Raw genomic sequence first — 56219 nt, 5'->3', positions numbered from 1 at the left:
CTGCTGTGCGCCGTACGGTGTTCAACGAGGACCACGAGGCGTTCCGCGCGACGCTGCGGGACTTCATCGAGAAGGAGGTCGTCCCTGTCCACCACGAGTGGGAGGAGGAGGGACACCCTCCGCGCGACTTCTACCGTCGGCTCGGTGAGCTGGGAGTTCTCGGCATCGAGGTGCCGGAGGAGTTCGGCGGCGCCGGCGAGGGCTTCAAGTACCAGGCCGTCGTGATGGAGGAGACCGCCCGCGCGGGCGTCACCTTCGGCAGCTACTCGGTGCACGCCAACCTGATCCTTCCCTACCTCATGGCGTACGCGACGCAGGAGCAGAAGGAGCGCTGGCTGCCCGGCTTCGCGACCGGCGACCTGATGACGGCCATCGCGATGACGGAGCCCGGCGCCGGTTCGGACCTCGCCAACATCCAGACCCGCGCCACGCTCTCCGAGGACGGCACGCACTACGTCCTGAACGGCGCCAAGACGTTCATCACCGGCGGCGCCCTCGCCGACCTGATCCTGGTCGTCGCGCGGACCACGCCGTTCGACGCCGAGGACCGCCGCGCCGGCCTGTCCATCCTGTGCGTCGAGACCGCGTCCGAGGGCTTCTCCGTCGGCCGCAAGCTCAAGAAGATCGGCCTGAAGGCGTCCGACACCGCCGAGCTGTCCTTCGTGGACGTCAAGGTTCCGGTGGAGAACCTGCTCGGGGACGAGGGCAAGGGCTTCTCGTACCTGTCCCACAACCTCGCCCAGGAGCGCCTGGCCATCGCGCTGGGCGGCGCGGCGGCCGCCGAGGCCGCGCTGCGCTTCGCCACCGACTACGTCAAGGACCGCACGGTCTTCGGCAAGCCGGTCGCGGCCTTCCAGAACACCAAGTTCGTGCTCGCCGAGTGCGCCACCGAGGCCGAGGCCGCGCGCGTGTTCGCCGACCGCGCCCTGGAACTGCACGCCACGGGCGAGCTGTCGGTCGTCGACGCCGCCAAGGCGAAGCTGTTCTGCACCGAGGTTGCGGGCCGCGTCATCGACAAGTGCCTTCAGCTGCACGGTGGTTACGGCTACGTCACCGAGTACCCGATCGCCCGCCTGTACGCGGACACCCGCGTCACCCGCATCTACGGCGGCACCAGCGAGGTCATGAAGACCATCGTCGCCAAGTCGCTCGGCCTCTGAGCCCCGCACGCCAGGACCTCGTACAGCAGGACCGCGTACAGCAGGGCCTCTCACCACAGGGCCTCTCACCCCACGACCTCGTACAGCAGGAGAGGGAATCCCCATGCAGATCAACGCCGGCTCGTCCGCCCTCGTCACCGGCGGAGCCTCCGGACTCGGCCGCGCGACCGCCGAGCGCCTCGCCGCGAACGGTGCCCGAGTCGTCATCTTCGACCTGGCCACCTCCGACGGTGAGGCCGTCGCCAAGGAGATCGGCGCCACGTTCGTGCCCGGTGACGTCACCAGCGAGGCCGACGTCACGGCCGCCGTGGGCGCCGCCACCGCGCTCGCCCCGCTGCGGATCACCGTCAACTGCGCCGGCATCGGCGGCGCGGGCCGCACCGTAGGCAAGGAAGGCCCCTACGACCTCGACAAGTTCCGCAAGGTCGTCGAGGTCAACCTGATCGGCACCTTCAACGTGATCCGCCTTGCCGCCCAGGCGATGGGCGCCAACGAGCCGCTCGACGGCGACCGCGGTGTCATCATCAACACCGCCTCCGTCGCGGCCTTCGACGGGCAGATCGGCCAGTGCTCGTACTCCGCGTCCAAGGGCGGCATCGTCGGCATGACCCTGCCCATCGCCCGCGACCTGGCCAGGACGAACATCCGCGTGATGACCATCGCCCCGGGCCTCTTCGGGACGCCGCTGCTCGGCCGTCTGCCGCAGGACGCCCGCGACGCGCTCGGCGCCCAGGTCCCGCACCCGGCCCGGCTCGGCCGGCCCGTCGAGTACGCGCAGCTCGCCGAGGCGATCATCACCAACCCGATGCTGAACGGCGAGACCATCCGCCTCGACGGCTCGATCCGGATGGCCCCCAAGTAGACCGCCCGGTCCGCTCCGAGACATCGGTCATTTCCTTCGTACGAGCAGGAGTTCACCATGCGTGACGCAGTCATCGTCGACGCCGTTCGCACCCCGGTCGGCAAGGGCAAGCCTGGCGGCGCCCTCTCCGGTATCCACCCCGTGGACCTGTCCGCCCATGTACTCAGGGCGCTCGCCGAGCGCAACGGCCTCGACCCCGTGACCGTCGACGACGTGATCTGGGGCTGTGTGTCCCAGGTCGGCGAGCAGGGCGGCGGCGTCGGCCGCTACTCGGTGCTGGCCGCGGGCTGGCCCGAGTCCGTGCCCGGCCTGACCATCGACCGCCAGTGCGGCTCCTCGCAGCAGGCCGTGCACCAGGCCGCCGCGGGCGTCATCGCCGGGCAGTACGACATCGCCATAGCCGGTGGTGTCGAGAGCATGTCGCGGGTGCCGATGGGCTCCACGCGCGCGGGCGGGGCGTTCGGCGCCCCGTACGGGCCGCTGGTCGGCGAGCGCTACGACCACTACAAGTTCAACCAGGGCATCGGCGCCGAGATGATCGCCGACGAGTTCGGGCTGAGTCGCCAGGAACTCGACCAGCACGCGGTCGACTCCCACGAGCGGGCCGGCCGCGCCATCGACGAGGGCCGCTTCAAGGGCCAGATCACGCCTCACCGTCACGGACGCCGACGGCGACGAGCGCCTCTTCGACACCGACGAGGGTGTACGCCGCGGTTCCACCGTGGAGAAGCTGGGTCAGCTGAAGACCCCGTTCAAGGACAACGGAGTCGTCTCGGCGGGCAACGCCTCGCAGATCTCGGACGGCTCGGCTGCCCTTCTGATCACCACCTCCGAGGTCGCCGAGCGTAACGGCTGGACGCCGATAGCCCGCTTCCACACCGGTGTCGTCACCGGCGTCGACCCCATCACGATGCTCAAGGGCCCGATCCCGGCCACGGCCAAGGTCCTCCGGCGTTCGGGACTGTCCCTCGACGAGATCGGCGCGTACGAGATCAACGAGGCGTTCGCCTCCGTCTCGCTCGGCTGGCAGCGGCAGACCGGCGCCGACTACGAGCGGATGAACCCCAACGGCGGCGCGATGGCGCTCGGCCACCCCCTGGGCGGCTCCGGTGCCCGACTGATGACGACCCTCGTGCACCACATGAAGGACAACGGCATCCGGTACGGCCTGCAGTCGATGTGCGAGGGCGGCGGCATGGCCAACGCCACGGTCCTCGAACTGCTCTGATCCACCGGCTCGACCACGGGACGGGCCGCATGGGCCCGTCCCGTACCAGAAGGGACACCAGACATGGACGCCGCTGACTTCAAGGCGGTACGGGACGCGGTCCGCCGTCTCGTGCGTGAGGACGTCGTACCGCGCGAGGACGAGATCGAGGAGACCGACGCGATCCCGGAGGACGTCCGGCGCAAGGCCGTCGACATGGGTCTGTTCGGCTACACGCTTCCCGAGGACCACGGCGGCCTCGGTGCCTCGCTCTCCGAGGACGTCCAGCTGGCCTTCGAGTTCGGCTATACGACGCCGGCCTTTCGCTCGATGTTCGGCACGAACAACGGCATCGCCGGCAAGGTCCTCGTCAACGCGGGCACCGAGGAGCAGCAGAGGCACTGGCTGCCCCGGCTCGCCGAGGGCGCGGTCGCCTCGTTCGCGCTGACCGAGGCCGAGGCGGGCTCCGACCCGTCCGGCCTGACGACGCGCGCGGTCAAGGACGGCGACGTGTACCTGATCAGCGGGTCCAAGCGGTTCATCACCAACGCTCCGCTCGCCGACCTGTTCGTCGTCTTCGCCCGCACCGGCGAGGAGAACCACGGCACCAAGGGCATCTCCGTCTTCCTCGTGGAGGCGGACCTGCCGGGCGTCACCGTCGGCCCCAAGGACCACAAGACGGGCCAGGCCGGTGCCTGGACCGCCGAGGTCTTCTTCGACAACGTCCGCGTGGACGAGGCGGCCCTCGTCGGAGGCCAGGAGGGCGCGGGCTTCGGCGCCGCGATGAAGTCGCTCATCCGCGGCCGCATCCACCTCGCCGCGCTGTGCGTCGGCATGGCCGAGCGCATCCTCGAGGAGTCCGTCGCGTACGCCGCCGCCAGCAAGCAGGGCGGCCGCCCCATCGGCGAGTTCCAGCTCGTGCAGGCGATGCTCGCCGAGATCCAGACCGGTGTGTTCGCCGGGCGCGCCATGGTCGTCGACGCCGCCGAGAAGTACGACTCCGGCGAGGACCGCAGGCTCCGGCCCTCGGCCACCAAGCTGTACTGCTCCGAGATGGTCTCCAGGGCCGCCGACCTGGCGGTGCAGATCCACGGCGGCATGGGCTACATGCGCGGCACCGCCGTCGAGCGCTGCTTCCGCGACGCCCGCCTGTTCCGCATCTACGAGGGCACCAGCGAGATCCAGAAACTCATCATCGGGCGGGCCCTGCTCAAGGACGCTCAGCAGAAGGGCGCGAAGTAGCCATGGCCATGACCGAGACCCCGCTCGTCGCCAAGCTCTCCGAGGACGAGCGCGCCGACGAGATCCCGCGCGACGTCATCGCCGAGCAGCACGTGGCCCGCCACCGCGTCGACGGCGGAGGCCGCCGATGACCGCCCCCTCCCAGGGCTACGCGGACGGACTCGCCGCGGGTGAACTGCGCTTCCAGCACTGCGCCGACTGCCGACGAGGCCGTCTTCTACCCGCGCGTCCTGTGCCCGCACTGCGGCTCCGAGTCCCTTGCGTGGCAGGTGAGTTCGGGCCTGGGCGCCGTCTACGCGACGACCGTCCTGCACAAGCGCGGCAGCGACCCCTACAACGTTGCGCTCATCGACCTCGACGAGGGGTTCCGCATGATGAGCCGCGTCGAGGGCGTCGCCGCGGAGGACGTCGCCATCGGCTCGCGGGTCGGCGTCACCGTCATCACCGAGGACGACGCGCCGCTGGCCGTCTTCCGGCCGCTGGAGGTACGCGCATGACCACCGATCTGCGGGGCAAGTCCCTGCGCGGGAAGGTCGCCGTCGTCGGCGTGGCCGAGTCCGACCTGGGGCAAGTGGCTCCGGGGCTCACCCACTTCGACCTGATGGGGCAGGCGACCTCCCGCGCCCTCAAGGACGCGGGCCTGAAGAAGTCCGACATCGACGGCTTCTTCTGCGCCTCCTCCTATCTGCCCTTCCCGACCCTGGACGTCGCCGAATACCTGGGCATCCGCCCGGTGTACGCCGACTCCACCAAGCCGCCCAGCCATTGTCACCCCCGGGTTCGGCAGCGGTCACGTAGAGCGGTCGGGGCACCGTGTGCTGTTCCGATCCGGCCGACCGGCGACATCGTCGGCTGAGGGGACCTCAGTCCTAGAATCGGATCCATGCCCAGGACTGACAGCGCAAGGCGGACGATCGCGGCGCCACCGGCGATCGTCTACGGCGCCCTGGTCGACCGGGAGTCCCTCGAGGCCTGGCTGCCGCCGGACGGCATGAGCGGGCGGGTGGAGCGGTGGGATCCCAGGCCGGGTGGCGGGTTTCGCATGGTTCTCACCTATCTCGACGCCGCCGCCAACCCGGGCAAGACGTCCGCTTCGACGGATGTCGTCGACGTCGGTTTTGCTGCTCTGGTGCCACCGGAGCGTGTGGTGCAGCGCGCGGTGTTCGAGTCGGACGACCCGTCGTACGCGGGCACCATGACGATGACCTGGCACCTGACCGCCACACGCGGCGGGACCGAAGTGACTGTCACTGCCACGGACGTTCCACCCGGAATCGACCAAGAGGCCCATGAGGCCGGGATCGCGTCCTCGCTGGCCAACCTGGCGTCGTACGTCGAGGGGTCCTTCTGACACAGCGCCGTCACGTGGCTGCGGAGGACCGCTTCAGGTGCGTTCCTGGAGGTGAGGCGGCACTCGAGTCTCCGTGAGCGGGGCGCGGGAAGTGTTTGACCGTCCGCTCAACTTCGTTCCTGCGCTCCTGCATTGGCCGGTCGAAGCCGACGGGGCCGGGACGCCACGCCCGCGCATCCGTGGCGCGGCTCCGGCCGGGCCCGGGAGCAGTCGGCCGTCCCGGCGCCGCTGCCGGATGACTCGCACGTGCGCCGAGTGGTCGTCAACCCCTGCGCTTTGGAGTGACGGTGCGGCCCGGCTTCGGTGTTGCTCCTGCCCTGTGCCCGAGGATCGCGGATGGCCGGACCCGCTCCGGTCGCTGCCGTGGGGCTATGGGAGGTTGCCGTGCACATTCTGCTGGTGGCGAGCGCGTTCAACAGCCTCACTCAGCGTGTCCACGCCGAGTTGCGGGACCGAGGCCACACCTTGGACGTGCACCTCGCATCCAGTGACGCTGCACTGCGCGACGCACTCGGCTCCTGTGAGCCGGAGCTGGTCATCGCGCCCATGCTGAAGAGGGCCATCCCCGAGGATGTCTGGCGAAAGCACACATGCCTCATCGTTCACCCCGGCCCCGTCGGTGACCGGGGCCCCTCCTCGCTCGACTGGGCGATCAACGCGGGCGTGGACCGTTGGGGCGTCACTGTGCTCCAGGCCAATGGGGAGATGGACGCCGGCGACGTGTGGGCATCGGTCGGCTTCCCGGTGCCTCGGGTAGGGAAGAGCGACCTGTACCGGAACGAGGTGTCGGACGCAGCGTCGGCCGCGGTGCTCCTGGCCGTCGACCGATTCGCCTCGGGCGTCCACGCACCCCAGCCCCAGGCTCAGTTGCGGAACAGGGCGGCGGCGGGAACCCGCCCCGCCTACCCACAGAGCCTGCGGCGCATCCGCTGGCAGCGGGACAGTACCGAGGCCGTGTTGCGCAAGCTGCGCGCCGCCGACTCGTCCCCAGGTGTGCTGGACGAACTCCTGGGCGGTGAGTGGCACTTGCACGGGGGTCACCCGGAGGATGAGCTCAAGGGGCGCCCCGGGGAGCTGCTCGCCACCAGAGCCGGCGCGATCTGCCGGGCGACAGCGGACGGCGCCGTGTGGATTCCCGAACTGAGGCCCCGCCGCAGACCGGGGGAGCCGAGGCCGTTCAAGCTGCCGGCGGTTCAGGCCCTCGCCGGCCGACTGCCCGCGCTTCCCGAGCTGCCGGTCCTTCCCGAGCTGTCCGGGCTTTCCGAAGACACCCTCGTGCCTGCCGCGGACCGCGACCGGCGTACCTGGTCCGACATCCGCTATCGCGAGGAGGGGGCGGTCGGCTTCCTGTCCTTCTCCTTCCCGGGCGGCGCCATGAGCACATCGCACTGCCGGCGTCTGCTCGACGCCTACGTGGCTGCCTGCTCGCGACCCACCACCGTGCTTGTCCTCGGCGGCACCCGGGACTTCTTCTCCAACGGCATCCATCTGAACGTGATCGACGCGGCCGACGATCCGGGCGCCGAGTCCTGGGCCAACATCAACGCGATGGACGACCTTGTCGAGGCCGTCCTGAGCACCACCGACCGGCTGGTGGTCAGTGCCCTGGGCGGCAACGCCGCCGCGGGCGGGGCCATGCTGGCGCTCGCCGCGGACGAAGTGTGGTGCCGTTCGGGCGTGGTGCTGAACCCGCACTACCGTCTGATGGGGCTGTACGGGTCCGAGTACTGGACCTACACGCTGCCGCGCCGCGTGGGCGCCGAGGCGGCCGACCACCTGACGCAGGAGGCGCTGCCGGTGAGCGCGTCGGCGGGGTTGCGGCTGGGCCTGGTGGACCGGCTGGTCGAGTGCTGCCCGCAGGACTTCCCGGGCGAAGTGACCCGTTCGGCCGTACGGCTCGCCAAGTCTTCCGGGATGCAGGAGCGCATCGCGGCGAAGAAGCAGACGCGGGAGCGGGACGAATCCGTCAGGCCGCTGTCCCTGTACCGGGAAGCGGAGCTCTCCGTCATGCTCCGCACCTTTTCGGATCCCGACGCCCCGTACCACGCGTTGCGGCGCGCGTTCGTCCGCAAGCAGCCGCCCGCGAAGACGCCGTCCCACCTGATCCGCGTCGGCGCGACGGGTCGGTGACCTGTCCGGGTGGTCCACGCACGCTCGCGCACGGCCACGTCGCGCAGTGCCCGGGTGCCTGCTATCAAGGAATGCGGGGGCCGATTTGTGTCCTTTCGTCGTATCCCTCCCCCTAGGAGGCATCCCTATGGATGCAGCAGCGCCGACCGTGGTCGATTCCGACGTGCCTGGTGAGCCCACAGAGGAAGAATCTCCGACGATCCATATCCTCTGGATCAACGCGGGACTGAGCTGCGACGGCGACTCCGTGGCTCTGACAGCCGCCATGCAGCCGAGCATCGAGGAGATCGTGCAAGGCGTGCTTCCCGGCCTGCCGAAGATCGCCGTCCACTGGCCGCTGATCGACTTCGAATGCGGACCGGTAGGTGGCGCCGACACCTTCATCGAGTGGTTCTTCAAGGGGGAGCGCGGCGAGATCGATCCGTTCGTGCTGGTCGTCGAGGGGTCCATCCCCAACGAAGGCATCAAGCCCGAGGGTTACTGGTGCGGGTTCGGCGACGATCCCGAGACGGGGCAGCCGATCACGACGAGCGAGTGGATCGACCGGCTCGCGCCCAAGGCGCTCGCCGTCGTCGCCATCGGGACATGCGCCACATACGGCGGTATCCACGCGATGGCGGGCAACCCGACCGGTGCCATGGGCGTTCCCGACTACCTCGGGTGGGACTGGAAGTCCCAGGCGGGCATCCCGATCGTGTGCGTACCGGGATGCCCGATCCAGCCGGACAACTTCTCCGAGACCCTGACCTACCTGCTCTACCAGGCGGCAGGGTCGGCTCCGATGATTCCGCTGGACGACAAGCTCCGTCCGACCTGGCTGTTCGGGGCCACCGTCCACGAGGGGTGCGACCGGGCCGGCTACTACGAGCAGGGCCAGTTCGCCACGACCTACGACTCGCCCAAGTGCCTGGTCAAACTCGGCTGCTGGGGCCCCGTCGTCAAGTGCAACGTGCCCAAGCGTGGCTGGATGAACGGCATCGGCGGCTGTCCGAACGTCGGCGGCATCTGCATCGCCTGCACCATGCCCGGCTTCCCCGACAAGTTCATGCCGTTCATGGACGAGCCGCCCGGCGGCAAGCTGTCGAGCACGGCGAGCGGCGCATACGGATCGGTGATCCGAAAGCTCCGCTCCATCACGGCCAAGACCGTGGACAAGGAGCCGAAGTGGCGTCAACGCGGCGAAGAGCTGACGACCGGATACCGGCCGCCGTGGTGAGCGCATGTACCGCACGGCGCGCCTTCGGGGTGGCCGTCCCAGGTGATCCGACCTCCCGTACGAAGACTTGACGAAGGGCGCTGCACAGAAGATGGCATCGAAGACGAAGACCGACAGCAACGGCCTGGTGGAGATGTCCTGGGATCCGATCACCCGGATCGTGGGCAGCCTGGGCATCCACACCAAGATCGACTTCAAGCAGAAGCGGGTGGCGGAGTGCTACAGCACGTCGTCGGTCTTCCGCGGCTACAGCGTCTTCATGCGGGGCAAGGACCCCCGTGACGCGCACTTCATCACCAGCCGCATCTGCGGCATCTGCGGCGACAACCACGCCACCTGCTCGGTGTACGCGCAGAACATGGCGTACGGAGTGAAGCCGCCGCACCTCGCCGAGTGGATCATCAACCTCGGAGAGTCCGCCGAGTACATGTTCGACCACAACATCTTCCAGGAGAACCTGGTCGGGGTCGACTACTGCGAGAAGATGGTCCGCGAGACCAATCCCGGCGTTCTGGAACTCGCGGAGCGCACCGAGGCACCGCACGCGGCCGAGCACGGCTACCGCACCATCGCCGACATCATGCGCTCGCTCAACCCGATCGAGGGCGAGTTCTACCGCGAGGCCCTCCAGGTCAGCCGCTACACGCGCGAGATGTTCTGCCTGATGGAGGGCCGCCATGTGCACCCCTCCACCCTCTACCCGGGCGGCGTCGGCACCATCGCGTCCGTCCAGCTCTTCACCGACTACATGAGCCGCCTCATGCGGTACGTGGAGTTCATGAAGCGCGTAGTGCCCCTGCACGACGACCTGTTCGACTTCTTCTACGAGGCCCTGCCCGGGTACGAGGAAGTGGGCCGCCGCCGCGTACTGCTCGGCTGCTGGGGCGCGCTCAACGACCCCGAGTACTGCGACTTCACGTACGCCAACATGACCGACTGGGGACGGAAGATGTTCGTCACCCCGGGCATCATCGTGGACGGCAAACTCGTCACCAACGACCTCACCGAGATCAACCTGGGCATCCGTATCCTGCTCGGCAGTTCGTACTACGAGGACTGGCAGGGCAAGGAACAGTTCGTCACCCACGACCCGCTCGGCAATCCGGTCGACCCGCGCCACCCCTGGAACCAGCACACGATCCCGGCGCCCCAGAAGCGCGACTTCGAGGGCAACTACAGCTGGGTCATGTCGCCTCGCTGGTTCGACGGCAAGGACTACCTGGCGCTCGACACCGGCGGTGGCCCCATCGCCCGCCTGTGGTCGACCGCGCTGTCGGGACTCGTCGACACCGACTACGTCAAAGCCACCGGCAACAGCGTCGTCATCACCCTGCCCCGCACGATGACCAAGCCCGAGACACGCTTCGAGTGGAAGATCCCGAAGTGGAGCAACGCGCTGGAGCGCAACCGGGCCCGCACCTACTTCCAGGCCTACGCCGCCGCCATCGCGCTGCACTGCGCCGAGAAGGGCCTGGCGGAGGTCCGCGCCGGGCGCACCCAGACCTGGGAGAAGTTCGAGGTGCCGGACGAGGGCCTGGGCGTCGGCTTCACCGAGGCCGTACGCGGAGTCCTGTCCCATCACATGGTGATCCGCGACGGAAAGATCGCCAACTACCATCCCTATCCGCCGACTCCGTGGAACGCCAGCGTGCGGGACACCTACGGGACCCCGGGCCCGTACGAGGACGCCGTGCAGAACACACCGATCTTCGAGGAGAACACCCCGGAGAACTTCAAGGGTATCGACATCATGCGGGCGGTGCGCAGCTTCGACCCCTGTCTGCCCTGCGGTGTCCACATGTACGTCGGTGGCGGCAAGACCGTGCAGAAGATGCACGTGCCGACCGGACTGAGCGGCCTGGCCGGATGAGCGCGTCCACCACCACGGCCCGGCCGCCCGGCACAACGGCGGCGAACGCGGAGGAGGCCGGCCGGCGGGTCGAAGAGATCATCGACCACCTGACCGCCCAGGGCGACTCCGAAGCCGCCGGTGCGGCCGAGGAACTCGTGCGCGTACTGATGGACTACTACGGCACAGGCCTGGCCCGCATGGTCTCGCTGCTCGAAGCCCCCAGGGCCAAGGGTGACCCGTTCGCCGCGCTGCTCGACGACGCCCTGGTCACCAGCCTGCTGGTCCTGCACGACCTGCACCCGGAGGACACCTCCGCCCGCATCGCCCGTGCCTTGGGCAGCGTGCCCAGCCATCCGGTCGAGTTTCTGAGCTTCGACGAAGCCACCGGCACGTTGCACCTGCGCTCCGCGGAGAGCTCGGGCTGCGGCTGCGCGAGCACCGCGGCAGCCGGACGGCAGGAGGTGGAGGCTGCCCTCTCCTGCTTCGCGCCGGAAGTGACGACGGTCGAGATCGAGGGGGCGGAATCCTCGCAAGAACCCCCTCTGCTGCAGATCTCACGGCCGCCCTCCGGTGCAATCGGCAACGCACCCGCCTCGCCGAAGACACCATGAGCACGCCCCACACGCGGACGAGTCCGCCTGCATCGGGGCTGCGGCGGTTCACCGCGCCGCGCATGTCCCGGCCCGAGGTGTGCGAGCTGTGCGGAGCGCCGATCGACGACGGCAACCACCGGCACATGGTCGACACCGAGAACCGCGCCCTCGCCTGCGCCTGCACGCCGTGCGCCATGCTCTTCGAGCAGAGCGGCGCGGGTGGCGGGCGGTTCCGCACCGTCCCGGACCGCTATCTGACAGACCCGGACCACGGACTCGACCAAGGAGTCTGGGAGCTTCTGCAGATCCCGGTCAGCGTCGCGTTCTTCTTCCGCAACGCCTCGCTGGACAGACTGGTCGCGCTCTACCCCAGCCCGGCCGGCGCCACCGAGAGCGAACTCGACCCGTCCACCTGGCAGAGCGCGCTCGGGAACAGCCGCCTCGCCGAACTGCTCGAACCCGACGTGGAAGCTCTGCTTCTGCGCCGGGTCGAGGATCGGACCGAGTGCTATCTCGTGCCGGTCGACATCTGCTACGAACTCGTCGGACGGATGCGCATGTTGTGGCAGGGATTCGACGGCGGGGCGGAGGCCCGCGCCGATCTGACCGCGTTCTTCGACCACATCGCGCAGCGGGCCGTAACACCGGAGGAGGCGCGCCGCCGATGACGGAGTTCTCGTTCTCCTGCGTCGGCGTCCGCGCCGACCAGTACGCCGCAGGCCCCACCCTGGTCTTCCGGCTGCGCATCGACGCTTCCGAGCAGACACGCGTGCACGCGCTCGCCCTGCGCTGCCAGATGCGCATCGAACCGGCCCGACGCGGCTACGACGCCGAAGAGGCCGACGGACTGCATGACCTCTTCGGCCGGCGAGCCCGCTGGGGCAGCACCCTCCAGCCGTTGCAGTTCGCACAGATCTCCCTCATGGTCCCCAGTTTCACCGGGCAGACGGAGGTTGACCTGGCCGTGCCCTGCACGTACGACATGGACGTCGCCTCCACCCGCTACTTCAACGCCCTGTCGAGTGGCGACGTGCCGCTCCTCATGCTCTTCTCCGGGACCGCGTTCACGGGGGACGGAGGCTTCCACGTCGAACCCGTGCCCTGGGACCGCGAGGCCCCGTACCTCATGCCGGTCACGGTGTGGCAGGAGATGATCGACCAGCACTTCCCGGGTGCCGGCTGGGTGAGGCTGCCCCGCGACACCATGGAGGACCTGCTGGAGTTCCGTTCGCGGCGGGCGCTGTCCTCCTGGGAGGCGACGGTGCGCACCCTTCTGGAATCCGCAGCCGCGGACGCTCTGCCCCGGACGAGTGAGAGGTTGGCGCCGTGACGACAGCCGTGTTCAGCCAGGAGACCGAGTCACGGTTCGCCGTCGCCCGCGCGGTGGCCGACGCGGTGCTGTTCGAGGGCTACGTGCTGTATCCGTACCGGGCGTCGGCGGCGAAGAACCGGCTGCGCTGGCAGTTCGGCGTGCTGGTCCCGCCGGCCTGGGGCGCGGACTGCGACGAGCACGACTTCCAGCACACCGAGTGTCTGATGGAGCCCAGGACGGGCACCACCTTGTCGGTCGAGGTGCGCTTCCTGCACCCTCAGCGCCGCACGGTGCAACAGGCCCGCCAGGACGGCTCGTTCGAGGACGCGTCCGAACTGTCGCTCCCCGACCGTGTGCTGGTTCCCTGGGACGAGGGCGTGGAGGAACGCGTCGAGGTGACCGTCACCGTGGCCGAACTCGCCGGCGACGGAATCACTGTCCCCTTCACCCGCCCCGCGCGCGAGGAGACCGAACTGGTTCACGACGCCGAGGGCCGGCTGGTGGGAAGACTGGTCCGCCGGTGTGAAGAGGTGAGCGGCGTCGTACGTCTCTCCACGCGCGAAGTCGACGGTCCCTACCGCGTCTCCCGGCTGACCGCCGTGGTGGAGAACACCAGCACTTGGTCCCCGGCCGAAGGCAAGGGCGACCGTGACGCCGCGCTCCCGCACTCGCTCGTCGCCACGCACCTGTTGCTGTGTCTGGGCGCAGGCTCGTTCCTCTCCATGACCGACCCTCCGGAATGGGCCAAAGGCGCTGTCGCTTCGTGCCGCAACCTGCACACCTGGCCGGTCCTCGCCGGCGAGCCGGGACGTGCGGACCTGGTGCTGTCCTCGCCGATCATCCTGGAGGACCACCCGGCCGTCGCCCCCGAAAGTCCCGGAGCGCTGTACGACGCCACCGAGATCGACGAGATCCTGGCCCTGCGTACCGCAGCCCTCACCGAACAGGAGAAGCGTGAGGCCCGCGGCACGGACCCGAAGGCCGCCGCCGTGATCGACCTGGCCGAGTCCATGCCCCCCGAGGTGCTGGAACGCCTGCACGGCGCGGTGCGGTCCCTCCGGGAGGTGACAGGCTCCGCCCCGACCGCGACCGGCGAAGCGGACCTTCTCGTCGAACCGGGTCAGCCGCATGTCGTCATGCCCGAGACCCCCTGGTGGGATCCGGAGGGTGACGCGGGCCTGGACCCGGCCCGCGACGAGATCCTCGTCGACGGCCGGCCGGTGAGTGCCGGAAGCCGGGTGATCCTGCGCGCGGGACGGCGCCGCACCGACGCCCAGGACCTGTTCCTGCACGGACGCACCGCGCTCGTCGAGGCCGTGTTGCACGACGTCGACGGGGGTGTGCATCTGGCGGTGACCGTCGACGGCGACCCCGGCGCCGACATCCGTCGTGAGCAGGGCCGATTCCTGTACTTCCAGCCCGACGAGGTCGCACCACTGGTGGAGGACGAGTGACCGAGGACCGCAGGACCGGCGCCCGCACGCTCGTCGCCGGCGTGGGGAACATCTTTCTCGGCGACGACGGATTCGGCGTCGAGACGGTGCGCGTACTCGCCACACACCGACTTCCCGCGCACGTCGAGGTCGTGGACATCGGCGTACGGGGTGTGCACCTCGCGTACCAACTGCTCGACGGATACGACACGCTCGTCCTCGTCGACGCCACGGCCCGCGGCGGTGACCCGGGAACGCTCTACCGCATCGAAGTCGACTCGCCCGGTGACATCGCGCCGCAAGGACCCGTGCTCGACGGCCACCACATGTCACCGGACGCGGTCCTGGCCCTGCTGGAGACCCTCTGCTCCGGGACGGGCGGGACACCTCCAGGCCGCACCGTGGTGGTTGGCTGCGAGCCCGCCTCGCTGGAGGAGGGCATCGGTCTGAGCGCCCCGGTGGCCGCCGCAGTTCCCGAAGCCGTACGTGTGATCCAGCAGATCGTCCAGGAGAGCCCGGCGCCCGTGCTCGGGACCGCCGCCCGTGAGGCCGGTAAGTGAGGAGAGGTTCATGAAGAAGTCCGTCATCGGAGCCGTCACCGTCGTCGCGCTCGCCGTGCTCGCACGGCACATCGTGCCCGACGTTCAGCGCTACCTGCGTATGAGAAGCATGTAACGGGCCCCTTGCGCCGAACGGTGCACCAGGGCAGTGGAGTCGGCGAGCCCCGAGGTCGCACGGCAGCGAGCCCCCTGTAATGGAGCCGAGCGCAATGGCCGCCCAACGATCGGCCTCTGCCAGGACGGAGACCGATGCACGAGATGTCCATCGCCATGGCTGTCGTCGGCCAGGTGCAAGAGGCGGCGGAACTGAACGGCGGGGTCACCTCGGTCACTTCGGTGCGACTGCAGGTGGGGGAGCTCGCCGGTGTCGTGCCGGACGCGCTGTCCTTCTGCTTCGAACTCGCCTGCGCCGAAACCCTCCTCGAGGGGGCCGAGCTGGTCACCGAGTCGGTGCCCGGCCGGGCACGCTGCGCGCCTTGTGCCGACGAATGGGCGGTGGGCATGCCGCCGCGCCTCTGCTGTCCGCGCTGCGGCGAGCCGACGCCCGAACTGCTGTCGGGCCGAGAGCTGCAGATCGTCAGCGTGCGGTGGGAGGAAGAGCCGGCCGCCCGTCAACGAACCTGTGAACCGATCTCCGAGGAGCGCTGAGTCATGTGCCGAACCGTTGACTTGCACCAGGCGGTGCTCGCCAAGAACGACGCGACCGCGCACGCTCTGAGGGCCGAACTCGCGGGCCGCGGCACCACGATGATCAATCTGCTGTCCAGCCCGGGGAGCGGGAAGACCGCCCTGCTGGAACGCGAACTCCTGCGCGCGCGTGAGCGCGGAGTGCCGACCGCAGCGCTGACCGCCGACCTCGCCACGGAGAACGACGCCAGACGTCTGGCCCGGTCCGGAGTGCCGGTCAAGCAGGTACTCACCGACGGGCTCTGCCATCTCGAAGCCTCGATGCTCGGGCGCCACCTGGAGGACTGGCTGCCCGCGGCCACCCGCCTGCTGTTCGTGGAGAACGTCGGGAACCTGGTCTGCCCGGCCTCCTACGACCTGGGGGAGGACCTGCGCGTCGTCCTCGCGTCGGTCACCGAAGGCGAGGACAAGCCGCTGAAGTACCCCACGGCGTTCGGCCTCGCGCACCTGGTCGTGGTGACCAAGGCCGACATCGCCGAAGCCGTGGAGTTCGACGAGGAAGCCTTCCGCGCGCACGTCGAACAGGTCAACCCCGGCGTGGAGGTGGTCCTGACCTCGGCCCGACGGGGCGGTGGCGTGGGTGAACTGCTCGATCGTGCCCTCGCCGTCGCGGACGGCGGGGCCGTGCACGAACCGGTCATGGCCGGACAGCCTCACGAGCACCATCACCACCACGACGACCTGGACGATGTCGTCATGACGCGGCCTCTCCCGTGAGCACACTTCAACCCGGCCACGCCGTCGCCCAGGCGGCTCAGCGCCGTCGCGTCACGGTACGTGGTGTCGTCCAGGGCGTCGGGTTCCGGCCGTTCCTGTACACCCTGGCCACGTCGCTGGAGCTGGCGGGGCACGTGACCAACACCGAAGACGGCGTCGTCGCCGAGGTCGAGGGAGATCACGCCGCCGTCGCACGGTTCTGCGACCGGATCGCTCAACAAGCCCCGCCGCTGGCCATGGTGGAGTCCGTGGAGCACGAGCAGGTCCCCCTCAGAGGCGGCAGCGGATTCGCCATCGTCGCCTCGCGTTCGCAGGGATCGCCGCGCACGCTCGTCTCCCCGGACACGGCCACGTGCGGCGCGTGCCTCGCCGAAATGGCCGACCCCGGTGACCGTCGGTACCGGCACCCGTTCATCACGTGCACACACTGCGGGCCGCGCTTCACCATCGTCACCGGACTCCCGTACGACCGAGCGCACACCACCATGGCCGGCTTCCCGATGTGCGCCGACTGCGCACGCGAGTACACGGACCCGGGAGACCGGCGATTCCACGCCCAGCCCGTCTCCTGCCGTGCCTGCGGCCCGCGCCTGAGCCTCGTGTACGCGTCTCCCCGACCTGACACCGACGTCGACCCGATCCAGGAGGCACGCGCGCTGCTGACCGCCGGTGCCATCCTCGCCGTCAAGGGCATCGGCGGCTACCACCTCGCCTGCGACGCCGGGAACTCCCAGGCCGTGTCCGCGCTGCGCAGCCGCAAAGGGCGGGGCGACAAGCCGTTCGCGGTGATGGCGAAGAGCCTCGCCGACATCGAGCACCTCGTGCACATCAGTCCGCCCGAGCGGACCCTTCTCTGCGGTGGCGTTCGGCCGATCGTCCTGCTGAGACGCCGAATTGACGTCGAGCCAGGAAAGTGCACACTCTCGGACGCGGTGGCACCGGGCAGCCCCGACCTGGGAGTCATGCTTCCGTACACCCCGGTGCACCACCTGCTGCTCGGCCTGGCCGGCGATCCGGACGGGCCGAGCGCACTGGTGATGACCAGCGGCAACGTGGCCGGTGAGCCCATCGTCACCGATGACGCCGAGGCACTTGAGCGGCTTGCATCCCTGGCCGACGCCTGGCTCACCCACGACCGCCCCATCCACGTGCCCTGCGACGACTCCGTGCTGCGCGTGTGCGACGGCGAACGGATGACAGTACGCCGCGCTCGCGGATACGCCCCGCTGCCCGTCTCCCTGCCGGTGTCCGTCAGGCCCTCGCTCGCCGTGGGGGGAGACCTCAAGAACACGTTCTGCCTCGGCGAAGGCCGGAAGGCCTGGCTCTCCGCGCACATCGGAGACATGGACGACCTGCAGACCCAGCACGCCTTCGCGCGCGCAGAACGGCAGTTGGAGTCGATCACAGGTGTGGAGCCCGGACTGCTGGCGGCGGACCGGCACCCCGGCTACCGATCCGGACAGTGGGCTCAACGGCACGCCTACAACCGCCCGGTCGTCCGCGTGCAGCACCATCACGCCCATGTCGCCGCGGTCATGGCCGAACATGGCCTCGACGGCAGCCGACCGGTCATCGGCGTCGCATTCGACGGCACGGGATACGGCGACGACGGGGCGGTGTGGGGCGGCGAAATCCTGCTCGCGGACTACGACACGTACCGGCGCATTGGCCATCTCGCGTACGTGCCTCTGCCCGGCGGTGACGCTGCGGTGAGCCGCCCGTACCGCATGGCGCTCGCGCAGCTCCGGGAAGCGGGCATCGCGTGGACGGATGACCTGCCCAGTGTGATCGCCTGCCCGCATGACGAACGACGGGTACTGGCACGGCAGTTGGAGCGCAGCCTGAACTGTGTGCCGACGTCGAGCATGGGCCGGCTCTTTGACGCCGTCTCTTCCCTGGCGGGCGTGTGCCACCAGGTGGGATACGAGGCACAGGCAGCCATCGAGCTGGAGGCGGCCGCGCTGAGGGGGACCGTGGACGGAGACGGCACCGGATACCGGTTCGCGCTGAGTCCGGACACCTCGGAGCCGATGACTGCCGATCCTGCACCGGTGGTGAGAGCCGTGGTCGATGACGTTCGCGCTGGCGCGGAGCCGGCGGTCATCGCGGCCCGCTTCCATGCCGGAGTCGCAGATCTCGTGTGGCGGATGTGTGCGGTGGCGCGCGAACGGCACGGCACGTCCACCGTCGTCCTGACCGGCGGCGTGTTCGCCAACGTCCTGCTCTCCTCGGCCTGCGCCCGAGGGCTCGGGCAGGACGGATTCAGAGTGCTGCGTGCCGGCGAAGTCCCGCCGAACGACGGAGGGCTGGCCCTCGGTCAACTGATGATCGCGGGGCGCGCAACCGCCGGATGACACCGCAGTCGCAAGCCGGATCGGACCACCACAGTGAGGAGAGCCCCCCATGTGCCTGGCGGTACCCGGGAGAGTGACGGAAATCGAGGATCGCGACGGCACCCGCATGGCCACCGTCGACTTCGGCGGAGTGGTCAAGGAGGTGTGCCTGGAGTACCTGCCGGACCTCCAGGTGGGTGAATACGCCATCGTCCACGTGGGATTCGCGCTCCAGAAACTGGACGAGGAATCGGCCAAGCAGACACTGGAGCTCTTCGCCAATCTCGGCCTGCTCCAGGAGGAGTTCGGCGACCCGTGGGAGCTTGCGGCCGAGGCAGGCGGACCTCAGTGGGCCGACGACAAGGACGTTCCCCAGGAGGCACAGCAGTGAAGTACCTCGACGAGTTCCAGGACCCGGACCTGGCACGGCGTCTGCTCGACGACATCCACTCAGTGGTGACCAGGCCATGGGCCCTCATGGAGGTGTGCGGCGGACAGACGCACACGATCATCCGCCATGGGATCGATCAACTCCTGCCGGATCACGTGGAGTTGATCCACGGGCCGGGATGTCCCGTGTGCGTCACCCCGCTCGAGGTCATCGACAAGGCCCTCGAGATCGCCTCCCGGCCGGGAGTGATCTTCTGCTCCTTCGGTGACATGCTCCGGGTTCCGGGCACCGGCCGTGACCTCTTCCAGGTACGCGGCGAGGGCGGCGACGTGCGCGTCGTGTACTCGCCGCTGGACGCTCTGCACATCGCCCAGCAGAACCCCGACCGGGAAGTGGTGTTCTTCGGCATCGGCTTCGAAACGACCGCCCCGCCCAACGCGATGACGGTCTATCAGGCACGCAAGCTGGGCATCAAGAACTTCAGTCTCCTGGTCTCCCACGTGCGAGTCCCGCCGGCGATCAAGGCGATCATGGAGTCTCCCCACTGCCGGGTCCAGGGATTCCTCGCCGCCGGACACGTATGCAGCGTGATGGGTGTCGGTGAGTACCCCGAACTCGCGGACCGCTACCGCGTTCCGATCGTGGTCACCGGCTTCGAACCGCTGGACATTCTGGAAGGTGTGCGCCGGACCGTGCTGCAACTGGAGCGGGGTGAACACACGGTCGACAACGCCTATCCCCGGGCCGTCCGGCCCGAGGGAAATCCCGCGGCCCAGGCCATGCTGGCGGACGTCTTCGAGGGTACCGACCGGGCCTGGCGAGGCATCGGCGTCATCCCGGACAGCGGCTGGCGGCTCTCCTCCCGTTACCGGGACTTCGATGCCGAGCACCGCTTCTCTGTCGGTGACATCGACACCCGTGAGCCCGCGGAGTGCCGCAGCGGCGAGGTGCTGCAGGGGCTGCTGAAGCCGAACGAGTGTGCCGCCTTCGGCACCACCTGCACACCGCGCAACCCACTCGGAGCGACGATGGTCTCGAGCGAGGGCGCGTGTGCCGCCTACTACCTGTACCGACGCCTCGACATCACCACCGCGCCGCTGGAGGCGAGCCCCGTTGCCTGAGACCACCCAACTGACAGCCGTGGACCCGACCGCATGGACCTGCCCGGTCGCGTTGCGTGATCACCCGAGGGTGGTGATGGGACACGGAGGGGGAGGGGCCCTGTCCGCGGAGCTGGTGCAGCACGTCTTCGCGCCCGCGTTCGGGGGCGAGACCCTGTCTCAGCTCGGCGACTCCGCCGCCCTCTCGCTCGGCGGTGTCCGGATGGCGTTCTCCACCGATTCCTACGTGGTGCGGCCCCTGTTCTTCCCGGGCGGCAGCATCGGAGACCTCGCGGTCAACGGCACCGTCAACGACCTCGCCATGAGCGGCGCACGGGCCGCCTACCTCTCCTGCGGCTTCATCCTGGAAGAGGGCGTCGAGATGTCGGTCGTGGCCCGGGTCGCCGAGACCCTCGGCGCGGCCGCACGGCGCGCCGGAGTCGAGGTGGTGACCGGTGACACGAAGGTCGTCGAAAGCGGTCACGGAGACGGGGTGTTCATCAACACCGCCGGGATCGGGCTCATCCCGTCAGGCGTGGACATCCGCGCCCAGCGCGTGGTCCCCGGCGACGTCGTCATCGTCAGCGGTGACATCGGTGTTCACGGCGTGGCGATCATGAGCGTGCGTGAGGGGCTGGAATTCGGCGTCGAGATCGAGAGCGACTGCGCGGCGCTGGGCGGCCTGGTGGACGCCATGCTCGCGGTGACACAGGACCTCCACGTGCTGCGCGATCCCACCCGCGGCGGCCTGGGCGCCGCGCTCAACGAGATCGCGGTGGCCTCCGGCGCAGGCGTCGTCATCCAGGAAGGTGACGTGCCTGTCCCGCCGGCTGTCGCCAACGCGTGCGCGATCCTGGGGCTCGACCCTCTCTATGTGGCTAACGAGGGCAAGCTCGTGGCGTTCGTCCCACGTGAACACGCGGACGCCGTACTCGGCGCGATGCGGGCCCATCCGCTGGGCGTCAACGCGCGAGTGATCGGCGAGGCCGTCGAGGAGCATCCGGGCATGGTGGTCGCCCGCACGGGCCTGGGTGGTACACGCGTCGTCGACCTGCCGATCGGCGAACAGCTTCCGCGGATCTGCTGACGGCCGACACGCTTCGGACCGGCGGCGCGACAGGCCACGCGTAGCGGCGGCGGTGCTCAGCATGAGCACCGCCGCACCGCCGTTTCAAGCGGCGGTACGTCCCCTGAGACGGGGGTGAACATCCAGCTCGTCACGCGGGACCCACCTCATCCGGGGACTCGGCCGTCTCCGTGCTCACGGATGACGTCGACTCCGCCTACGCGGGGGCGCAGGAACTGGGTTTCGAGATCGTGCGCCCGCTGAGCCGGAAGCCTGGGGCGTGCGCCGTCTCCTGGTCCGGGCACCGGACGGCAGCGTCGTCAATATCGTGAAGGACTACACCCGCCTCTCGCCCGACAGTGCCTGGCACGAGGGCGCGGACTTCGGCTGGGTCGGCGATGCGCCGGCAGCCACCGACACCGGACTGTTCGACGTAGTGCGCCGTGACTACGTAAGGGACAGCGCCCCGTCCGTACTACGCCTGAGACGGCCCGCCGGACGCTGCAGGGTGCATCTGCTCACCGGTGACCCCAACACCTTCAACAGGCGGCTGATCGTCCGCGTCGACGGGAACGAGAAGGCCCGCCGCGAACAGCTCGACGGCCGGGAGTTCACCTGGCTCCGTGTCCCGCTGGACGGCGGGCCCTCCGGAGGGGAAGTGGACCTGGAGCTGTCCTCGCGAGACGCGGAGCCCCGGCATCTCAGCGCCTGCGTAGTCGTGGCCGACGGCCTCGGCCCTGTCTCGGAGTGAGGTCGGAAGGCCGTCGTTGATGACGGCGATACGCGGGATGGTCTCCGGAGATGGGGTGTTCTTCCTGGTGGTGAACCCCTGCCGGAGACCACCCTTACGTCTCGATCACGACGGGCCGGGTGCTGTCTCGTTGCCGACGGGGCCGTCAGAGTGCAGCGAGGCGGGCCTTGAGCAGGCAGAACTCGTTGCCCTCGGGATCGGCGAGGACGTGCCAGGGCTCGTCCCCGGTCTGGCCGATGTCGGCCCGGCGCGCTCCGAGCTTGAGGAGGCGTTCGAGCTCCGCGTCCATGTCGCGGTCGGTGGCGTTGACGTCGATGTGCAGCCGGGACTTCCCGGGCTCCGGCTCGTCTCTGCGGCTGAGGATGATCGTCGGCTGCGGGCCGCCGAACCCTTCGCGCGCTCCGATCTCGATGCACCCCTCCTCGCGGTCGAGCACCACGAAGTCCAGGACCTCGCACCAGAACCGCGCCAACACCTCAGGGTCGCGACAACCGAGCACGAGCTCACTGATACGGCATGCCATTGACGAAACCTACTCTCAGCGTGGGAACTGTCGGGGCGGCCGCGCCCAGTTCTCAGGCGCACCCGGCAGTGAGGACACTGACGCGACCGTACCGGGCTGGGCGATCAGTGGCGAGTGATTTCAGGCCCTTGCCCCGCTGGTCCTCCAGGCGAGGTCGTAGGCCGCGCAACTGACTTCAAGACACGCTCTGAGAACCCTTGCTGTACTGGGTGTTCTGACCCTGAGCGGGCGTGTCTCCGGCGCTGTTGTGAGGCAGGCTGCCGGAGATTCTGCTGTCCGTCAGCGTGATCTCGGAGTGCTGCCCGCTGTCGATGCCCCCGCCCTGCCCGGTAGCGCGGTTGTCGGTGACCGTCGAGCGTCACAGTCGCGGGAAAGCCGGGGCCGGCCCCGTGTTGTCGATGCCATCGCCGTTCCGCCCGGCGGTCAGCCCGCCGCTCATGCGGCCCCATCGGTTGGCGCGAACCCCGGCACGTTCCGAATCACTGGGAGCCGCGTGTGGGGAGGCTCATCACGAGCACGAGCTTCCCGCGGAGTCGACCGTCCTCGCTGACCCGGTGCGCCTGGGAGATCTCGGCGAGTGGAAACGTCTGTGCGACCGGGAGGAAGAAGCGCCCCGACTCGATCAACTCGTACATCTCGCCGAGCACATGGAAGGCGCGGCCGGTGTCCCCCTGGCTGAACAGGACCCCGTACTCCTGCGCACCGGTGAAGTCGGCGATCGTCACGACGTGGTCCGGGCCGCCGGCGAGCCCGATGAGCTCGGGCAGGACGCCGCTCCCGGCCACATCCAGCGCGAGGTCGACGCCGTCGGGCGCGATCGCGCGGACCCGCTCGGCGAGGCCTTCGCCGTAGGCGACAGGCTCGGCACCCAGCGAACGAAGGTACTCGTGGTTCGCCGGACTCGCGGTGCCGATCACCCGTGCACCGCGTGCCACCGCGAACTGAACCGCGGCGCTGCCGACACTTCCGGAGGCGCCATTGATGAGCAGCGTCCTGCCGCCGGCGACGCCGAGCTGGTCGATCGCGCGCATGGCCGTCTCGCCGGCGGCCGGGAGCGCGGCAGCGCCGGGGAAGTCGAGCGACGGCGGGATCGGCGCGTAGTAGGACAGCACCGCCAGCTCGGCCTGAGCCGCCCCCACGGCGGAGAAGCCGAACACGCGGTCGCCGACGGCCACGTCCGCAACGCCGTCGCCGAGCTCGTCGACGACGCCCGCCGCCTCATAGCCCAGAGTCTGCGGCAGCTCCTCATCCATCAGGCCCTTGCGCTTCTTCCAGTCGCTCGCGTTGACGCTGGCCGCGCGTACCGCGATCCGGACCTCGCCCGGACCCGGATGCGGATCGGGCAGATCCACCAGCTCAAGAACCTCCGGCCCCCCGAACCGACTGAAACGGGCTGCCTTCATCACTCACTCCGATCTCGACCCCGAGGTACCGCGGTTCCGGCAGTCGCCGCGCACGGACAGCCTGCCACCCTCGCGTGCCGGACCCGACCCAGCGCGACACGCGCACAGACCCGTCCAACCACCCCGCACCCCGCCACCATGACGCCGCACAGCTCCAGGTGCGGGTGACTGTGGTCCACGCATCAACTGATGCGCCCACCCATGAACCCGCTCACGCCCTCCCGTACCGCTCAAGCACGGCGAGCAGCAAGGCTTCCGGCGCCATGGACTGCGCCCGTTTCAGCCGGTCGTCGTACGCGGCGCCGCCCAGGACTTCCCTTGTCCGGGCACGGGTCTGTTCGCACAGCGGGAGGACCTCGGGTGTGCCACGGCGGAGCAGACCGACGGCCCGCCAGTACTGGTTGCTCGCGCCGATCGCGGTGACCGCGCGGTCCGGTTGTTCCTGGGCGGACCAGGTCGCGGCCAGGAGGTCGAGGCCCATGGCGATGCCGAACTGGTCGCCGATGCGCCGCTTCGCATCGAGCATGTCGCGTGCGTGGCCGCCCGCCTCACGGTGGCGCCCCTCGAACAAGGCGATCAGGACGAGTTGGTAGTCCACATAGGAGCGGGTCCAGTACTCCTTCAGGCGCACGCAGTCCTCGCGCAGAGTCTCCGCCTCGTGCCGTGCCTCCTTGAGGCGACCGGAGCCGGTGAGGGCGAAGACGCGAACCAGTCGGCACAGGGCCAGGCCGAACGTGAGGGTGTCCTGCCGTCCTCCCGTTGCCGGGTCACTACCGTCGCGCGGGGCGGGGACTTCTCCTCGCATCGCCTCATCAGCCCGGTTCAGCGCCTCGACCGGCTCGCCGTCGAGCAGCGCGGCCAGCCCTTCGAGGTAGACGGCCTGCCGCACGCCCTCGATGTCGCCGGCGCCGAAAGCCTCCTGCAGGCTCTCACCCGCGAGCCTGCGCCCCTGTACGTGGTCGGCCTGCAGAATGCGCGCCAGCCCCAGGGACCACAGCCCTCGCGCCCGCCGCGGATCTGGACGCGGAGTGACCTGCACGGCAAGCTCGACGTAGTGGGCGACCTCGTGCAGATGGCCCGAACAGGCCCAGAAGAAGGAGACGTTCCCGGCGAGCTCCAGCGCTCCCGCATCCTCCGAGTCGAGCAGATACTGCAGGGCGGTGCACACGTCGTGGTACAGGCCTCGCATCCGCGCGTACCAGTACTGCTGCCTGGGACTCAGCCACTCCTCCTTCGCGCGCCGGGTCGTCTCCAGCATCGCGGTGGCGTGCTGCGCGGCGACGGTTGTCTCCTCGCCCAGCTCCCGCAGCCACATTCGCCCGTACTCACGTACGGAGTCCAGCAGGTGGTACCTGCCGTCGACCGAGATGACCACGGACTTGCGCACCAGTCCCGTGAGCGCGTCGCGTAACGTCTCCGGCGTCAGTGGCCCGCCGGAGCACACCATCGCGGCGAGTTCGGCGTCGAACGACTTCGGGAACACGGAGAGTCGCGCCCACAGCAGGCGCTCCGCCGGTCGGCACAGTTCATGACTCCATCCCACCGCCGTCCGCAACGCGCTGTGCCACGACGGGCGCAGACCTGGCTGGGCCAGCACCTCCATGCTCTCCTCGGTCAGCTCCCAGACCTCCGTGAGCGTCCATCGCCGCAACAGGGCGGCCGCCAACTCGAGCGCCAGGGGTACCCCCTCGAGGTGGGTGCACAACCGCTCCGCCACCAACCGTTCCGTCGTGTCCCGCAGTGGCCGGCCCGCGGCCGCGGCACGCGCCTCGAAGAAGGTGATCGCGTCGCCGGCCGGATCCAACGGTCCCAGTTCGACGACCGTCTCGCCCTCCGTCCTCAGGGGCTCCCTGCTCGTGGCGAGGACCGTCAGCCGAGGACAGGCCGTCAGCAGGTCGGCCACGAGGGACCGGGAGGCGCCCACGAGATGCTCGCACGAGTCCACGACCAGCAGAACACGACGGTGCCCGATCCAGTCGCACACCGCTTCCATCAGCGTGCGCGAGGTGTGGTCCGAGAGGTCCAGCGCCTCCGCGACGACGGCGGTCAGCAGGCCGTCCTCCTGTAATGGCCACAGGTCGGCCCAGCACACCGCGTCGAACCCTGCCCAGTCACCGCCGCGAACGCCCCGGAGCGCCAACCGTGACTTCCCTATGCCCGCCCCACCGGTGACCGTCACGAGGCCCGGCTCCCTGAGAGCCCCGTCCAGCACACGGACCTCAGCGGCACGGCCTACGAAGGGAGTTGTCTCACTCGGCAGATTGATCAGCACAGACCGAGTCTCTCGCCACGCTTCCTGCGGTGTCTCTGACTCGGAGAAATCGGAAGAGTGGTGTGCAGGCGCGGCATCCGGCGAACAGGGGGCGGAGGACGGGAGGACGTAACCGATCGCGTAGCCGTCATGAAGCCTGTCGTGCCAGCATATGTAGCTATCTCGGGGCGTCGCTGCGCCCGTCCACCGGGCCGGCGAGGAACGGTGCGCCCGCGAGAGTCGAACTGATGGCCGGACCGGTCTGTCCGACGGGATGTCCTGCACGGCCTTGACGGTCAGCCAGGCCTGGAACTCCGGTCCTCGGTCGGTGTGTCCGGGATACCGAAGCCGACCGCGGCCTGCGGTGCTCAAGGCGCGCGCCGATGCTGCTTCCGCCCGGACGACGAGCGACGCGACCTGTTCGCCGAAGTCACCTGGAGCGCGTTGCACGGCCTGGCTGTCCTGGCCGACACTGGTCGCATCCGCCCGGACGGCCGGGAGGAACGGCTCGTTTTCCTAGTTACCCAGATCGCCGGCTCCCCTTCCATCCACGAAGAGTCCCGCGGCGCCTGTGCCGGCGCCGAGTTCGGAGTTACGGCAGTGCTTTTCGACGTCACCCGCAGCGAACTCGCCGACATCTTCGGCGAGGACCGGCTCGCGACCCTGCCCGCCACCGCCTTCCCGCCCCGCACCGTGGACACCGAGGGCGCCCGGCTGCTGCAGACCGTCGGCGCCCCCACCGGCACGCTCCGCCTGCGTGAGCCCGACCAGAACTCCGGCCGGCTGCCCCTCGTCCAGGACGTCGTCCACGCCGAGGACTTCGAGGACGCCTCGCGGGACGCGGGCCAATGGCCCGTCATCGGCCTGCTTCTCAACGCCCACCTCGCCCTCGACCCCGGTTCCGGCACGGTGCACGCCTTCGATCCCGACGAGGAGACCGTGCGGCCACTCCACACGGATGTCTCCTCCCTCCTCCACGTCACTCTGCGGTTCCAGCGCCTGCTCGAGGAGTTCACCTTCAGCGGCGAGGACGACGACGAGGAAGCCGACTTCGAGCGCCTGGAACGCGAGGTCGAGCGCATCCTTCAGGAGGCGGGCGGCATCGACCCGCTCCCCTTCGGGGACGACGGGACCGTGTGGTCGGTGGTCGGCGAGGAGATCGCCATGGGCCAGCGTTTCAAGCGCAGCAGTCCGGGAGCCCGCTCGCTCTACGGGTGATCGCTGACCGATGTCGCCCCGTATCGCGTGGTCTCCACGCTGCGCGGATCCCCTGTCCTGCGGACCGGTCTCCTCCTCGACAGGCTGAAATCCCTCTGAAGGGCAGTTGAGAGGCCGGAGACCCGGGCCGAGCCGCGGGTCAGCCCTCCGCGCCCCACGGCCGCAGCTTCTCGGGGTTGCGGACCGCCCAGATCCGGGTGACGCGTCCGTCGGAGACGTCGAACGAGGCCACGGTCATGACGACGCCGGCACGCTGGGCCACCAGGCCCGGCACACCGTTGACCGACCGCTCCAGGAGTTCGAGCCCCGGTGCCTTGTCGGCGATGGCGACCATGTACTGGGCGATGCGCGCGCCGCCCTCGACCGGGCGCAGGACGGTGCCGACCATGCCGCCGCCGTCGGCGGTCATCACGGCGGCCGGGTTGAGGAGGCCGACGAGGGCTGCGATGTCCTTGGTCTCCCAGGCCTCTTTGACGTGCTTGACCACGTCGGCCTGGCCGGTCGCCGTCACCGGAGCGTGCGCGACGCTCACCCGCCGCCGGGCGGAGGCCGCCAGCTGCTTGCAGGCCGCGGGGGTCCGGCCGAGAACACCGGCGATCTCGGCGAACGGGTACCGGAAGACGTCGTGCAGGACGAACGCCACCCGTTCGGCGGGCGTCATCGACTCCAGGACGACGAGGAAGGCCATGGACACCGACTCGTCCAGGACGATCTGGTCGGCGGGATCTGCTGGGCCGGTGGGGTCGGCGCCGAGCGCGCGGCCCCACTCGGTGCGGTCGGGCAGCGGTTCGGGCAGCCAGGCGCCGACATAGCGTTCACGGCGGGCCCGTGCCGAGCCGAGCAGGTCCAGGCAGATGCGGCCGGTCACCGTCGTCAGCCAGGCGCCGGGGGACAGGATCTCCTCCTGCCGGCTTCGCGTCAGCCCGTACCAGCGTGCGTAGGCATCCTGTACGGCGTCCTCGGCCTCGGTCACCGAACCGAGCAACCGGTAAGCAACGTTGATCAGTTGGCGTCGCTCGCCGGCTATCTCATCTGTGCTGACCCCGACAGTCCCCATCCGGCCGCCCCCTCGCCTTACCTTTCGCAGGCCCGCGTCGTCGGGCTGGTGAGACCTTATCGATCTGCTGCCCGAGGGCGGAAAAGGGGACTGTGACATGGCCACTGAGGTCAAGCCGACGGCGACGGGGTACGCGCGGCGCAGCTACTCGTTCCTGCAGATCGCGATCGCGCTGCAGACCCTGACGATCTTCCTTCAGGCGGTCTCCGCCGGACTGCTGCTGACCGCGTCGTACGGAGAGACACTGCACAGTGTCGGAGCCCGTGTGATGTACGGGGCGTCGATGCTGTACGTGCTCGCGGCGGTGCTGGCGTGGAAGCGGGGCGGCGGCTCACCCCGGCCGATCTGGCACGCGTCGGGATTCCTCGCGCTCGCCTCGGTCCAGGTGGTGCTCGGCATCGCGCACGTTCCTTCGGTCCATCTCCCTCTGGGCGTCTTGATGTTCGGTCTGAGTGTGCTGGCTCTGGCCCGGCGCTGAGGTCCGGTACGGGAACCGCCTGGAGCGCTGCACGAGCGTGAGACGGGGCAGCTCCTGCCTTATGGGGCCGCCGGGCCTGAGGGGCGCTGAACGTCCAGGACGACGGCCGTTCCGGCGACGGTGCGGTCCTCATGCATGGTGATGGCCTGACCGGGCCGAAGGTGCGTCCAGTTGGACGGGGTCAAGGGGGCGAGACGCACCGTGGCCCGCGCGCCGGGCTCCATGAACGGAGCGAACTCCACCCAGAGGCCGGCAACGTAGAGGTCCGGTTCGCCCGTCGGGGTTCGAGGCCCGATGTTCCACATGGGCCGAAGGACGCCGGCTCCCGAGAAGGGAGTCTGTCGGCGAGCGTGGCGGGCAGGTCTGAGGTCGAGGTCGGCTCGTATGACGCCGTGCTGTGCTTCGTGGCAGCGCCAGTGGCACCAGGCCGCGCTCCTCTCCAGCCGCATCTGCTCAGCTGCGGTGGCGAGGGCCTGCCAGAAACTGAGTGGAAGCGGGTGGCCGTCACCGAGCTCCTCCAGCAGACCGAGAGCCACTTCCCACTCGTCGTGGGTGAGGTGTTCCCAGACGTCGTTCACCGTGAGGTCGTTCTCGGTGGCGCTCTCTTCCGGGACCAGCAGGGAAGCCGCTTCCAGCAGCCTGGGAACGTCCATGTCCCGATTCTGGATGGTGGGTTGATCCTGTGGGCCTGCAGGTCTCCGCTTCGCGGGCACCGACGAGGGTTTGGGGGAATGATCAGGTCACTTCTTGTGGATCTTCCCAGAGCGCGGAAGGATGCCGCCATGGTTTGTGAAGAACCGATCGCTGAGCCAGAGACAGCGTAGGCGTTGGAGTTCGAGCAGTTGGCTCCTTTCTTGGCCGAGCGGCCGAGCCGTGCAGCCGTCGAGCCGCCAGAGCCTGACCGGACCGCGACGCGCACGCGGATGGTCAACTCCGGCCCCCTGAAGCCGCCCCGGTGCCACGAACCCCCTCGAAGCTTCAACTGAAAAGAACCGCATGCCGGCGGCGGACGCCGTCCGGGGTCAGGAAGAGGTGTCATGAAACAGGAACACGAGTTCTTTGCGGGGGACGCTGCGCCGTGGCGGGAAGCCGCGCAGCCGGGCACCGAGGAGAAGGTGTTGTCGCGGGATCCTGATGATCCGGCTGTGCTGACCCGGCTTGTGCGATGGCTGCCTGGTCTGGACACCAGCGCCGCCGGCGTGATCACTCACGACTACGTCGAGGAGGTGTACCTGCTGGAAGGCGACCTGGTCGACCTCACGCTCGGGCAGACGTTCGGGCCGGGCCACTACGCGAGCCGCCGGCCCGGTATGCGCCACGGCCCCTATCGCACCCCGGCAGGCTGCACGATGCTCGAAATCCGGTACCGCGCCTGATCTGCGAGAGGTGCGGGCGGTGCGGGTGGGGCGGTCGAACGGTCCGCCTCCGCCGCCATGCCGGCCCGCGCGAGCGCCGTGCGTGCCTCCTTGGGCCCCCACGGACCTGCGGCTTCGGACGCCTCGAGCGTCCACAATTCCGTCCATGCCCCGGCGACCGCAACGCCGGCCGCCTCGGCGACCCGCCGGGTCAGCCCAGGTCGAGCACCACCTTGCCGATCGCCTCGCCCGTGCGCAGCCGCGCCACCGCGTCTTCGAGCTGGTCGATGCCGTAACGCTCGTACGGCAGCGTGAGTTCGCCGGAGGAGAGGTCCGGCAGGAGGCGCACGACCTCCGCGGCGACCTCCTTGCCGCGGCTGATCATGTTGACGGGGAGCAGCGAGACGTCGGCGAGGAAGAAGTCCGCGAGATCGAGGGTGAGTTCACGGCCTGCGGTGTAGCCGACGAGCGCGGCCCGGCCGCGCGGGCGGACCAGGCCGAGGGCATCGCGCAGGATCGTGCCGCCGACCGTGTCGATGAGCACGTCGACCTTGCCGCCGATCGCCTCCTCGGAGAGGTCGGCCGCGAGGACCGCCTTGGCGGCGTCGGGGACGTGTGGCAGTTTGGCCGGGCGGCCGACCACGCCGACGACCTCGGCCCCTGCCCGGGCGGCCAGCTGCACCGCCGTCGCGCCGACCGCGCCGGACGCGCCGGTGACCAGGACCCGCTCGCCCGGACGCACTTGGGCGATCGGGTGCACGGAGGCCCAGGCCGTGCCGACAGGGGAGAAGTAGATGCAGGCCAGCACGGGGTCGGTGCCGTCCGGCATGATCTCGACGGCGGCGTCGGGCACGAGCGCGTGCTCCGCCCAGGCGCCTGCGCGGCTGAGCCCGAGACCTTCGCCACGCACCCGGACGAGCGCGCCCTCGGGGTGGGTGTCGGAGGCGAGGACGATGCCGCTGCCTTGTGTGCCAGGGATGGAGGGCAGGTCGGGCAGGATGCCGAACTGTCCGTCCAGGACGTTGAGGTCCAGGTGGGCGACCGTCGCCGCCTTCATCAGTACGAGGGTGTGCCCGGACTGCGGCTCGGGGACCGCCCGTTCCACGACATGCGGAAGGGAGCCGAACTCCTCCAGGAGCAGGGCTCGCGATGTGGGTGTGGATGCGGCTGAGGTGGTGCTCACTTGGTCCCGTTCTCCGATCTCGCGGTTTCCGCTGATGTGCCCGTCGTTCATACCCTAGCTCCGTACTTGTGGAGTACACGTATCGCGATGGTGTGCAGGGTCCGGTCGTACACGAACCCCAGGATCCCGAGGGTCGGAACGCCGACGAAAACCCGGTCGATCCGCCCGTGGTTGCGCGACGTCCAGATCGGTGAGCCCCGCCCGACCTGCGAGGTGGCGATCTCCCGAGACGGTCGTGAGGAAGCTGCCGCCGTCGCCATCGGCCGAAGAGCCTGCACGCCGCTCGGTGAGCCGATGATGGACTGTCAGGAAGATGAAGCGTGATCGGCCTCGACGATCAAGAATGCGATGCCATGCCTGATATCTGATGCCTCAGGCCTCTCCCTCACCTGCCTCCGCACGACGTCTCCCGCGCGGACGTGGCCAACGGGACGGGCTGACAGTCGTACCTGCAGTGCCGCGGCATCTACGGTGAGGCGTGTGACGCTGAGCGCAAGATCTCTTTTCCCGGTCAACATCACGCTTGGAGTGATGCTGGTCGTACTGCTCGCGGTGGCGGCGGGGGTTGCCTACTGGTTTCGTCTGTCTCCTGACTCGTCCGAGGGCAGGCCGCGGGAGATCCTGGTCGCGGGAGTGCGTGCGGCGGCTCAGCTCGCCGCGGTGTCCGTGGTCATCACCTGGGCAGTCACCACGGTGGCGGGCCTGGTCGCGTTCCTGGTCGTGATGTTCGGCGTCGCGGTCCGTACGGCAGGCCGACGGCTGACCAGTAACCGCACCTGGTGGCTGACCGCCGCACCCATCGCCGCCGGTGTCGTCCCCACGGTGGCCGCATTGCTGCTCACGGGACTGGTTCCCCTCAAGGGCCTCGCGCTCGTTCCGATCACCGGCATTCTCATCGGCGGCGCCCTGACGGTGACGGTCCTCGCCGGGCGCCGCGCCCTGCACGAGTTGGAACAGCGCCGCGGGGAGGTCGAGGCCGCGATGGCACTGGGCTTCCTCGACCGCGACGCGCGCATGGAGATCGCCCGGCCCGCGGCGTCGGACGCCATGCTCCCGGGCTTGGACCAGACCCGTACGGTCGGCCTGGTCACGCTTCCCGGAGCGTTCGTGGGCATGCTGTTGGGCGGTGCGAGCCCGGTGATGGCCGGGGCGGTGCAGCTCTTCGTGCTGATCGCCCTCATGGCCGTGCAGGCCATCGCTGTCGCCGTGACCGTCGAACTCATCGCTCGACGGCACCTGTTCCGCCCTGACGCGCACAGGCACTGAGGCCCGGACCCCCGGTCGTCCATACCGGAGCGCACTCATCGACGCAGGTGGGCGAGTTCCAGGAACTCGTGCAAGTCATGCGCGGCTTCCAGCACGCAGACGCTGCTCACCCCCACCAGCGCTCCGGCCGCGGCGAGGAGGTGGGCCGGTCTGCGTGGGGGAGGCTCGAGCAGGGCCGCGACTCGGCGGGGGATGACGCCCGGGGCCGGGCTGCGGCCGAGAACCCCCAGGGCCGCTGAGGGCAGGCGCAGCGCGCGGGTTCGTTTGGTGGCCACGGCAGCTCTGGCCACGGTCTCGGCGACGGCGCGCCGGTCGCCGGTGTGGAGTGCGGCGTACTCGTCGGCCCACCGCTCGACCGTGTAGGCGACGGACGTGGCCAACGGGCGGAGCAGCGGGTTGGCGGCGGCCGAGATCTGGGCGAGCGTGACGAACGCGTAGTGATGGTGGTTCAGGTGCGCCCGCTCATGGGCCAGGATGATGTCGTGGCCGGTGGGGTCGAGAGCGTCGAGCATGCCGTGGGAGATGACGATGCGGCCGGGCAGTCCGGGCATGGTGTAGGCGTCGGCGTGCCGGTCGTCGGTGATGACGACCGATCCCCTCCCGGGCAGGCAGGCCGCTTCGAGAGCGGCGGACCACAGCGCCCCGGCGCGGCGCACGGTGAGACGGACGGTGGCCGCCACCGCGAGGGTCAGCAGAACGGCTCCCGCGAGGGCGGCGGGCCAGGCCGCCGGGTCCTCCCGGGCGATCACCGAGGGCGAGTAGCCCTCAAGCGCGTCGATCAGGGGGAGACGCACCAGTCCGGCCACGGCCAACAGGCCGAGGACCATGGTGCTGGACACGGCCAGGATCAGTGTGGCGGCGGTCAACAGCCACGTCGCCAGCCGCGGTTCGAGGCGGCGGGCCAGCGGGCCCGCGCTCAGGCCGGCCAGCGCGGGCAGCAGCAGCGGCAGGTAGACGGCCAGGTGCATCGGTACGTTTCCCCGCTACCCGTTGTTGCCGTCGCTGCCCAACAGGCGGCGCAGCAGGTCTTCGTCGTCGTCGGACAGCTCACCCACGAAATGGGTCAGCACAGAGGCGCGGTCGGTGCCTGCCGCCATCACCTGATGCATGTGCCTGGCCGTCAGCCCCGACTCGTCAAAGACGGGTGCGTACGCGTAACTGCGACCGACCGGAGTGCGTTCGAGTACGCCGCGGCTGTGCAGACGGGCGAGCGTGGTGGCCACGGTGGTGTGCGCGGGGGACGCCGACAGGAGTTCAGCAACGTCCCCGGGCGTCAGGGCGCGTCCGGCCGAGTGGAGCAAGGTGAGAATCTCGGACTCCAGCGCGCCGTTGGCCCGGCGCCTGCCACCTGCCTCGGAAGCATGTCCCTGAGCACCCAACGCCGTCCTCCTGTCTTCCTGGTCTACAGTCACCCGTATCTTCTATTCGCGAATAGAAGACAATGTGTCCGCCGGCCCCGCTGTCACGTCCCTGCGTGGGGTGGACCCCGCTCACAGGATGCCTGATGCCCTCTTCGTCTGCCCACAGCCCTCGGCGCGACAGCATGCCGTGGTGGCCTGCCGTGACAGTCCTGGCAGTGTGCGGTGTCCTGCTCGGGACCCTGTTCGCCGCGGTCGCGACACGGGCGTCGCCCTTCGCGCTGGATACGGCCGTGCACGGGTGGGTGCTCGACCACCGTCCGCCCTGGGCACGGCAGTTGGCCACCGTCGTGACCGACACCGGCAGCGGCGCGCCGGCCTACGCGCTGGCGGCACTGGCCGGGGCACTCGCGCAACGCACCACCTACTGGCGAGGCGCCCTCGCGGGGGTACTCGCCCTGGCCTCCGCGCAACTGCCACGTATGGCACTGGCCTCGGCACTGGCAAGGCCGAGACCGCCGGCCGCGGACTGGGCGGCTCAAGCCGGCGGATGGTCCATGCCCTCCGGCCACACCACGACGTCCATGGTGGTCGCCCTCCTGCTCACCCTCGCCGTGCACCGCAGGGTGCAGGGCCGAGTGCGGCCGATCCTGCTCGCCGTCCCCGCGATCTGGGCGACCACCGTGGGCCTCACCCGTGTCTACCTCGGCATGCACTGGCCGACCGATGTCGCGGCCGGATGGCTGCTGGCCGCCTGCTGGGCGGCGTCGGCGACACTCCTTGTTCTTCTGTGGCGGCGCCGGGCCGACCACGCACTCTCGATGGAAAGGCAGTACACGTGAGCGCCATCAGCATCGGACAGGCCGTGATCCTGGGCGTGGTGGAGGGAGTGACGGAGTTCCTGCCCGTCTCCTCCACCGGCCATCTGAAGATCACGGAAGGGCTGATGAACATCCCGGTGGACGACAAGTCCGTCGTCGCGTTCACCGCGGTGATCCAGGTCGGCGCCATCGCCGCGGTACTGCTCTACTTCTTCAAGGACATCGTCCGGATCCTGGGCGCATGGGGACGCGGCCTGCGCCACCGTGACCAGCGCTATCACCACGACTACAAGTTCGCCTGGTGGGTCATCTACGCCACCATTCCCGTCGTCGTCGTCGGGCTGGCCGCCAAGCCTCTGATCGAGGGCCCGCTCGCCTCGCTCTGGGTCGTGGCCGCGTCGTTGATCGTCGGCAGTGGACTGATGTGGGCCGCCGACCAGATGGGCCGGCACAAGCGTGGTGAGGACGACACCAGCCTGAAGGACGCCATGCTCGTCGGCTCCTCCCAGATCCTCGCCCTTCTCTTCCCCGGCTTCTCGCGGTCCGGGGCCACCATGTCCACCGGGCTCATCCTCGATCTGGACCGCGTCGCCGCCACCCGCCTGTCCTTCTTCCTCGGCATCCCCGCGCTCACCGGCGCCGGCGTGTACGAGCTCAAGGATGCCGTCGGGGCCGGTGCGGACACCGCGCCTCTCATCGTGGGGACCGTGGTCTCGTTCATCGTCGCGTACGCGTCCATCGCGTGGCTGCTCAAGTACGTCGCCCGGCACAGCTTCAACGCCTTCGTGATCTACCGGATCGTCGTGGGCGTCCTCCTGTTCGCCCTTCTGGGCGCCGGAGTCCTCAACGCCTGAACAGGCCACGGTGCGGCGCCGCCGGCCGTCGCCGTGCCGGGCAGCCGGCACAGCGATGGCACCGCCGCGGTAGCCGTCGAGGAGGAACGTGTGAGCCGCACGGCGTGACGGCACCGTCCGTGCCGACGGACACCTGAACGCATCCTGAATGCCGTGCGGCACGGCACGCACCACCCCGCCCTGGGGGAGCACAGTGGGCGGATGAACAACTGCGTGGCCCGGCGCATACCGGCCTTCCTTCCCGCCTCTGCTCCTGCGACGGAAGAAGGCCGCCCTGAACACCCGAAGCGCTGCCCGGTCCGACAAGGCGACCGACTGGTTACGACGCCGGCTCGGCCGCGGAGTCGTCCTGTCCTACGCGGCCGCCCTGCTCCTCCCGGGCCCCGGACTGTGGCTGCGCCGAGCCCACTCGCTGCCCCTCGGCGCGAGTGGCCACCTGTCCTTGACCACCGCACCGCTGCTGCTCTCCCTGGTGCTCTTCTCGGCCGGACTCCAGGTGCCGCTACGTGCGCTGGGGACCCTGCTGCGCTGTCCGATCCCCCTGCTGGCCGGGCTCGTTCTGCACCTCGCGATTCCGCTCCTCGCCATCCCCGTCGTGGCGTTCCTGCTGCGGCGGACGCCCGACACCGACGGGGGCAGCGGCCTGGTCACCGCGATGATCCTGATCGTGGCCATGCCCGTCGCCGCCGGAGCCACGGTGTGGACCGGCAAGGGAGCCGGTGACCAGCCGACCATGGTCGGGCTCGTCCTCGCGTCCACCCTCCTCAGCCCGCTCACCATCCCCCTCGTCGCCGGTGCCCTGGTGCCGCTGCTCCGAGGCGGCTACGCCGACGCGCTCACCCGGGCCCTGCACGCCGGCGACGGGGGATTCGCCCTGGTCGGAGTGGTCCTGCCGTGCACGGCAGGCATTGTGTGCCGCCTGGCGCTGCCGGCGCCGTGGCTGCGCCGGGTGCTCGGCGTCGGCGTACCCGTTGCCCTGGTCGGTTCATTCCTCCTCACCTACGTCAATGCCTGCGGCGCCCTCGGCTCGTTCCTGGCCCACCCGCGTCCGCTGCTGCTCGCCGCCGCACTGGCCGTGGCGGCGAGCGTCTGCCTGCTGTCGTTCACGGTCGGTCGCGGAGCGGCGCGTCTGCTGGGACTGGACGCTCCCGCGGCGTCGTCCCTCACGCTCGCCTGCGGCATGAACAACAGCAGCGCGAGCGCGGTCCTGATCACCACCACGCTGCCCGACAAACCACATCTGCTCCTGCCGGTCCTGGCCTACGGGCTGCTGCAGAAGACGGCCGCCGGCCGGGTGGTACGGGGACAGCGGTTACGTGCCCTCGGCTCGCACCCGACGGCTCACGCCTCCTGACCAGCGGTCGGCCGGGACGGCAGCCGCAGAGTCGCTCCGTGCCCACATGGCTGGGGCGCGTAGTACCCCGGTACCACCCGACCGGCCCCCTTCAGCCCCCGGTACCACGGGATCGGGGCCATCGCGGTCTTAGCGTTGCGGAGGAGGCGTCAGGCGTGTCGAACAGCGCAGTCCGAAAGAGAGAGAAGCCGATGATCGACGCACAGCAGCTCACGAAGAGGTACGGGGAGAAGACAGCCGTCGACGATCTGGACTTCACCGTGAAGCCGGGCACGGTCACCGGATTCCTGGGACCCAACGGCGCGGGCAAGTCCACGACCATGCGCATGATCGTCGGGCTCGACGCGCCGACGAGCGGCTCCGTGACGGTGAACGGCCGCCGCTACGCCCGCCACCAGGCGCCCCTGCAGGAGGTGGGAGCGCTCCTGGAGGCCAAGTCGATCCACCCGGGCCGCTCGGCAGGCAACCACCTCAGGGCGCTCGCGCTCACCCACGGCATTCCGCGCCGCCGCGTCGACGAGGTCATCGAACTGGCCGGTCTCGGCAGCGTCGCGCACCAGCGGGCCGGTGCCTTCTCCCTCGGCATGGGGCAGCGGCTCGGCATCGCCGCCGCGCTGCTGGGCGATCCGCAGACGGTGATGCTGGACGAGCCCGTCAACGGTCTGGACCCAGAGGGAGTGCTCTGGATCCGCAATCTGCTGACCTCCCTCGCGGCCGAGGGACGGACGGTGTTCGTCTCCTCGCACCTGATGAGCGAGGTCGCACTGGTGGCGGACCACCTGATCATCGTCGGCAGGGGACGGATGCTGGCCGACACGACCGTACGGGACCTCGTCCGCGAGGCGGGCGGTGGCACCGTCAAGGTCGCGACGCAGCACCCGACCCGGCTGCGGGACGTGCTGTCCGGTCCTGGCGTGGAGGTCATCGGCCGCGTCGGCTCCGAGGAACTGCAGGTGACCGGGATGACCGCCCGCGAGATCGGGCTGAGGGCGGCCGAGCACGGAATCCCGCTGTTCGAACTGACCGCGAAGACGGTGTCGCTGGAGGAAGCCTTCATGGATCTGACCAGGGACGCCGTGGAGTACCACGGTTCCACGACCGACGCCGACCCCTCCGGGAGCGCAGCATGAGCACTCTCACGGCAACCCCCGACACCCCCGATACCCCCGAGTCCGCGCAGGCCGCTCCGGCCGGGCCCGTCTACCGCGTGACCGGACGGGGTGTGCTGCTCTCGGAGTGGGCCAAACTCTGGTCCGTGCGCTCGACCTGGATCACCCTGGGACTGGGCCTGCTGTTCCTCGTCGCCTTCGGCGTCATCGCCGCGAGCCACTACAAGTCCGGGCTCGGCTCCGGCCGTCCCATGGAGGGCGACTTCGCCTCCGCGACGGCCGTGAGCCTGTCCCTCTTCGGCACGAACTTCGCCCAGTTGGCCCTCGGCGTACTCGGTGTGCTGATCACGGCGGGGGAGTACGCCACCGGCATGATCCGCTCGACCCTCGTCGCGGTGCCGTGCCGGCTCCCCGTGCTGTGGTCCAAGGCGGCGGTGTACGGGCTGGTCGCGCTGGTGGTTGCCACCGTCGGCGCGTTCGTCGCCTTCCTCGCCGGAAGCCGGATCGTCTCCGGCACGCCCGCCGCCATGGACCTCGGCCACTTCGGTGTCGTACGCAGCCTGCTGGGCGCCGGCCTCTACCTCGGTCTGGTCGGTGTGATCGGCACGGCCCTGGGCGCGCTGCTGCGGTCCGTGGCCGGCGGCATCTCGGTACTTGTCGCCGCCCTCATGCTCGTCCCCGGACTGATCACTTTGTTGCCGAGCTCGTGGCAGGGCGACCTCGACCCCTACCTCCCGAGCCACGCCGGCGCGTCGATGTTCGCCGTGGCCCACGACTCCACCACCCTCTCGCCGGGAGCCGGGCTCCTCGTCCTCCTCGGCTGGACAGCACTGGCGCTGGCCGGAGCGGCGTACCGGCTGCTGCGCAGCGACGCCTGAGACATTGCCTCCGCATCAGGGGACGGACCCGCATCCTGGACCGGACCCCCATCAAGGGCTGGTGAACTCCGTGACCACCGAAGACCTCTGCGGGATGGGGCCGTTGGTCGCCCGGCTCGGCCGGGGCGGCGAGTGGCTCCGGCACGCCGACCGGGCCCGTCCGTGGGTGTCGGACACCGTGGTGGTGGTCCTGGTCTTCCTGGTGTGCTGCCTGCCGGATCTGCTGCAGGGGGGCGCCGGGGGCGGCGACGGTCCGCGCCGGTTGCGCGTGGCGTTCGTCCAGCTCCCCACGGTCGGCATGCTGGCCCTGCAGGCCGGGCTGGTGCTGCCGCTGCTGTGGCGGCGGCGATCGCCCACGGCGGCCTTCGGTGCGGTCACGGCCGTGTTCGTCCTGCAGTGGTGTCTCGGTGCAGCCCTCCGCGCGGATGTCGCCCTCTTCGTCGCCCTGTACAGCCTGGCCCTGCACGGGCGGCTGCGACAGCTGCCGTGGGCATGCGCGGTCATGGCGGGTGCGGTGGGCCTGGTCGCGGTGCGGGTCTCGCCGGCGGTGTCGGTATGGGACGCCCTCTTCTTTCTCCTCAGCACGGCGACCGCGGCCCTCGCGCTCGGCCTGATGATCCGGATCCGGCGGGCTCAGCTGGCCGGCCTGCGAGACCGTGCGGCCCGGCTGGAGATAGAACGCGACCAGCGCGGCAGGCTCGCCGTCGCGGCCGAACGGACGCGGGTGGCCCGCGAGATGCACGACATCGTCGGCCACAACCTGTCGGTGATCGTCACACTCGCGGACGCGGGTGCCTATGCCACAACCGTCGCGCCGGAACAGGGCAGGGAGGCCCTGCACCTCATCGGCGACACCGGACGCCAGGCCCTCGGGGAACTGCGGCGCCTGCTCGGCGTGCTGCGCGAGGCGGACGGCCCGCGCACCGAGCCCGAGCTGAGCCCGCAGCCCGGGCTCGCGGACATCGACGCGCTGTGCGAGGGGGTCCGTGCCGCCGGCCTGGACGTGATCTACCGTACCGGCGGTGACGTCGACGCCCTCGACAGCGGCGTGCAGCTGACCGTCTATCGCATCGTGCAGGAGGCACTGACGAACACGCTGAAGCACGCAGGCGCGGACTCGCGCGCGAACCTGGCGATCGTCGTCGAGAACACGCGGCTGACCATCACCGTCCAGGACTCCGGCCCAGCCGCTCCGGCCGGCCGGCGGGGACCGGCGAACGAGGAAGGACACGGCCTGGTGGGCATGCGGGAACGAGTCGCTCTCTACAGGGGACACGTCAGCGCCGGTCCCGCCGGCGCGGGATGGACGGTGCGGGCCGCACTCGACCTCGCTCCCCAAGGCGGTGCCGGATGACCACCGTGCTCGTCGTCGACGACCAGCCTCTCCAGCGGTACGGGCTCCGCATGCTCCTCGACTCAGTGCCCGAGACAGAGGTGGTCGGCGAGGCCACGCACGGAGCCGACGCCGTGCGCAAGGCCGCCGAACTCCGACCCGACGTCGTCCTCATGGACGTACGCATGCCGGGCATGGACGGCATCGAGGCCACGCGCCGCATCGTCGCCACGGGCGACCGCTCCCGCGTCCTCGTCATGACCACCTTCGACCTCGACGAGTACGTCTACGCGGCTCTGCGCGCCGGAGCCAGCGGCTTCCTCCTCAAGGACGCCCGCCCCGAGGAACTCCTGGCCGGCATCCGTGCCGTCGCCGTCGGGGACGCGGTGATCGCTCCGGCACTCACCCGCCGCCTGCTGTACGAGTTCGCCCGACTCGTGCCACCCCGCGCGAACGGGTCGGACGAGGAGCCGAAGCTGAGCTCCCTCACCGACCGCGAACGCGAGATCCTCGTCGCCGTCGGCAAAGGCTGGACCAACGGAGAGATCGCCACCCGCTTCGTCCTGTCGGAGTCCACCGTCAAGACGCACGTCGGCCGCGTCCTGTCCAAGATCGGCGCCCGCGACCGCATCCAGGCGGTGATCTTCGCCTACGACCACGGCCTGGCCCGGCCTCATGGGTGCTGATCCGACGGGCCGGCGGCGCCGATCGCATCGCTCACCTCACGACTGGACCGACGACCGGGAGATCCGGACGACGCCGCCCGGTCGGTGGGTCCGCATCGTGACGGGGCCGGGGTCGTGGAACCACGCACCCGCTCCCATCAGCACCGGGGCCCCACTCCGCAAGGGGGCAGCCATGGAGTCGCGGTGGCCGCCAGACACCCGGTGACGGCTGTGCGGGCCTGGTCCTGCCCTGCGAGTGCCACAATCGCGCTGTCACTGTGGGCCGGGTTCCTCAGCGGGACTCAGGGATGCAGGGTGGGCCGGTAGACGAGCTCCTGGATGTGGCCGTCGAGCGTCCGGTGGTCGATCAGCTCGAGGTCGAAGTCGGCCGCACCCTGGAAGATCGGTTCCAGCCCGGTCCGACCGGTGATCACAGGGAAGAGCGTCACCTGGACACGGTCCACCAGACCGGCGGCCATCAGGGCCCGGTTCATCGACAGACTGCCGTGCGAGCGCAGCGGTGCCTCGGACTCCTCCTTGAGCCGGGCGACGACATCGACGGCGTCGCCGCTCACGACGGTCGCGTCAGGCCAGTCGAGGGGCCCTTCCAGGGTGGTCGACACCACCGTTGCCGGCAGGCTCCTCATCCGTGTGACCCATGGGTCGCGCACGTCGGAATCCTCGGTGCTCGAGGCCAGCATCTGCGCGAACGCCCGATAGGTGTTCGCCCCGAAGACCATCCGCTGCTCCTCGTCGTACAGGCCGAGGCGGTGGTCGAGGAGCTCGGGGCCCTGCTTGCCCCAGTAGCCGGTCCAGTCGCCACCGGCGGCGCCGAAGCCGTCCAGGCTGGAGAAGACGTCGAAGGTGTAGGCAGCGGTCATGATGCGCTCCTCAAGTGCGGTTGATCGCGTGTTGGGAATACAGACCGGCGACCACAGCGAGACTCATCGCCCTTGGACTGACGGGGTCGGCCGCCCCGATGCGGCCCCACAGCCTTGACCACGGCCACGAAGGTGGAAGGTCAGCGGGATCGGCGGCACAGCGGGCGAGAAGAAGAGCATGGCACGCCGCCCCACGGGTCCTGACGTTCCCTCGCCCACTCCTGGTGCCGTGTCACAGGGGCCGACCACCGCTATGAATGGCCACCTGTCGCTACGAGTCACCGCCGGATCGTCGGTGAGCGTGGCAGAGCGCTCCAGTCGGTATCCGAGTGCCTGGCCTGGCCTCTTGAGCGCCGGAGTTGGCGCGTGGACACCGCTTGCGCGCCGCTGATCTCCACTGCTGTCCTTGGTGACGTACGGGGTGGTCAGGGGTGGCGGAGAGTCGGGCCGCACGGTGTGACGGGATCTCGGGCGGGGACACGAATCGGCCGTCCGGTGGGGGCTGGTTCCTCGATCGGGGCCTGTCGGGACCGCCGCCGCGGGGCGAGCTTGACTTCGAGTGCACTCCAATTCGTAGCGTGCGGTCATGAGCGACAACAGCACTCCGCAACACAAGATCGGTTCGGGCTTCGGTGCCCGGAGCACCGCCGATGACGTCCTCGAGGGCATCGACCTCACCGGGAGGCTCGCCCTGGTGACGGGCGGCTACTCCGGCATCGGCATCGAGACCACACGCGCACTGACGAAGGCCGGTGCCCGCGTCGTGGTCCCGGCCCGCCGGGTCGGCGCGGCGCAGGAGAACCTGGCCGGGATCGACGGTGTCGAGGTGGCCGAACTCGACCTCGGCGACCTGGACAGCGTGCGCGCCTTCGCCGAGGGGTTCCTCGCCACGGGCCGGCCTCTGGACATCGTCATCGACAGCGCGGGGATCATGGCCTGCCCCGAGACCCGGGTCGGACCGGGCTGGGAGGCCCAGTTCGCGACCAACCACCTCGGCCACTTCGCCCTCGTCAACCGCCTGTGGCCGGCGATCGAGCCGGGTGGCGCCCGCGTCGTCTCGGTCTCCTCCACCGGCCACCATGCCTCGCCCGTCCGCTGGGACGACGTCCACTGGCGCAACGGCTACGACAAGTGGGAGGCGTACGGCCAGGCCAAGACGGCGAACGCGCTGTTCGCCGTGCAGCTCGACCGCCTCGGCCGGGACCGGGGCGTGCGGGCGTTCTCGCTGCACCCTGGCGGCATCCTGACTCCCCTTCAGCGGCATCTGCCGAAGCAGGAGATGGTCGAGCGGGGCTGGATCGACGAGGACGGCAACCTGCTCTATCCCGATGCTTTCAAGACACCGCAGCAGGGTGCGGCCACGCAGGTGTGGGCGGCGACCTCCCCCCAACTGAACGGAATGGGCGGCGTCTACCTGGAGGACTGCGACATCGCCGAGCCCGCCCCGGCGGACGGCACCCGGGTCGGCGTCAAGGAGTGGGCCACGGACCCGGAACAGGCCGCCCGCCTGTGGACACTGTCCGCCGAACTGACCGGCGTGGACGCGTTCGCCGCCTGAAGACGGGGGGTTCGAGCGGCGGCGCCCGGATTCCTTGTCACCAAGTGCGGACAGAACACGATGATCAACTCCCGCCCGGGTGCCACCTCACGGGGTGTACCGAACGGCAGATCCTGCCGGTCGCCGTGCGGAAGCAGGCGGACGTGCCGCATCGTGGTTCGCACGGGGGATACACCCATGACCAGTCGCCGTGCTCGCCGTACCGTCCGCTCGACCGGCCGTCACCGCTTTCTCGCTGACCGCCTGCCAGAGCGGGGGCAAGGACGCCGCCTGCGGATTCGGAGAAGAGTGTCTCCGAATCCGCCTCCTCCACCGGTGACGGTGGCACGCCCAGTGGCGCCAAGTCCGGTACGGACAAGGCCCGGAGCGGCACGCGGACCGAAATGCCCGCCTCGCACTGCACCGGCCGCCACGGTCGAGGCGAACCAGCGCGACGCCGGGCTCGATGCCAACGGCGTGTACATCGCGCTCAGCGCCGGTGGTGTGATCGACGTCCACCAGTAAAGCGCGCACCCCTAAAGTCTGCCGGGCCGCGCGGTGGAGCCACGTACCCGTGGCTCCACCGCAGTGGTGGAAACCTTCGAGTGGTCCTGAAGCCCTCCCGTCCCGCGTGAGCTGTCATCGCGGGCTCCCCCGGGTCAGCCCCGTGCGACCGCGATCGACCCTGCCAGCCGTTCGCCCGCCTCGTACACCATGTACGGCACCCCGTGCTCAGTCCCGAACGACGGTGCGGCCTCTCGGCCGTTCTCGGGGGCTGCGGAGTGGGAGTCGTAGATGACGCCCAAGTGGCTGCGGCGGGAGAGTCCGCGCCACGGGCTCAGCACGACCCAACGGTCAGGGGGTCAGCACGACCCCAACGGTCAGGGGGTCAGCACGACCCTGCCGAACACCTCGCCCGCATCCATCTTCCGGTGGGCCAGAGCCGCTTGGTCCAGGGGCAACACTTCGTGCACGGTCGTGCGCAGGTCTCCGCGTGCGGCATCGGCGAACTGGGACGACCGCACGGCCTGCCTCTCGGGACCGGGCACGGTGTCGGAGCTGAAGGTGGCGAACGACAGCGACCTGCGAAAGGCATCCATCAGCCGCGTGCCGAAGTCCGCCGGCGGCTGCCCGCCGACCACGCCGACGGCGACGAACCGCCCGTTGGAGTTCAACCGGTCCAGGAAAAGCGGCAGTTGGGGGCCTCCCACGACATCAATCACCACGTCGTAGGACGACGGCGCGTCCGGGCCGCCCTCCCCAGAGCGGTCCAGGACATGGGTCGCGCCCAGGTCCCGCAGGCGGGCGCCGCGCTCCGCCGATGAGGTGGTGACCGCCACCGCGCCCGCGCCGCCCCTGGCTGCGAGCTGGACCGCCGTGATCCCGATGCTGCCCGCCGCGCCGCGCACGAGCACCGTCTCGCCGGACGCGAAACGGGCCCGGTCCAGGGCGAAGTGGGCGACCACGCCGGAGCCGCCGAGAGTCACCGCGTCGGCGACGTCCAGGCCGTCGGGCAGCGGAAGGACATCCTCGACCGCGGCGACGGCCTCCTCGGCGTACCCACCGGAAAGGCCGGTGAACGCCCACACCCGCCGCCCCGTCCACGAGGCGTCCACACCCTCTCCCACCGCGGTGACGCTTCCCGCGACCTCGCTGCCGAGGAGGTGGCCCTCCCGGAAGCCGTATCCGGCGAGCGTTCCCCGGCGGATCACGGCATCCACGCCGCCCACCCCGATCGCCTCCACAGCGATCCGCATCTGCCCCGGTGCCGGGACGGGCTTCGGCAAGTCCACGATCTCCAGGCCATCCGGATCTCCGAACGTCCTGATCACAACGGCTTTCATCTCGGCTCCTCTGGTCGGTGGATGGATCTGGATGAACGGGGTGCGGCCGCAGCGGTCGTGAACGGCAAGACGGCACCACGCCGAGGCGCCACGGCAGAGTGCCGGGCCAGGGCGGCACCACCGCAACCGGACCGTAACGGACGCACCCGTCCGCTTGGCTAAAGTGAGAAACCATGACCGGCCATTTGCCTCATGCTGCGCGCTCCGACGCCCGGGACAACCGTGCACGCATCCTCGATGCCGCCCGCGCCGTGTTCGGCGAGGAGGGGCTGAACGCGCCCATGCGTCAGGTCGCCCGGCAAGCAGGCGTCGGCCCCGCCACGCTGTACCGGCACTTCCCGACCAAGCAGGCCCTGATCGCGGAAACCTTCGCGGAGCAGCGGCGAGCCTGCCACACGGTTGTCCGTGACGCCCTTGCGGACTCGGACCCGTGGCGCGGATTCCGCGGCCTGGTCGAGCAGATCTGCGAACTCCACGCCTCCAGCCGGGGATTCGCCGACGCCTTCATGACGGCCTTCCCCGAGGCCATGGACTTCGCCGCCGACCGAGAAGGGATGCTGCGCGCGGTCGCCGAACTGGCCCGCCGTGCCAAGGAGACCGGCCAGTTGCGCCCCGGCTTCGTCGTCGACGACCTGATCCTGATGCTCATGGCCCATCGGGGCGTCCAAGACGCGCCGTATGCCGCCCGGCTCACGGCCTCCCGCCGCTTCGCCGCCTACATGATCGAGGCGTTCCGTGCCGTACAAGAGGGAAAAGTGCCTGCGCCGCTGCCTCCGGCTCCACGCCTGCGGCTCCCGCATGCACCGATCACACCGTGACCCTCTCGTCAGCAGCCCTGTCGGCCTTTGCAGTTGGCAGCCTGATCGGTCACTGGCCGCGGCCAGGTGGGGAGAGGCTGGTTGTCTGCGATCTGCGTCAGCTCGGCCGCGGTGCCCGTGCCGATCTGACGTCCGGCGGTGTGGGGCTTGGGCGCGGGTTCGTCGGTGGACCGCCCCGTCCTCGGTCGCCTCAGTCGGCGGCGAGCGGCTCGGGGGTGAGGGCAGGGGCATCCCGAACTCCCAGCCGCAGGTGCTCGACGTGGTACAGCGCCTGGTCGAGGAGTTCGGCGACGTGGTTGTCGTAGAGGGCGTAGACGATCGACCGCCCGTGGCGCTCACCGGTGACCAGGCCGAGGTTGCGCAGCAGGCGCAGCTGGTGCGAGCAGGCGGAGGCTTCCATGCCGACGGCCTCGGCGAGGTCGCTCACCGAACAGGGCCCTTCCTGGAGGCGGGCCAGGATGTACAGCCGCGAGGGCGTGGCGAGGGCCTGGAGGGTCGCCGCGACGTCGGCGGTGCCGACGGCGTCGAGGCGCTCGCGGGTGGTGGCGCTGCTGGCAGTGTCGGATCCGTGGCCCATGCGGACATCATAGCGATGACATATGAAGACCTATTCAGGTGTTCCTGTATGGTGGAAGCTCTTGCTCCATCCGCCCGTGAAGGGTTGTTCCGTCATGTCTTCTGTCCTGGATCAGCGGGCTGCGCCGGCTGTCCCCGGGCCGCGCCCGGCAGCCGCCCGGCGGCGTACACGGGTGCTGGCGCTGCCGGAGGCCCGATGGGCGCTGGCCGCACTGGTCCTGTTCCTTGTCGCCCTCCCGCTCGAGCTGCTCGATGCCCCGGTGTGGACGTGGGCGCCGCTGTTCGCCGCCACCTACGTCACAGGCGGCTGGGAGCCGGGGTGGGCGGGCCTGAAGGCTCTCAAGGACAGGACCTTGGACGTGGATCTGCTGATGGTGGTCGCCGCTCTGGGGGCCGCCGCCATCGGGCAGGTTCTCGACGGGGCTCTGCTCATCGTCATCTTCGCGACCTCCGGCGCTTTGGAGGCCGTCGCGACGGCGCGTACCGCGGACTCCGTACGCGGTCTCCTCGACCTTGCGCCGGTCACGGCCACGCGGCTGCTGTCCGACGGCGGTGAGGAGACCGTCGCCGCGGAGGACCTGGAGGTCGGGGACTTGATCCTGGTGCGGCCCGGCGAGCGCGTCGGCGCCGACGGCCAGGTCCTGGACGGCGTCAGCGACGTCGATCAGTCCACCATCACCGGCGAGCCCCTGCCGGTGGCCAAGGCGGCCGGGGACGAGGTGTTCGCCGGCACGGTGAACGGCACCGGCGCCCTGCGCCTGCGCGTCGGGCGCGACCCGTCGGACTCGGTGATCGCCAGGATCGTGAAGATGGTCGAGGAAGCCTCCGAGACCAAGGCTCCCACCCAACTGTTCATCGAGAAGATCGAGCAGCGGTACTCGATCGGCATGGTCATCGCCACCCTAGCCGTCTTCGCGATCCCCCTCGCCTTCGGCTCCGCGCTCCAGCCCGCGCTGCTCCGGGCGATGACCTTCATGATCGTCGCCTCGCCGTGCGCGGTGGTGCTCTCCACGATGCCGCCGCTGCTGTCCGCGATCGCCAACGCGGGCCGCCACGGCGTCCTGGCCAAGTCCGCCGTCGTCATGGAGCGCCTGGGCCAGGTCGACGCGGTCGCGCTCGACAAGACCGGCACCCTGACCGAAGGCACCCCACGCGTCACCGGCATCCGCCCACTTCCCGGTACCGGCCTGAGCGAGGACACGCTGCTCGCGCTGGCGGCAGCGGCCGAACACCCCAGCGAGCACCCGCTCGCCCGAGCCGTCGTCGAAGCCGCCCGCGAACGTCGTCTCCCGCTGCCCGAAGCGCTCGACTTCAGCTCCGTCCCCGGCAGGGGAGTGAGCGCCACCATCGACGGTCACACGGTCCAGGTCGGATCCCCCGGCCGCCTGCTGCCCGCCGCCATTGGACCCGAGGCCGCAGCTGTGGCGGAGTCGGAGGACGCCGGTCAGACCGCGGTGCTGGTCCTGCGGGACGACACCCCGGTCGGCGTGATCGGCATCGCGGACCGGCTTCGTCCGGACGCAGCCGCCACCGTCGCCGCACTCACCGAGCTCACCGGCCGCACGCCGGTCCTGCTGACCGGCGACAACGCCCGCGCCGCCCGCCGTCTGGCCGCCGAGGTCGGCATCACCGACGTCCGCGCCGGACTCCTTCCCCAGGACAAGGTCGCCGCCGTACGCCAATGGGAGAGCGAGCGCCGCAAGGTGCTCGTCATCGGCGACGGTGTCAACGACGCTCCGGCCCTGGCCGCCGCACACACCGGCATCGCCATGGGCAAGGCCGGCTCCGATCTCGCCCTGGAGACCGCCGACGCCGTCGTCGTCCGCGACGAACTCGCCACCGTCCCCGCCGTGGTCTCCCTCTCCCGCGCCGCCCGGGGCCTCGTCTTCCAGAACCTCGTCATCGCCGGCGTGTTCATCACCGCCCTCGTGGTCTGGGACCTCATCGCCACCCTTCCGCTGCCGCTCGGCGTCGCCGGCCACGAAGGATCCACCGTCATCGTCGGGCTCAACGGCCTGCGCCTGCTGCGCGAAGCGGCCTGGAAGAACCCCGTCCGAGGAGGCACAGCGTGACCAGACGCTCCCGCCGTGCTGCTCCCGACCCGGTACCCGGAGCGGCAGCACCCCGGCCCACGGTCACCGTCTGCCGCGGCTGCTGCTGCGGCAGCCCCAAGGTCCCCGGACTCGACCACACCGCCCAACTCCGCGATCTGCGACGCGCCCTGGGTGGCACCGCGACCGTTCGGGTCACCGACTGCCTCGACGCCTGCGAGCGCGCGAACGTCATCGTCGTGCAACCGTCCACGGCCGGGCGCAAGGCCGGCGGGCGCCCCCTCTGGCTGGGCCTGGTCAACGACCCCGACGCCACCGCCGACATCACCGCCTGGATCGAGGGCGGCGGCCCCGGCCTCACCGAACCACCCGGCATCCTCGACCTCTACGCCTTCAACCCCTCCCGCCGCGTACGCGCCGAACTCCACGACGAGTAGCTCGCGGATGGATTCGACGCCTCGCCCAACTGGAAGCAAGCGCACACTACGTCCCACCCTCAGGTCCGCACCCGTGTCGACTGCGCCGTCTGCCGCATGAAGACACCCATTCCCGAGCGGAACCACCCCTGCGGCGGGGTGCGGCTCTTTCACGACACGGCCGACACCGTTCGCCGGTCAGTCGGAGTTGCGTGCGATCTCGAGTGCGAGCGCTTGCAGGATGGCCTCGGTGGACGTATCAGGGTCCATCTGGTCGTACGCGTCCGCGACCGTTTCGAAGGCCATCACGAAGCCCTTGATCAGGGCGCTCAGCGGTTCGGAGAGCTGGTTCAGCACGGCGAGACCCACCTCTGCCGCGTCTTCGGTGTCGGGGACGAGGTACTGCGTCGGAATGACCTCGCCCAGCAGGTCGGAGACGTAGTCTGCGCTGACACCACCGCGCAGGGCCGTGAGCGCCGCGATGGCCTTGAGCTCGATCTCGTTCTCGGTCATGTGCCGAGCGTAGGAGGAAGCGGCGGCGGGCACGCGGGGGAGCGGGTTTCGCGCGGGGGCGTGTGGCGACATGAGCGACAGGCGGGTCGGTCGGGTCATTGGGATCGAAGGCTGCCGCGTGCGGCATGGGGCCTGGGGCGCTGTCGAGTCTCGTGAACGGTCCGATACGCCGCTACCACCGCCACAGGTGCCTGACAAATCTGCGTACGACTTCGGTCACAGCTCATGAGTGGAGCCGGCAGGTGGGCGCCGCGCGAGTTCGTGGGCGCCGGTGTTCGGTGCGGAAGCGTCGGATTGAAGGCGGTGAGAGGGCGGTCAGCCGGATGTCTGTTTCGTGGGGGAGCCGGCTTCCTGTGTGGCGGCCCAGGTGGCGAGAAGTCGCAGACCTTCTTCAGAAGCGGACCCTGGTTCGGCGGTGTAGATGGTGAGGGTGAGGCCGGGTTCCGCGGCCATCTCCAGCCCTTCGAAGGCGAGGGTGAGCTCGCCGACGGCCGAATGGTGGAAGCGTTTGGTTCCGGTGCCGTGGTGGCGGACGTCGTGGGCGCCCCAGCGTGTGCGGAACTCCTCGCTGAGTGTGGAGAGTTCACCGACGAGGTCGTGCAGCTCCTTGTCGTGGGGGTTACGGCCGGCTTCGGTGCGCAGGATGGCGACACAGGTGTCGGCGAAGGTGTCCCAGTCGGGGTAGAAGCGCCGCGAGACGGGGTCGAGGAAGTTGAAGCGGGCGAGGTTTCTCTGGCTGAGTGCGCTGCCGTAGACGTCGCTGTAGAAGGCGCGGGCGAGTTGGTTGGTGGCGAGGAGATCCATGCGGCCGTTGCGGACGAAGGCGGGCCCCGCGGTGATCGCGTCCAGGGTCCATTGCAGGCTGCGGTGCGGCGTCCACCGGTCCTTGGCGCGCCGGCGTCGCGGGCGTGTCAGAGCGTCGCTGCCGTCGGCTGTCTGAGCCAGTTGGAGGAGGTGGGCCCGTTCGGCGTCGTCGAGCTGAAGGGCGCGGGCGACGGCTTCGAGGACGGCCGGTGAGACGCCGGCGAGGTTGCCGCGCTCGAGTTTGGCGTAGTACTCGACGCTGACGTCGGCCAGGGCCGCGACCTCGCTGCGTCGCAGGCCGGGGACGCGGCGCCGGGACCCGGAGGGCATCCCCGCCTGGTCAGGGGTGATCTTTGCTCGCCGCGAGGTCAGAAACTCGCGGACCTCTTGACGGTTGTCCACACCTCGACGGTACGTCCCGCACGCCGCCGTAGGGGTGTACCAGCGGTACACCCTTCGACGGTGCCTCGCTGCGCGCGTGGAGTGGCGGTTACCTGGATGACGTGGCACTTCCTTGCACCGCCGTCACAGCGGCGGCAGGGAGTGCCAGGCCCCGGGCCTGTGGACCGCAGCGGGTCCTGTCCGGGCAGGCAACTGCACTCGGCGTCCGGCGGTACCGCACCGCACCGGATGCCCAGCACGTTAGGAACCCCTCATGCGCGGAGCAGTGATCCATGCCCCCGGCGATGTGCGTTTCGAGACGCTCGACGACCCGAAGATTCTCCATCCGACCGACGCGATCATCCGTACGGCCGTCACCTGCGTATGCGGTTCGGACCTGTGGCCGTATCGAGGTGCGGAGACGATCGGCGACCCGCACCCGATGGGGCACGAGTACGTCGGCTTCGTCGAGGAGGTCGGCAGCGAGGTCACCTCGGTGGAGCCCGGCCAGTTCGTCGTCGGCTCGTTCGCCACGTCGGACAACACCTGCGCGAACTGCCGGAACGGCTGGCAGTCCAACTGCCTGCACCGTGAGTTCATGAGCACCTGCCAGGCCGACTACGTCCGCATCCCCAACGCCCAGGGCACCCTGGTCGCCACCGATGAGCACCCGGCCGACGAGTTGCTGCCCGGCCTGCTGGCGGTCTCCGACGTGATGGGAACGGGCTGGTATGCCGCGCTGGCCGCCGAGGTCAGGCCCGGCTCCACCGCAGTGGTCGTCGGGGACGGCGCGGTCGGCCTGTGTGGTGTGATCGCCGCCAAGGAACTGGGCGCCGAGCGGATCATCGTCATGAGCCGTCACGAGCCCCGCCAGAACCTGGCGCGCGAGTTCGGAGCCACCGACATCGTCGCCGAGCGCGGCGACGAAGGCATCGCCCGGGTCAAGGACCTCACCGGCGGGATCGGCGCCGCCTCGGTCCTGGAATGCGTCGGCACCGCCGAAGCCATGCGGCAGGCCCTGCACTCGGCGCGGCCCGGTGGCAACGTCGGTTTCGTCGGTGTTCCCCACGAGGTGGCCATCGACGGGCAGGAACTGTTCTTCTCCCACGTCGGCCTGCGCGGCGGTCCCGCCCCCGTGCGCCGTTACCTGCCCGACCTCATCGACCGTGTCCTCACCGGCCGGATCAACCCGGGCAAGGTCTTCGACCTCACGCTGCCCCTGGATCAGGTCGCCGAGGGCTACCGGGCGATGGACGAACGCCGCGCCATCAAGGCCCTCCTCACGCCCTGACCCCCGACGCATCACCGCCTCAACCCTCGACGCATCACCCCCCTGCCCCCACACACCGCCCTGCCCCCATACACACCACCCTCGCCCCCCACACACACCCGCCCCGGGCCGGACGTCTACAGCACGGCCCCGAAACGCCCCGCGAAGGACTCACCGTGACCACATTCGCCCTCGTCGGCGCCGGCCCCGGCCTGGGACTGGCCACCGCCCGCCGCTTCGGAATCGCAAGCCACAGCGTCGCGCTCATCTCCCGCAACGTCGAGCACCTGGACGCTCTGACGGCCGAACTGAGCCGTGACGGCGTTCCCGCCCGCGGTTTCGCCGCAGACGTACTCGACCCCGGCTCCCTCAGCGCAGCCCTCGAGGCCGCCTCCGAGACTCTCGGACCGATCGAGATCCTGCAGTACAGCCCGGTGCCCCGCGCCGACTTCATGAAGCCGGTCCTCGACACCCGCGCCGACGACCTCGACGCCCCGCTGGGCTTCTCCGTCAAGGGCCCGGTCACGTGCGTCAACGCGGTCCTGCCCGGCATGCGGGCGCTCGGCCGCGGCACCCTGCTCTTCGTCAACGGCGGCAGCGCCGTGCGCCCGCACCCGGAACGGGCCGGCACCTCGATCGCATTCGCCGCCGAGAGCGCCTACGCGCGCATGCTCCACGACGCGCTCGCCGAGGAGGGCATCCACGCCGCCCAGCTGATCATCCCCGGTGCGATCCGTCCCGACGCCGAGCACTCCAGCCCCGAGGCCCTGGCCGAGCGCCTGTACGCCTTGCACGCCGAGCGCTGTGGCTTCCGGCACTTCGCCGAGCCGCTGCCAGACTGACTGCCTGGACGCCGCCCATGAACTCGGCCCTTCGTGCCCCGATCCGCGCCGCCCCCGCAGCCGCTTTGCTGCCGGCTGTGACCGCCTGCTCCGACGACGCACCAGAAACTTCTTCGTCGTCCGCCGCCTCCCCGGTGCCCTCGGGGCGGCAAAAGGCACTGGCATCCGCCACCCCGTCCAGCTCCGACAGGACCAACGCGATGGACATCAGGCTCACCCTCGACGGCCGGCCCGTCGACGCCACGTTGAACGACAGCCCTCCCGCCCGCGACCTTGCCACCTTGCTCCCGCTCACCCTGGACCTGGAGGACTTCCACGGGACGGAGCGGATCGGCTACCCGCCGCGCAAGCTGAACACGGCCGCTGCTCCCGAGCCTGCCGCGCCCAAGGCCGGCGACCTGGCCTACTACTCACCCTGGGGCAACCTGGCGCTCTTCCACCGCGACGGCGACTCCGCCTCCGCCGACCTCCTCATCGTCGGCCACATCGACGCCGATGCCGACCGGCTCGCAGGGGCGGACCGAATCACCATCGAAGCGGCCTCCTGACCCCACCGGCCACTCGTACGGAACATGCCTTCAGCAGCCGGAACGCCCCTTACGGCTCCGCCTGTTGCGCGAAGCGCCGTGGTCGGGAGACGCGGAGGTGTGGGAGAGCCGGTGCGGCTGAGTGGTGTGCTCAGTCGGCGACGCGAGCGCCGGGATCGCGCCCGCGGACGGCGACCTTGACCACTTGCCGAAGCGCTGACTGGTACGCCTCGGCGTCCCCCCGGCGCGTCACCTTCCGGATCCGCTACCTGCCGGTGTACGGGGCCGGCGCAGGTAGTTCCACAGTGATGCGCATCCCGCCGGCTGCGCGCGGGGTGAGGGTGAGTGTGCCGTCGTGTGCCTGGGTGATGGTCTTGACGATGGCCAGGCCGAGGCCGACGCCTGCGTGGTCGGCGCGCATGCGCTCGGTGCCGCGCTGGAATGGTTCCGTGAGCGTCGCGGCCAGCTCTGGGGTGAGCGTCGCGCCGGTGTTTTCGACCGTGAGCACCACAGTCCTGGGGCGGACGCTGGCGTTGACCCACACAGTGCCCTGTTCAGGCAGGTTGTGGACGATCGCGTTGTGCACGAGATTCGTCGTGAGCTGCAGCAGGAGCGTCGGCGATCCGATCGTGGGGGTGATGTCGCCGTGGGTCTCGATGGTGACGCCGTGCTTTTCCGCGAGAGAGAGAAGCGTCTCGGTGGCTTCTTCCGCCATGAGGGACAGGTCGACCGGTTCTCGGGTGAAGGACCGCTGGTCGGCGCGGCTGAGCAGGAGCAACGCTTCAGTGAGATCGATGGCTCGGGTGTTGACGACTTGGAGGCGGTCGATGAGTTCGGCGGTGCCGTGGTTCGGGTCGATGCGGGCCACGTCGAGAAGTGCCTTCGAGATCGCCAGCGGGGTGCGCAGCTCGTGAGAGGCGTTGGCGGCGAATCTCTGCGTTTCGGCGACGTGTGCTTCGAGCCGGGCGAGCATCGTGTCGAAGGCGTCGGCGAGTTCGCGGAACTCGTCGTTGCGGCCCGGCAGTCGGATCCGGTGGGAGAGTGATCCGTTCGTGGCCAGGCGGGTGGCGTCGGTGATCCGGGTCAGTGGGGCGAGCATTCGGCCGGCGAGGATCCATCCTCCCAGGAGACCGAACACCAGCAGGAACGCCAGTACCGCGGCTGCCGTGGGGGCGAAGGTGCGCAGGACGGCGTAGCGATAGTCGGGCATGATGATGAGCCCGGGGTGGACCACACGATTGAGGAACACCCACACCGCCAGGAGCAGCAGGGCGCCGGCAACCATGAGGAATCCGGCGTAGCTCAGGGTGAGTTTGAGGCGAACGCTCAGCCCAGGGGCTCTATCCACGGGCACCTCCCTCGTGTCCGGATCCACGGGCTCCCCTCTCGCGTCCGGCAGCCCCTTGTGGTGTGTCGATGCGGTAGCCGACGCCTGGCACGGTGGCGATGATCCAGGGTTCGCCGAGGCGCTTGCGCGGTGCCGAGACGGTGATGCGCACGGCGTTGGTGAACGGGTCGGCGTTCTCGTCCCATGCCCGTTCCAGTAGTTCTTCGGCGCTGACGACACCGCCTTCGGCAGCGACGAGGACTTCGAGCACAGCGAACTGCTTCCTCGTCAGCGCGACGTAGCGGCCGTCCCGGTAGACCTCTCTGCGGAACGGGTCCAGCCGCAGACCCGCGATCTCCCGGACGGGAGGTCGGTTGTGCGCACGTCTGCGGTTGAGAGCTCTGAGCCGGAGCGCGAGTTCGCGGAGCTCGAAAGGTTTCGTGAGGTAGTCGTCGGCGCCGAGTTCGAACCCGGAGGCCTTGTCGTCGAGACGGTCGGCTGCGGTGAGCATGAGGATCGGCATGCCGCTGCCGGAGTCGACGATGCGTCGGGCGATCTCGTCACCGGAAGGTCCGGGGATGTCGCGGTCGAGGACGGCGATGTCGTAGTCGTTGATGTCGAGCAGTTCCAGAGCGGTGCCGCCGTCGCCTGCGATGTCGGCCGCGATCGCTTCCAGGCGTAGGCCATCGCGGATGGCTTCTGCCATGAAAGGTTCGTCCTCGACGATCAACACACGCATGGTGTCGATGCTACGAGCCGGCGCATATCGTCGGCGTATCGAAAACCGCATACGTGCCGGCAACACCCCGCTGCCTTGACTGGCAGCATGACTCGACCCCCACCGTCAGCAGAAGCAACGACCCGCCGGGTTCGGCGGCTCCTCGTCGTCGACCCGGTGGTCGTCATGGCAGCGATCGCCGCAGCCTGCGGCCACCAGCCGCGGAATTCCTCGGCCTCCTCGTCCATCTCGTCTTCCTCGCCCGAACCGCCCTCGAAGTCCTCGTCGGCCGTACCACCACCGTCGTCCTCCGCGGCCGTACCGCCCTCGAAGGCGCCGCGTCGTGACGACCATGAGGCGCTCGGCAAGGCCGCCGGTCTCGTCCCCGACGGCGTAGCGGTCTCCGACGACGCGATTCCGGCTGTGGCCAACCTCGATCCCGATCTCCTCAAGGCCCTCCGCCAGGCTGCGACGGATGCCGCGGACGACGGGGTCGAGTTCGTCGTCAACGGCGGCTGGCGGTCACCGAATTACCAGAGTCAGCTTCTTCGTGAGGCGGTCTCCAAGTACGGGTCCGAGGCCGAGGCCGCCCGATGGGTGGCCACCGCGGCGACGTCTCCGCACGTGTCGGGGGACGCGGTCGGC

General features: G+C 69.9%; 58 protein-coding genes and 1 pseudogene (1 of these 59 running past the window's edge). 43 read left to right on the top strand and 16 right to left on the bottom strand.

Annotation, left to right across the window (positions count from 1 at the left end; genetic code table 11):
* Positions 1–5: 5 nt before the first annotated feature.
* The 24 genes and pseudogenes from OHO83_RS02400 to OHO83_RS02290 all read left to right on the top strand — a co-directional run bounded on the left by OHO83_RS02400 (position 6) and on the right by OHO83_RS02290 (position 21963).
* Positions 6–1160, top strand: a complete 1155-nt coding sequence (locus OHO83_RS02400) for an acyl-CoA dehydrogenase family protein (RefSeq protein WP_266679406.1) — start codon at positions 6–8, stop codon at positions 1158–1160.
* A 103-nt stretch (positions 1161–1263) separates the two neighbouring features.
* Entirely contained in the window at positions 1264–2022 is a 759-nt protein-coding gene (locus tag OHO83_RS02395; protein WP_266679408.1) for a 3-hydroxyacyl-CoA dehydrogenase, read from the top strand.
* A gap of 57 nt (positions 2023–2079) precedes the next feature.
* A pseudogene (locus OHO83_RS02390) lies at positions 2080–3250 on the top strand (thiolase family protein).
* A gap of 63 nt (positions 3251–3313) precedes the next feature.
* Positions 3314–4471 (top strand): acyl-CoA dehydrogenase family protein, encoded by a 1158-nt coding sequence (locus tag OHO83_RS02385; RefSeq protein WP_266679410.1) that lies wholly within the window; start codon positions 3314–3316, stop codon positions 4469–4471.
* 8 nt (positions 4472–4479) lie between these two features.
* A complete protein-coding gene (locus OHO83_RS02380) occupies positions 4480–4602 on the top strand; it encodes a hypothetical protein (protein ID WP_266679412.1) in 123 nt (40 codons plus the stop codon).
* A 39-nt stretch (positions 4603–4641) separates the two neighbouring features.
* Positions 4642–4968: a Zn-ribbon domain-containing OB-fold protein gene (locus OHO83_RS02375; RefSeq protein WP_266679414.1), complete on the top strand. Its 327-nt coding sequence runs from the start codon at positions 4642–4644 to the stop codon at positions 4966–4968.
* Positions 4965–5327: a hypothetical protein gene (locus tag OHO83_RS02370; protein ID WP_266679416.1), complete on the top strand. Its 363-nt coding sequence runs from the start codon at positions 4965–4967 to the stop codon at positions 5325–5327. Before OHO83_RS02375 ends, OHO83_RS02370 begins: the two co-directional genes overlap by 4 nt.
* 27 nt (positions 5328–5354) lie before the next feature.
* Positions 5355–5822, top strand: a complete 468-nt coding sequence (locus OHO83_RS02365) for an SRPBCC family protein (protein WP_266679418.1) — start codon at positions 5355–5357, stop codon at positions 5820–5822.
* Positions 5823–6206: 384 nt separating this feature from the next.
* Positions 6207–7952 carry a hydrogenase maturation protein gene (locus tag OHO83_RS02360; protein ID WP_266679420.1) on the top strand — a complete coding sequence of 582 codons (1746 nt, stop codon included), beginning with the start codon at positions 6207–6209 and terminating at the stop codon, positions 7950–7952.
* Positions 7953–8079: 127 nt separating this feature from the next.
* On the top strand, positions 8080–9168 hold the full coding sequence (locus OHO83_RS02355) for a hydrogenase expression protein HypE (protein ID WP_266679422.1): 1089 nt from the start codon (positions 8080–8082) through the stop codon (positions 9166–9168).
* A 91-nt stretch (positions 9169–9259) separates the two neighbouring features.
* Positions 9260–11038: a nickel-dependent hydrogenase large subunit gene (locus OHO83_RS02350; protein WP_116504454.1), complete on the top strand. Its 1779-nt coding sequence runs from the start codon at positions 9260–9262 to the stop codon at positions 11036–11038.
* Positions 11035–11631 carry a hypothetical protein gene (locus OHO83_RS02345; protein WP_330278525.1) on the top strand — a complete coding sequence of 199 codons (597 nt, stop codon included), beginning with the start codon at positions 11035–11037 and terminating at the stop codon, positions 11629–11631. Before OHO83_RS02350 ends, OHO83_RS02345 begins: the two co-directional genes overlap by 4 nt.
* Entirely contained in the window at positions 11628–12281 is a 654-nt protein-coding gene (locus OHO83_RS02340) for a DUF5947 family protein (protein WP_266679427.1), read from the top strand. Before OHO83_RS02345 ends, OHO83_RS02340 begins: the two co-directional genes overlap by 4 nt.
* Positions 12278–12943 (top strand): DUF6084 family protein, encoded by a 666-nt coding sequence (locus tag OHO83_RS02335; RefSeq protein WP_266679429.1) that lies wholly within the window; start codon positions 12278–12280, stop codon positions 12941–12943. The genes OHO83_RS02340 and OHO83_RS02335 overlap by 4 nt, the downstream gene beginning before the upstream one ends.
* Positions 12940–14379 carry a hypothetical protein gene (locus tag OHO83_RS02330; RefSeq protein WP_266679431.1) on the top strand — a complete coding sequence of 480 codons (1440 nt, stop codon included), beginning with the start codon at positions 12940–12942 and terminating at the stop codon, positions 14377–14379. Before OHO83_RS02335 ends, OHO83_RS02330 begins: the two co-directional genes overlap by 4 nt.
* Positions 14376–14918, top strand: coding sequence for a hydrogenase maturation protease (locus OHO83_RS02325; protein ID WP_266679433.1), 543 nt, complete (start codon positions 14376–14378; stop codon positions 14916–14918). The genes OHO83_RS02330 and OHO83_RS02325 overlap by 4 nt, the downstream gene beginning before the upstream one ends.
* A gap of 10 nt (positions 14919–14928) precedes the next feature.
* Complete coding sequence (locus OHO83_RS46880; RefSeq protein ID WP_389562762.1) at positions 14929–15033, top strand: DUF6893 family small protein; 105 nt, start codon at positions 14929–14931, stop codon at positions 15031–15033.
* Between the two features lie 134 nt (positions 15034–15167).
* Positions 15168–15566 (top strand): hydrogenase maturation nickel metallochaperone HypA/HybF, encoded by a 399-nt coding sequence (locus tag OHO83_RS02320; RefSeq protein ID WP_266679435.1) that lies wholly within the window; start codon positions 15168–15170, stop codon positions 15564–15566.
* Between the two features lie 3 nt (positions 15567–15569).
* Positions 15570–16322, top strand: a complete 753-nt coding sequence (gene hypB, locus OHO83_RS02315) for a hydrogenase nickel incorporation protein HypB (protein WP_266679437.1) — start codon at positions 15570–15572, stop codon at positions 16320–16322.
* Positions 16319–18676 carry a carbamoyltransferase HypF gene (gene hypF, locus OHO83_RS02310; protein ID WP_330278524.1) on the top strand — a complete coding sequence of 786 codons (2358 nt, stop codon included), beginning with the start codon at positions 16319–16321 and terminating at the stop codon, positions 18674–18676. The genes hypB and hypF overlap by 4 nt, the downstream gene beginning before the upstream one ends.
* Positions 18677–18725: 49 nt before the next feature.
* The gene (locus tag OHO83_RS02305; protein ID WP_116504436.1) at positions 18726–19046 is read left to right on the top strand and encodes a HypC/HybG/HupF family hydrogenase formation chaperone; all 321 of its coding nucleotides are present in this window, start codon (positions 18726–18728) and stop codon (positions 19044–19046) included.
* Entirely contained in the window at positions 19043–20167 is a 1125-nt protein-coding gene (gene hypD / locus OHO83_RS02300; RefSeq protein WP_266679441.1) for a hydrogenase formation protein HypD, read from the top strand. Before OHO83_RS02305 ends, hypD begins: the two co-directional genes overlap by 4 nt.
* Complete coding sequence (hypE, locus tag OHO83_RS02295; protein ID WP_323187079.1) at positions 20160–21233, top strand: hydrogenase expression/formation protein HypE; 1074 nt, start codon at positions 20160–20162, stop codon at positions 21231–21233. Before hypD ends, hypE begins: the two co-directional genes overlap by 8 nt.
* Positions 21234–21492: 259 nt before the next feature.
* The gene (locus OHO83_RS02290; RefSeq protein WP_330278523.1) at positions 21493–21963 is read left to right on the top strand and encodes a hypothetical protein; all 471 of its coding nucleotides are present in this window, start codon (positions 21493–21495) and stop codon (positions 21961–21963) included.
* A 145-nt stretch (positions 21964–22108) separates the two neighbouring features.
* Here the strand turns inward: OHO83_RS02290 and OHO83_RS02285 are convergent, their stop codons facing one another.
* The 3 genes from OHO83_RS02285 to OHO83_RS02275 all read right to left on the bottom strand — a co-directional run bounded on the left by OHO83_RS02285 (position 22109) and on the right by OHO83_RS02275 (position 26101).
* Positions 22109–22486, bottom strand: coding sequence for a VOC family protein (locus OHO83_RS02285; RefSeq protein ID WP_266679449.1), 378 nt, complete (start codon positions 22484–22486; stop codon positions 22109–22111).
* Positions 22487–22965: 479 nt separating this feature from the next.
* Positions 22966–23889, bottom strand: a complete 924-nt coding sequence (locus tag OHO83_RS02280) for an NADP-dependent oxidoreductase (RefSeq protein ID WP_330278522.1) — start codon at positions 23887–23889, stop codon at positions 22966–22968.
* Positions 23890–24100: 211 nt separating this feature from the next.
* Positions 24101–26101 (bottom strand): ATP-binding protein, encoded by a 2001-nt coding sequence (locus OHO83_RS02275; protein WP_330278521.1) that lies wholly within the window; start codon positions 26099–26101, stop codon positions 24101–24103.
* Positions 26102–26740: 639 nt separating this feature from the next.
* Here OHO83_RS02275 and OHO83_RS02270 point away from each other — a divergent pair.
* Positions 26741–27358 carry an SUKH-4 family immunity protein gene (locus OHO83_RS02270; protein ID WP_330278520.1) on the top strand — a complete coding sequence of 206 codons (618 nt, stop codon included), beginning with the start codon at positions 26741–26743 and terminating at the stop codon, positions 27356–27358.
* Between the two features lie 139 nt (positions 27359–27497).
* Here the strand turns inward: OHO83_RS02270 and sigJ are convergent, their stop codons facing one another.
* A complete protein-coding gene (sigJ, locus tag OHO83_RS02265; RefSeq protein WP_330278519.1) occupies positions 27498–28415 on the bottom strand; it encodes an RNA polymerase sigma factor SigJ in 918 nt (305 codons plus the stop codon).
* A gap of 97 nt (positions 28416–28512) precedes the next feature.
* Here sigJ and OHO83_RS02260 point away from each other — a divergent pair, with 97 nt between their 5' ends.
* Positions 28513–28893, top strand: coding sequence for a hypothetical protein (locus OHO83_RS02260; RefSeq protein WP_329431787.1), 381 nt, complete (start codon positions 28513–28515; stop codon positions 28891–28893).
* A 59-nt stretch (positions 28894–28952) separates the two neighbouring features.
* On the opposite strand, the gene OHO83_RS02255 is transcribed toward OHO83_RS02260, so the two are convergent.
* The gene (locus tag OHO83_RS02255; protein ID WP_266679459.1) at positions 28953–29546 is read right to left on the bottom strand and encodes a hypothetical protein; all 594 of its coding nucleotides are present in this window, start codon (positions 29544–29546) and stop codon (positions 28953–28955) included.
* A gap of 384 nt (positions 29547–29930) precedes the next feature.
* On the opposite strand from OHO83_RS02255, the gene OHO83_RS02250 reads away from it, so the two are divergent.
* Positions 29931–30269 carry a cupin domain-containing protein gene (locus tag OHO83_RS02250; protein ID WP_266679461.1) on the top strand — a complete coding sequence of 113 codons (339 nt, stop codon included), beginning with the start codon at positions 29931–29933 and terminating at the stop codon, positions 30267–30269.
* Positions 30270–30459: 190 nt separating this feature from the next.
* Here the strand turns inward: OHO83_RS02250 and OHO83_RS02245 are convergent, their stop codons facing one another.
* Positions 30460–31482, bottom strand: coding sequence for a quinone oxidoreductase family protein (locus tag OHO83_RS02245; RefSeq protein ID WP_266679463.1), 1023 nt, complete (start codon positions 31480–31482; stop codon positions 30460–30462).
* Between the two features lie 429 nt (positions 31483–31911).
* On the opposite strand from OHO83_RS02245, the gene OHO83_RS02240 reads away from it, so the two are divergent.
* On the top strand, positions 31912–32697 hold the full coding sequence (locus tag OHO83_RS02240) for an ABC transporter permease (RefSeq protein WP_330278518.1): 786 nt from the start codon (positions 31912–31914) through the stop codon (positions 32695–32697).
* A gap of 35 nt (positions 32698–32732) precedes the next feature.
* On the opposite strand, the gene OHO83_RS02235 is transcribed toward OHO83_RS02240, so the two are convergent.
* On the bottom strand, positions 32733–33665 hold the full coding sequence (locus tag OHO83_RS02235) for a M56 family metallopeptidase (protein WP_330278517.1): 933 nt from the start codon (positions 33663–33665) through the stop codon (positions 32733–32735).
* 15 nt (positions 33666–33680) lie between these two features.
* Positions 33681–34076, bottom strand: a complete 396-nt coding sequence (locus OHO83_RS02230) for a BlaI/MecI/CopY family transcriptional regulator (protein ID WP_266679469.1) — start codon at positions 34074–34076, stop codon at positions 33681–33683.
* Between the two features lie 182 nt (positions 34077–34258).
* On the opposite strand from OHO83_RS02230, the gene OHO83_RS02225 reads away from it, so the two are divergent.
* The 7 genes from OHO83_RS02225 (at position 34259) to OHO83_RS02195 (ending at position 41090) form a co-directional block, all read left to right on the top strand.
* On the top strand, positions 34259–34897 hold the full coding sequence (locus OHO83_RS02225) for a phosphatase PAP2 family protein (RefSeq protein WP_266679471.1): 639 nt from the start codon (positions 34259–34261) through the stop codon (positions 34895–34897).
* Positions 34894–35730 (top strand): undecaprenyl-diphosphate phosphatase, encoded by an 837-nt coding sequence (locus OHO83_RS02220; RefSeq protein ID WP_266679473.1) that lies wholly within the window; start codon positions 34894–34896, stop codon positions 35728–35730. Before OHO83_RS02225 ends, OHO83_RS02220 begins: the two co-directional genes overlap by 4 nt.
* A 274-nt stretch (positions 35731–36004) precedes the next feature.
* Complete coding sequence (locus OHO83_RS02215) at positions 36005–37084, top strand: sodium-dependent transporter (protein ID WP_330280702.1); 1080 nt, start codon at positions 36005–36007, stop codon at positions 37082–37084.
* A 191-nt stretch (positions 37085–37275) separates the two neighbouring features.
* Positions 37276–38214 carry an ABC transporter ATP-binding protein gene (locus OHO83_RS02210; protein WP_330278516.1) on the top strand — a complete coding sequence of 313 codons (939 nt, stop codon included), beginning with the start codon at positions 37276–37278 and terminating at the stop codon, positions 38212–38214.
* On the top strand, positions 38211–39071 hold the full coding sequence (locus OHO83_RS02205; RefSeq protein WP_266679477.1) for an ABC transporter permease: 861 nt from the start codon (positions 38211–38213) through the stop codon (positions 39069–39071). Before OHO83_RS02210 ends, OHO83_RS02205 begins: the two co-directional genes overlap by 4 nt.
* A gap of 94 nt (positions 39072–39165) precedes the next feature.
* The gene (locus tag OHO83_RS02200; protein ID WP_405638206.1) at positions 39166–40425 is read left to right on the top strand and encodes a sensor histidine kinase; all 1260 of its coding nucleotides are present in this window, start codon (positions 39166–39168) and stop codon (positions 40423–40425) included.
* Positions 40422–41090 carry a response regulator gene (locus OHO83_RS02195; protein WP_266679481.1) on the top strand — a complete coding sequence of 223 codons (669 nt, stop codon included), beginning with the start codon at positions 40422–40424 and terminating at the stop codon, positions 41088–41090. Before OHO83_RS02200 ends, OHO83_RS02195 begins: the two co-directional genes overlap by 4 nt.
* Positions 41091–41371: 281 nt before the next feature.
* Here OHO83_RS02195 and OHO83_RS02190 read toward each other — a convergent pair whose 3' ends face one another.
* Complete coding sequence (locus OHO83_RS02190; RefSeq protein ID WP_266679483.1) at positions 41372–41950, bottom strand: dihydrofolate reductase family protein; 579 nt, start codon at positions 41948–41950, stop codon at positions 41372–41374.
* A 586-nt stretch (positions 41951–42536) separates the two neighbouring features.
* Between OHO83_RS02190 and OHO83_RS02185 the strand changes: the two genes are divergently transcribed.
* Positions 42537–43508: an SDR family NAD(P)-dependent oxidoreductase gene (locus OHO83_RS02185; protein ID WP_266679485.1), complete on the top strand. Its 972-nt coding sequence runs from the start codon at positions 42537–42539 to the stop codon at positions 43506–43508.
* A gap of 638 nt (positions 43509–44146) precedes the next feature.
* Here OHO83_RS02185 and OHO83_RS02180 read toward each other — a convergent pair.
* Positions 44147–44332, bottom strand: coding sequence for a hypothetical protein (locus OHO83_RS02180; protein ID WP_330280839.1), 186 nt, complete (start codon positions 44330–44332; stop codon positions 44147–44149).
* A gap of 36 nt (positions 44333–44368) precedes the next feature.
* Complete coding sequence (locus OHO83_RS02175; RefSeq protein ID WP_266679487.1) at positions 44369–45331, bottom strand: zinc-binding dehydrogenase; 963 nt, start codon at positions 45329–45331, stop codon at positions 44369–44371.
* Positions 45332–45504: 173 nt separating this feature from the next.
* On the opposite strand from OHO83_RS02175, the gene OHO83_RS02170 reads away from it, so the two are divergent.
* Positions 45505–46149, top strand: a complete 645-nt coding sequence (locus OHO83_RS02170) for a TetR/AcrR family transcriptional regulator (RefSeq protein ID WP_330278515.1) — start codon at positions 45505–45507, stop codon at positions 46147–46149.
* A gap of 190 nt (positions 46150–46339) precedes the next feature.
* Here OHO83_RS02170 and OHO83_RS02165 read toward each other — a convergent pair whose 3' ends face one another.
* Positions 46340–46726 carry an ArsR/SmtB family transcription factor gene (locus OHO83_RS02165; protein ID WP_266679491.1) on the bottom strand — a complete coding sequence of 129 codons (387 nt, stop codon included), beginning with the start codon at positions 46724–46726 and terminating at the stop codon, positions 46340–46342.
* 94 nt (positions 46727–46820) lie between these two features.
* Between OHO83_RS02165 and OHO83_RS02160 the strand changes: the two genes are divergently transcribed.
* The gene (locus tag OHO83_RS02160; protein WP_266679493.1) at positions 46821–48797 is read left to right on the top strand and encodes a heavy metal translocating P-type ATPase; all 1977 of its coding nucleotides are present in this window, start codon (positions 46821–46823) and stop codon (positions 48795–48797) included.
* Complete coding sequence (locus OHO83_RS02155) at positions 48794–49213, top strand: (2Fe-2S) ferredoxin domain-containing protein (RefSeq protein ID WP_330278514.1); 420 nt, start codon at positions 48794–48796, stop codon at positions 49211–49213. Before OHO83_RS02160 ends, OHO83_RS02155 begins: the two co-directional genes overlap by 4 nt.
* 177 nt (positions 49214–49390) lie before the next feature.
* Here OHO83_RS02155 and OHO83_RS02150 read toward each other — a convergent pair whose 3' ends face one another.
* Positions 49391–49705: a hypothetical protein gene (locus OHO83_RS02150; protein WP_266679497.1), complete on the bottom strand. Its 315-nt coding sequence runs from the start codon at positions 49703–49705 to the stop codon at positions 49391–49393.
* A gap of 315 nt (positions 49706–50020) precedes the next feature.
* Positions 50021–50911, bottom strand: coding sequence for a helix-turn-helix transcriptional regulator (locus OHO83_RS02145; protein ID WP_330278513.1), 891 nt, complete (start codon positions 50909–50911; stop codon positions 50021–50023).
* A gap of 253 nt (positions 50912–51164) precedes the next feature.
* Between OHO83_RS02145 and OHO83_RS02140 the strand changes: the two genes are divergently transcribed.
* The 3 genes from OHO83_RS02140 to OHO83_RS02130 all read left to right on the top strand — a co-directional run bounded on the left by OHO83_RS02140 (position 51165) and on the right by OHO83_RS02130 (position 53550).
* Complete coding sequence (locus OHO83_RS02140; protein WP_266679501.1) at positions 51165–52181, top strand: zinc-dependent alcohol dehydrogenase family protein; 1017 nt, start codon at positions 51165–51167, stop codon at positions 52179–52181.
* Between the two features lie 155 nt (positions 52182–52336).
* Positions 52337–53002, top strand: a complete 666-nt coding sequence (locus OHO83_RS02135; protein ID WP_330278512.1) for an SDR family NAD(P)-dependent oxidoreductase — start codon at positions 52337–52339, stop codon at positions 53000–53002.
* Positions 53003–53202: 200 nt separating this feature from the next.
* The gene (locus OHO83_RS02130; RefSeq protein ID WP_323187082.1) at positions 53203–53550 is read left to right on the top strand and encodes a cyclophilin-like fold protein; all 348 of its coding nucleotides are present in this window, start codon (positions 53203–53205) and stop codon (positions 53548–53550) included.
* Between the two features lie 244 nt (positions 53551–53794).
* Here OHO83_RS02130 and OHO83_RS02125 read toward each other — a convergent pair whose 3' ends face one another.
* Positions 53795–54877: a sensor histidine kinase gene (locus OHO83_RS02125; protein ID WP_330278511.1), complete on the bottom strand. Its 1083-nt coding sequence runs from the start codon at positions 54875–54877 to the stop codon at positions 53795–53797.
* Complete coding sequence (locus tag OHO83_RS02120) at positions 54870–55595, bottom strand: response regulator transcription factor (protein WP_330278510.1); 726 nt, start codon at positions 55593–55595, stop codon at positions 54870–54872. Before OHO83_RS02120 ends, OHO83_RS02125 begins: the two co-directional genes overlap by 8 nt.
* Positions 55596–55682: 87 nt before the next feature.
* Here OHO83_RS02120 and OHO83_RS02115 point away from each other — a divergent pair, with 87 nt between their 5' ends.
* Positions 55683–56219, top strand: partial view of a M15 family metallopeptidase gene (locus OHO83_RS02115; RefSeq protein WP_330278509.1) — the 5' portion only. 171 nt of this gene lie beyond the right edge of the window; the window shows 537 of its 708 coding nt (coding positions 1–537); it begins with the start codon at positions 55683–55685; the stop codon falls past the right edge of the window.

Source organism: Streptomyces sp. NBC_00569, assembly GCF_036345255.1.
Taxonomy (GTDB): domain Bacteria; phylum Actinomycetota; class Actinomycetes; order Streptomycetales; family Streptomycetaceae; genus Streptomyces.
The sequence above is the reverse complement of the archived record's forward strand: the minus strand, read 5'-3'. Positions and strand labels throughout refer to the sequence as shown.

Excerpts from the sequence above, each read along its gene's own strand:
- OHO83_RS02395 (WP_266679408.1), top strand. The coding sequence starts at position 1,264 with ATGCAGATCAACGCCGGCTCGTCCGCCCTCGTCACCGGCGGAGCCTCC.
- OHO83_RS02385 (WP_266679410.1), top strand. The coding sequence starts at position 3,314 with ATGGACGCCGCTGACTTCAAGGCGGTACGGGACGCGGTCCGCCGTCTC.
- OHO83_RS02380 (WP_266679412.1), top strand. The coding sequence starts at position 4,480 with ATGACCGAGACCCCGCTCGTCGCCAAGCTCTCCGAGGACGAGCGCGCC.
- OHO83_RS02370 (WP_266679416.1), top strand. The coding sequence starts at position 4,965 with ATGACCACCGATCTGCGGGGCAAGTCCCTGCGCGGGAAGGTCGCCGTC.
- OHO83_RS02365 (WP_266679418.1), top strand. The coding sequence starts at position 5,355 with ATGCCCAGGACTGACAGCGCAAGGCGGACGATCGCGGCGCCACCGGCG.
- OHO83_RS02355 (WP_266679422.1), top strand. The coding sequence starts at position 8,080 with ATGGATGCAGCAGCGCCGACCGTGGTCGATTCCGACGTGCCTGGTGAG.
- OHO83_RS02350 (WP_116504454.1), top strand. The coding sequence starts at position 9,260 with ATGGCATCGAAGACGAAGACCGACAGCAACGGCCTGGTGGAGATGTCC.
- OHO83_RS02345 (WP_330278525.1), top strand. The coding sequence starts at position 11,035 with ATGAGCGCGTCCACCACCACGGCCCGGCCGCCCGGCACAACGGCGGCG.
- OHO83_RS02340 (WP_266679427.1), top strand. The coding sequence starts at position 11,628 with ATGAGCACGCCCCACACGCGGACGAGTCCGCCTGCATCGGGGCTGCGG.
- OHO83_RS02335 (WP_266679429.1), top strand. The coding sequence starts at position 12,278 with ATGACGGAGTTCTCGTTCTCCTGCGTCGGCGTCCGCGCCGACCAGTAC.
- OHO83_RS46880 (WP_389562762.1), top strand. The coding sequence starts at position 14,929 with ATGAAGAAGTCCGTCATCGGAGCCGTCACCGTCGTCGCGCTCGCCGTG.
- OHO83_RS02320 (WP_266679435.1), top strand. The coding sequence starts at position 15,168 with ATGCACGAGATGTCCATCGCCATGGCTGTCGTCGGCCAGGTGCAAGAG.
- hypB (WP_266679437.1), top strand. The coding sequence starts at position 15,570 with ATGTGCCGAACCGTTGACTTGCACCAGGCGGTGCTCGCCAAGAACGAC.
- OHO83_RS02305 (WP_116504436.1), top strand. The coding sequence starts at position 18,726 with ATGTGCCTGGCGGTACCCGGGAGAGTGACGGAAATCGAGGATCGCGAC.
- OHO83_RS02285 (WP_266679449.1), bottom strand. The coding sequence starts at position 22,486 with ATGGCATGCCGTATCAGTGAGCTCGTGCTCGGTTGTCGCGACCCTGAG.
- OHO83_RS02280 (WP_330278522.1), bottom strand. The coding sequence starts at position 23,889 with ATGAAGGCAGCCCGTTTCAGTCGGTTCGGGGGGCCGGAGGTTCTTGAG.
- sigJ (WP_330278519.1), bottom strand. The coding sequence starts at position 28,415 with ATGGGGACTGTCGGGGTCAGCACAGATGAGATAGCCGGCGAGCGACGC.
- OHO83_RS02260 (WP_329431787.1), top strand. The coding sequence starts at position 28,513 with ATGGCCACTGAGGTCAAGCCGACGGCGACGGGGTACGCGCGGCGCAGC.
- OHO83_RS02255 (WP_266679459.1), bottom strand. The coding sequence starts at position 29,546 with ATGGACGTTCCCAGGCTGCTGGAAGCGGCTTCCCTGCTGGTCCCGGAA.
- OHO83_RS02250 (WP_266679461.1), top strand. The coding sequence starts at position 29,931 with ATGAAACAGGAACACGAGTTCTTTGCGGGGGACGCTGCGCCGTGGCGG.
- OHO83_RS02245 (WP_266679463.1), bottom strand. The coding sequence starts at position 31,482 with ATGAACGACGGGCACATCAGCGGAAACCGCGAGATCGGAGAACGGGAC.
- OHO83_RS02235 (WP_330278517.1), bottom strand. The coding sequence starts at position 33,665 with ATGCACCTGGCCGTCTACCTGCCGCTGCTGCTGCCCGCGCTGGCCGGC.
- OHO83_RS02210 (WP_330278516.1), top strand. The coding sequence starts at position 37,276 with ATGATCGACGCACAGCAGCTCACGAAGAGGTACGGGGAGAAGACAGCC.
- OHO83_RS02205 (WP_266679477.1), top strand. The coding sequence starts at position 38,211 with ATGAGCACTCTCACGGCAACCCCCGACACCCCCGATACCCCCGAGTCC.
- OHO83_RS02200 (WP_405638206.1), top strand. The coding sequence starts at position 39,166 with ATGGGGCCGTTGGTCGCCCGGCTCGGCCGGGGCGGCGAGTGGCTCCGG.
- OHO83_RS02195 (WP_266679481.1), top strand. The coding sequence starts at position 40,422 with ATGACCACCGTGCTCGTCGTCGACGACCAGCCTCTCCAGCGGTACGGG.
- OHO83_RS02190 (WP_266679483.1), bottom strand. The coding sequence starts at position 41,950 with ATGACCGCTGCCTACACCTTCGACGTCTTCTCCAGCCTGGACGGCTTC.
- OHO83_RS02185 (WP_266679485.1), top strand. The coding sequence starts at position 42,537 with ATGAGCGACAACAGCACTCCGCAACACAAGATCGGTTCGGGCTTCGGT.
- OHO83_RS02175 (WP_266679487.1), bottom strand. The coding sequence starts at position 45,331 with ATGAAAGCCGTTGTGATCAGGACGTTCGGAGATCCGGATGGCCTGGAG.
- OHO83_RS02170 (WP_330278515.1), top strand. The coding sequence starts at position 45,505 with ATGACCGGCCATTTGCCTCATGCTGCGCGCTCCGACGCCCGGGACAAC.
- OHO83_RS02165 (WP_266679491.1), bottom strand. The coding sequence starts at position 46,726 with ATGGGCCACGGATCCGACACTGCCAGCAGCGCCACCACCCGCGAGCGC.
- OHO83_RS02160 (WP_266679493.1), top strand. The coding sequence starts at position 46,821 with ATGTCTTCTGTCCTGGATCAGCGGGCTGCGCCGGCTGTCCCCGGGCCG.
- OHO83_RS02150 (WP_266679497.1), bottom strand. The coding sequence starts at position 49,705 with ATGACCGAGAACGAGATCGAGCTCAAGGCCATCGCGGCGCTCACGGCC.
- OHO83_RS02140 (WP_266679501.1), top strand. The coding sequence starts at position 51,165 with ATGCGCGGAGCAGTGATCCATGCCCCCGGCGATGTGCGTTTCGAGACG.
- OHO83_RS02130 (WP_323187082.1), top strand. The coding sequence starts at position 53,203 with ATGGACATCAGGCTCACCCTCGACGGCCGGCCCGTCGACGCCACGTTG.
- OHO83_RS02120 (WP_330278510.1), bottom strand. The coding sequence starts at position 55,595 with ATGCGTGTGTTGATCGTCGAGGACGAACCTTTCATGGCAGAAGCCATC.